Source organism: Bacillus sp. SSR7 (genome assembly GCF_055902415.1).
Map to the genome: position 1 here is coordinate 115,343 of NZ_JBVVXV010000008.1, position 57,671 is coordinate 173,013.

50 protein-coding genes, 2 pseudogenes and 2 riboswitches (2 of these 54 running past the window's edge) are annotated in these 57,671 nt (G+C 35.9%); of the genes and pseudogenes, 20 read left to right on the plus strand and 32 right to left on the minus strand.

The features are described from left to right. Positions 1 to 1,075, minus strand: partial view of a glycoside hydrolase family 13 protein gene (locus tag AC0NJG_RS16115; RefSeq protein WP_143880739.1) — the 5' portion only. It extends 590 nt beyond the left edge of the window; 1,075 of the gene's 1,665 nt are visible here — the first part of the coding sequence; it begins with the start codon at positions 1,073 to 1,075; the stop codon falls past the left edge of the window. Between the two features lie 244 nt (positions 1,076 to 1,319). Here AC0NJG_RS16115 and AC0NJG_RS16120 point away from each other — a divergent pair, with 244 nt between their 5' ends. Next, positions 1,320 to 2,654 (plus strand): FAD-binding oxidoreductase, encoded by a 1,335-nt coding sequence (locus AC0NJG_RS16120; RefSeq protein ID WP_048553212.1) that lies wholly within the window; start codon positions 1,320 to 1,322, stop codon positions 2,652 to 2,654. 30 nt (positions 2,655 to 2,684) lie between these two features. Here the strand turns inward: AC0NJG_RS16120 and AC0NJG_RS16125 are convergent. Next, positions 2,685 to 3,257, minus strand: a pseudogene (locus AC0NJG_RS16125) (methyl-accepting chemotaxis protein); the annotation flags it as partial. Positions 3,258 to 3,626: 369 nt separating this feature from the next. Then, a pseudogene (locus AC0NJG_RS16130) lies at positions 3,627 to 3,977 on the minus strand (HAMP domain-containing protein); the annotation flags it as partial. A 210-nt stretch (positions 3,978 to 4,187) separates the two neighbouring features. Here AC0NJG_RS16130 and AC0NJG_RS16135 point away from each other — a divergent pair. The 3 genes from AC0NJG_RS16135 to AC0NJG_RS16145 all read left to right on the plus strand — a co-directional run bounded on the left by AC0NJG_RS16135 (position 4,188) and on the right by AC0NJG_RS16145 (position 6,610). Continuing rightward, on the plus strand, positions 4,188 to 4,910 hold the full coding sequence (locus tag AC0NJG_RS16135) for an amino acid ABC transporter ATP-binding protein (protein ID WP_087994616.1): 723 nt from the start codon (positions 4,188 to 4,190) through the stop codon (positions 4,908 to 4,910). Between the two features lie 121 nt (positions 4,911 to 5,031). Continuing rightward, on the plus strand, positions 5,032 to 5,826 hold the full coding sequence (locus AC0NJG_RS16140; protein ID WP_087951997.1) for an ABC transporter substrate-binding protein: 795 nt from the start codon (positions 5,032 to 5,034) through the stop codon (positions 5,824 to 5,826). Between the two features lie 91 nt (positions 5,827 to 5,917). Next, positions 5,918 to 6,610, plus strand: coding sequence for an amino acid ABC transporter permease (locus tag AC0NJG_RS16145; RefSeq protein WP_087951996.1), 693 nt, complete (start codon positions 5,918 to 5,920; stop codon positions 6,608 to 6,610). A gap of 52 nt (positions 6,611 to 6,662) precedes the next feature. On the opposite strand, the gene desB is transcribed toward AC0NJG_RS16145, so the two are convergent. Beyond that, positions 6,663 to 7,748, minus strand: coding sequence for a Delta(10) desaturase DesB (gene desB, locus AC0NJG_RS16150; RefSeq protein ID WP_097610076.1), 1,086 nt, complete (start codon positions 7,746 to 7,748; stop codon positions 6,663 to 6,665). A gap of 580 nt (positions 7,749 to 8,328) precedes the next feature. Between desB and AC0NJG_RS16155 the strand changes: the two genes are divergently transcribed. Together AC0NJG_RS16155 and AC0NJG_RS16160 are read left to right on the plus strand one after the other, a co-directional pair. Continuing rightward, a complete protein-coding gene (locus AC0NJG_RS16155) occupies positions 8,329 to 9,855 on the plus strand; it encodes an FAD-dependent oxidoreductase (protein ID WP_087951995.1) in 1,527 nt (508 codons plus the stop codon). 295 nt (positions 9,856 to 10,150) lie between these two features. Beyond that, a complete protein-coding gene (locus AC0NJG_RS16160; RefSeq protein ID WP_474063218.1) occupies positions 10,151 to 11,452 on the plus strand; it encodes an MFS transporter in 1,302 nt (433 codons plus the stop codon). A 13-nt stretch (positions 11,453 to 11,465) separates the two neighbouring features. Here the strand turns inward: AC0NJG_RS16160 and AC0NJG_RS16165 are convergent, their stop codons facing one another. Together AC0NJG_RS16165 and AC0NJG_RS16170 are read right to left on the minus strand one after the other, a co-directional pair. Further along, complete coding sequence (locus AC0NJG_RS16165) at positions 11,466 to 12,248, minus strand: nucleotidyltransferase domain-containing protein (RefSeq protein ID WP_087951993.1); 783 nt, start codon at positions 12,246 to 12,248, stop codon at positions 11,466 to 11,468. Between the two features lie 121 nt (positions 12,249 to 12,369). Further along, positions 12,370 to 13,479, minus strand: coding sequence for a PRK06851 family protein (locus AC0NJG_RS16170; protein ID WP_087951992.1), 1,110 nt, complete (start codon positions 13,477 to 13,479; stop codon positions 12,370 to 12,372). A gap of 149 nt (positions 13,480 to 13,628) precedes the next feature. After that, positions 13,629 to 13,741, plus strand: a riboswitch (SAM riboswitch). An 86-nt stretch (positions 13,742 to 13,827) separates the two neighbouring features. On the opposite strand from AC0NJG_RS16170, the gene AC0NJG_RS16175 reads away from it, so the two are divergent. Further along, positions 13,828 to 14,460 carry a cyclase family protein gene (locus AC0NJG_RS16175; protein WP_048553234.1) on the plus strand — a complete coding sequence of 211 codons (633 nt, stop codon included), beginning with the start codon at positions 13,828 to 13,830 and terminating at the stop codon, positions 14,458 to 14,460. A 28-nt stretch (positions 14,461 to 14,488) separates the two neighbouring features. Here AC0NJG_RS16175 and AC0NJG_RS16180 read toward each other — a convergent pair whose 3' ends face one another. From AC0NJG_RS16180 to AC0NJG_RS16205, 6 genes are all read right to left on the minus strand, one after another. Continuing rightward, positions 14,489 to 14,869: a hypothetical protein gene (locus AC0NJG_RS16180; RefSeq protein ID WP_087951991.1), complete on the minus strand. Its 381-nt coding sequence runs from the start codon at positions 14,867 to 14,869 to the stop codon at positions 14,489 to 14,491. Positions 14,870 to 15,293: 424 nt separating this feature from the next. Then, positions 15,294 to 16,559 (minus strand): S-adenosylmethionine decarboxylase related protein, encoded by a 1,266-nt coding sequence (locus tag AC0NJG_RS16185; protein ID WP_143880732.1) that lies wholly within the window; start codon positions 16,557 to 16,559, stop codon positions 15,294 to 15,296. Positions 16,560 to 16,796: 237 nt separating this feature from the next. Further along, a complete protein-coding gene (locus AC0NJG_RS16190) occupies positions 16,797 to 17,465 on the minus strand; it encodes an LSm family protein (RefSeq protein WP_060629358.1) in 669 nt (222 codons plus the stop codon). A gap of 162 nt (positions 17,466 to 17,627) precedes the next feature. Continuing rightward, positions 17,628 to 18,077, minus strand: a complete 450-nt coding sequence (locus tag AC0NJG_RS16195) for a spore coat protein (RefSeq protein WP_088327794.1) — start codon at positions 18,075 to 18,077, stop codon at positions 17,628 to 17,630. Between the two features lie 20 nt (positions 18,078 to 18,097). Continuing rightward, on the minus strand, positions 18,098 to 18,595 hold the full coding sequence (locus AC0NJG_RS16200; protein WP_060629356.1) for a hypothetical protein: 498 nt from the start codon (positions 18,593 to 18,595) through the stop codon (positions 18,098 to 18,100). Between the two features lie 236 nt (positions 18,596 to 18,831). Further along, complete coding sequence (locus tag AC0NJG_RS16205; protein ID WP_001004507.1) at positions 18,832 to 19,071, minus strand: helix-turn-helix domain-containing protein; 240 nt, start codon at positions 19,069 to 19,071, stop codon at positions 18,832 to 18,834. Between the two features lie 181 nt (positions 19,072 to 19,252). On the opposite strand from AC0NJG_RS16205, the gene AC0NJG_RS16210 reads away from it, so the two are divergent. Beyond that, on the plus strand, positions 19,253 to 19,621 hold the full coding sequence (locus AC0NJG_RS16210; protein ID WP_060629355.1) for a hypothetical protein: 369 nt from the start codon (positions 19,253 to 19,255) through the stop codon (positions 19,619 to 19,621). Positions 19,622 to 19,816: 195 nt separating this feature from the next. Here the strand turns inward: AC0NJG_RS16210 and AC0NJG_RS16215 are convergent, their stop codons facing one another. Further along, on the minus strand, positions 19,817 to 20,866 hold the full coding sequence (locus AC0NJG_RS16215; RefSeq protein ID WP_060629354.1) for an NAD(P)/FAD-dependent oxidoreductase: 1,050 nt from the start codon (positions 20,864 to 20,866) through the stop codon (positions 19,817 to 19,819). A gap of 331 nt (positions 20,867 to 21,197) precedes the next feature. Here AC0NJG_RS16215 and AC0NJG_RS16220 point away from each other — a divergent pair, with 331 nt between their 5' ends. Genes AC0NJG_RS16220 through AC0NJG_RS16230 form a run of 3 tightly spaced genes read left to right on the plus strand, consistent with a single transcriptional unit; the run spans position 21,198 to position 24,208 of the window. Next, entirely contained in the window at positions 21,198 to 22,115 is a 918-nt protein-coding gene (locus AC0NJG_RS16220) for an iron-hydroxamate ABC transporter substrate-binding protein (protein WP_000732578.1), read from the plus strand. A gap of 48 nt (positions 22,116 to 22,163) precedes the next feature. Then, entirely contained in the window at positions 22,164 to 23,204 is a 1,041-nt protein-coding gene (locus AC0NJG_RS16225) for a FecCD family ABC transporter permease (protein WP_140421270.1), read from the plus strand. Then, entirely contained in the window at positions 23,201 to 24,208 is a 1,008-nt protein-coding gene (locus AC0NJG_RS16230; protein ID WP_000613093.1) for a FecCD family ABC transporter permease, read from the plus strand. The genes AC0NJG_RS16225 and AC0NJG_RS16230 overlap by 4 nt, the downstream gene beginning before the upstream one ends. Before the next feature lie 45 nt (positions 24,209 to 24,253). Here AC0NJG_RS16230 and AC0NJG_RS16235 read toward each other — a convergent pair whose 3' ends face one another. The 3 genes from AC0NJG_RS16235 to mtnK are packed head-to-tail and all read right to left on the minus strand — an operon-like array spanning position 24,254 to position 27,235. After that, the gene (locus AC0NJG_RS16235) at positions 24,254 to 24,895 is read right to left on the minus strand and encodes an L-fuculose-phosphate aldolase (RefSeq protein ID WP_000926547.1); all 642 of its coding nucleotides are present in this window, start codon (positions 24,893 to 24,895) and stop codon (positions 24,254 to 24,256) included. Positions 24,896 to 24,949: 54 nt separating this feature from the next. Further along, positions 24,950 to 25,993, minus strand: a complete 1,044-nt coding sequence (gene mtnA / locus AC0NJG_RS16240) for an S-methyl-5-thioribose-1-phosphate isomerase (protein ID WP_474063219.1) — start codon at positions 25,991 to 25,993, stop codon at positions 24,950 to 24,952. 12 nt (positions 25,994 to 26,005) lie between these two features. Beyond that, entirely contained in the window at positions 26,006 to 27,235 is a 1,230-nt protein-coding gene (gene mtnK / locus AC0NJG_RS16245; RefSeq protein ID WP_474063220.1) for an S-methyl-5-thioribose kinase, read from the minus strand. Between the two features lie 589 nt (positions 27,236 to 27,824). Here mtnK and ahpC point away from each other — a divergent pair. Together ahpC and ahpF are read left to right on the plus strand one after the other, a co-directional pair. After that, positions 27,825 to 28,388, plus strand: a complete 564-nt coding sequence (gene ahpC / locus AC0NJG_RS16250) for an alkyl hydroperoxide reductase subunit C (RefSeq protein WP_000924422.1) — start codon at positions 27,825 to 27,827, stop codon at positions 28,386 to 28,388. A 14-nt stretch (positions 28,389 to 28,402) separates the two neighbouring features. Beyond that, positions 28,403 to 29,929 carry an alkyl hydroperoxide reductase subunit F gene (gene ahpF, locus AC0NJG_RS16255; RefSeq protein ID WP_087951986.1) on the plus strand — a complete coding sequence of 509 codons (1,527 nt, stop codon included), beginning with the start codon at positions 28,403 to 28,405 and terminating at the stop codon, positions 29,927 to 29,929. A 52-nt stretch (positions 29,930 to 29,981) separates the two neighbouring features. On the opposite strand, the gene AC0NJG_RS16260 is transcribed toward ahpF, so the two are convergent. From AC0NJG_RS16260 to AC0NJG_RS16270, 3 genes are all read right to left on the minus strand, one after another. After that, positions 29,982 to 30,728 (minus strand): hypothetical protein, encoded by a 747-nt coding sequence (locus AC0NJG_RS16260; RefSeq protein WP_474063221.1) that lies wholly within the window; start codon positions 30,726 to 30,728, stop codon positions 29,982 to 29,984. 3 nt (positions 30,729 to 30,731) lie between these two features. Continuing rightward, positions 30,732 to 31,340 (minus strand): class I SAM-dependent methyltransferase, encoded by a 609-nt coding sequence (locus AC0NJG_RS16265; protein WP_143880730.1) that lies wholly within the window; start codon positions 31,338 to 31,340, stop codon positions 30,732 to 30,734. A gap of 173 nt (positions 31,341 to 31,513) precedes the next feature. Further along, positions 31,514 to 32,629 carry a M20 peptidase aminoacylase family protein gene (locus AC0NJG_RS16270; RefSeq protein ID WP_474063222.1) on the minus strand — a complete coding sequence of 372 codons (1,116 nt, stop codon included), beginning with the start codon at positions 32,627 to 32,629 and terminating at the stop codon, positions 31,514 to 31,516. Between the two features lie 290 nt (positions 32,630 to 32,919). Here AC0NJG_RS16270 and nhaC point away from each other — a divergent pair, with 290 nt between their 5' ends. Beyond that, complete coding sequence (gene nhaC / locus AC0NJG_RS16275; protein WP_474063223.1) at positions 32,920 to 34,341, plus strand: Na+/H+ antiporter NhaC; 1,422 nt, start codon at positions 32,920 to 32,922, stop codon at positions 34,339 to 34,341. On the opposite strand, the gene AC0NJG_RS16280 is transcribed toward nhaC, so the two are convergent. After that, on the minus strand, positions 34,330 to 35,601 hold the full coding sequence (locus AC0NJG_RS16280) for a transcriptional regulator (RefSeq protein WP_474063224.1): 1,272 nt from the start codon (positions 35,599 to 35,601) through the stop codon (positions 34,330 to 34,332). The two genes, nhaC and AC0NJG_RS16280, sit on opposite strands and share 12 nt — an antisense overlap. Positions 35,602 to 35,693: 92 nt before the next feature. Here AC0NJG_RS16280 and AC0NJG_RS16285 point away from each other — a divergent pair, with 92 nt between their 5' ends. Then, positions 35,694 to 36,803, plus strand: a complete 1,110-nt coding sequence (locus AC0NJG_RS16285; RefSeq protein ID WP_087951981.1) for a mandelate racemase/muconate lactonizing enzyme family protein — start codon at positions 35,694 to 35,696, stop codon at positions 36,801 to 36,803. A 14-nt stretch (positions 36,804 to 36,817) separates the two neighbouring features. Next, entirely contained in the window at positions 36,818 to 37,513 is a 696-nt protein-coding gene (locus AC0NJG_RS16290) for a GNAT family protein (protein WP_087951980.1), read from the plus strand. Between the two features lie 62 nt (positions 37,514 to 37,575). Here AC0NJG_RS16290 and AC0NJG_RS16295 read toward each other — a convergent pair whose 3' ends face one another. Both AC0NJG_RS16295 and AC0NJG_RS16300 read right to left on the minus strand, forming a co-directional pair. Beyond that, complete coding sequence (locus tag AC0NJG_RS16295) at positions 37,576 to 38,283, minus strand: M48 family metallopeptidase (protein WP_087951979.1); 708 nt, start codon at positions 38,281 to 38,283, stop codon at positions 37,576 to 37,578. A gap of 94 nt (positions 38,284 to 38,377) precedes the next feature. After that, positions 38,378 to 38,896, minus strand: a complete 519-nt coding sequence (locus AC0NJG_RS16300; RefSeq protein WP_087951978.1) for a YehS family protein — start codon at positions 38,894 to 38,896, stop codon at positions 38,378 to 38,380. A 359-nt stretch (positions 38,897 to 39,255) separates the two neighbouring features. Here AC0NJG_RS16300 and AC0NJG_RS16305 point away from each other — a divergent pair, with 359 nt between their 5' ends. Then, positions 39,256 to 39,885, plus strand: coding sequence for a hypothetical protein (locus tag AC0NJG_RS16305; protein WP_087951977.1), 630 nt, complete (start codon positions 39,256 to 39,258; stop codon positions 39,883 to 39,885). Between the two features lie 54 nt (positions 39,886 to 39,939). Here the strand turns inward: AC0NJG_RS16305 and AC0NJG_RS16310 are convergent, their stop codons facing one another. From AC0NJG_RS16310 to rlmD, 4 genes are all read right to left on the minus strand, one after another. Then, positions 39,940 to 41,580: a thiamine pyrophosphate-binding protein gene (locus AC0NJG_RS16310; protein ID WP_088327789.1), complete on the minus strand. Its 1,641-nt coding sequence runs from the start codon at positions 41,578 to 41,580 to the stop codon at positions 39,940 to 39,942. 24 nt (positions 41,581 to 41,604) lie between these two features. Next, positions 41,605 to 44,394: an EAL domain-containing protein gene (locus tag AC0NJG_RS16315; RefSeq protein ID WP_087994631.1), complete on the minus strand. Its 2,790-nt coding sequence runs from the start codon at positions 44,392 to 44,394 to the stop codon at positions 41,605 to 41,607. Between the two features lie 673 nt (positions 44,395 to 45,067). Beyond that, positions 45,068 to 46,057, minus strand: a complete 990-nt coding sequence (locus AC0NJG_RS16320; protein ID WP_087951974.1) for a tRNA dihydrouridine synthase — start codon at positions 46,055 to 46,057, stop codon at positions 45,068 to 45,070. Between the two features lie 161 nt (positions 46,058 to 46,218). Continuing rightward, complete coding sequence (rlmD, locus tag AC0NJG_RS16325) at positions 46,219 to 47,595, minus strand: 23S rRNA (uracil(1939)-C(5))-methyltransferase RlmD (protein WP_087951973.1); 1,377 nt, start codon at positions 47,593 to 47,595, stop codon at positions 46,219 to 46,221. Positions 47,596 to 47,716: 121 nt separating this feature from the next. Next, positions 47,717 to 47,818: riboswitch (purine riboswitch) on the plus strand. 202 nt (positions 47,819 to 48,020) lie between these two features. Here rlmD and AC0NJG_RS16330 point away from each other — a divergent pair. The 3 genes from AC0NJG_RS16330 to AC0NJG_RS16340 all read left to right on the plus strand — a co-directional run bounded on the left by AC0NJG_RS16330 (position 48,021) and on the right by AC0NJG_RS16340 (position 51,821). Next, the gene (locus tag AC0NJG_RS16330) at positions 48,021 to 49,217 is read left to right on the plus strand and encodes a NupC/NupG family nucleoside CNT transporter (RefSeq protein ID WP_048553273.1); all 1,197 of its coding nucleotides are present in this window, start codon (positions 48,021 to 48,023) and stop codon (positions 49,215 to 49,217) included. A 175-nt stretch (positions 49,218 to 49,392) separates the two neighbouring features. Beyond that, the gene (locus AC0NJG_RS16335; protein WP_474063225.1) at positions 49,393 to 50,475 is read left to right on the plus strand and encodes a polysaccharide deacetylase family protein; all 1,083 of its coding nucleotides are present in this window, start codon (positions 49,393 to 49,395) and stop codon (positions 50,473 to 50,475) included. A 116-nt stretch (positions 50,476 to 50,591) separates the two neighbouring features. Then, positions 50,592 to 51,821 carry an aminopeptidase gene (locus tag AC0NJG_RS16340; RefSeq protein ID WP_087951971.1) on the plus strand — a complete coding sequence of 410 codons (1,230 nt, stop codon included), beginning with the start codon at positions 50,592 to 50,594 and terminating at the stop codon, positions 51,819 to 51,821. A 40-nt stretch (positions 51,822 to 51,861) separates the two neighbouring features. On the opposite strand, the gene AC0NJG_RS16345 is transcribed toward AC0NJG_RS16340, so the two are convergent. The 6 genes from AC0NJG_RS16345 to AC0NJG_RS16370 form a co-directional block, all read right to left on the minus strand. Then, positions 51,862 to 52,185: a DMT family transporter gene (locus tag AC0NJG_RS16345; protein ID WP_000263259.1), complete on the minus strand. Its 324-nt coding sequence runs from the start codon at positions 52,183 to 52,185 to the stop codon at positions 51,862 to 51,864. A gap of 47 nt (positions 52,186 to 52,232) precedes the next feature. Beyond that, on the minus strand, positions 52,233 to 53,684 hold the full coding sequence (gene gabD / locus AC0NJG_RS16350) for an NADP-dependent succinate-semialdehyde dehydrogenase (RefSeq protein WP_087994634.1): 1,452 nt from the start codon (positions 53,682 to 53,684) through the stop codon (positions 52,233 to 52,235). Then, positions 53,677 to 55,044 (minus strand): sigma-54 interaction domain-containing protein, encoded by a 1,368-nt coding sequence (locus tag AC0NJG_RS16355; RefSeq protein WP_087951969.1) that lies wholly within the window; start codon positions 55,042 to 55,044, stop codon positions 53,677 to 53,679. The genes gabD and AC0NJG_RS16355 overlap by 8 nt, the downstream gene beginning before the upstream one ends. A gap of 116 nt (positions 55,045 to 55,160) precedes the next feature. Further along, entirely contained in the window at positions 55,161 to 56,525 is a 1,365-nt protein-coding gene (gene gabT, locus AC0NJG_RS16360) for a 4-aminobutyrate--2-oxoglutarate transaminase (RefSeq protein WP_087951968.1), read from the minus strand. A 154-nt stretch (positions 56,526 to 56,679) separates the two neighbouring features. Continuing rightward, a complete protein-coding gene (locus tag AC0NJG_RS16365) occupies positions 56,680 to 57,426 on the minus strand; it encodes an HAD family hydrolase (RefSeq protein ID WP_087951967.1) in 747 nt (248 codons plus the stop codon). Between the two features lie 138 nt (positions 57,427 to 57,564). Beyond that, a protein-coding gene (locus AC0NJG_RS16370) for a diacylglycerol kinase (RefSeq protein ID WP_000977677.1) crosses the window boundary here: on the minus strand, positions 57,565 to 57,671 show its 3' end. 799 nt of this gene lie beyond the right edge of the window; the window shows 107 of its 906 coding nt (coding positions 800-906); its start codon lies off the right edge, out of view — the gene reads right to left on this strand; the stop codon is at positions 57,565 to 57,567.

Sequence of the window (57,671 nt, forward strand, 5' to 3'; positions counted from 1 at the left end):
GTGTACCGTGCATAAAGAAATACATCGCTCCAAGAGCTGTCGCACTTTCACGCCAATATTGTTTATCATCTCCCCAAGTTGAAACGATACGTGGCTTATCGTGATTCTCAATATATAAAGCATTCCATCCTTTATTTTCCAGGCCTTTTTGCCATTTCGTTAATACTTTTTTCAGTCCTACAACATCAAGATCTTTCTTCTTTTCTGCATCCCATAAGCTTAAATGTTCGAATTGGAATACCATATTGAACTTACCTTGCTCTTCTCCAACCCAAAGCTCAGCATCTTCAATCTTAACACCATTCGCTTCACCGACAGTCATAATATCGTACTTAGAAAATGTATTTTCTTTTAACTCTTCTAATAAAGGTTGAATACCATCCACATTCATATGTTTATCAAAAGATGGTACATACTTTAGTTCTTTGGGATTTGGCATATCTTTAAAGCCATCTTCTTTTTTAATATGGCTGATCGCATCCACACGGAAACCATCAATTCCTTTATCAAGCCACCAATTAACTGTATCGTATAACACTTCGCGAACTTCTTTATTCTCCCAGTTTAAATCTGGTTGTTTACGTGAGAATAAGTGTAAATAATATTGTCCTGTTACTTCGTCGTATTCCCATGCCGAACCATTAAAAATACTTTCCCAGTTGTTTGGTTCCGCACCATCTTTACCATCATGCCAAATATACCAATCACGCTTCGGATTGTCTTTAGATGAACGAGACTCAATAAACCATGGATGTTCATCGCTTGTATGATTAATAACTAAATCAATAATAAGCTTCATATCACGTTTATGAACTTCATCTAGTAAAGCATCAAAGTCTTCCATCGTACCAAACTCATCCATAATATCTTGATAATCACTAATGTCATAACCATTATCATCATTAGGTGACTTATACATTGGACAAATCCAAATTACATCTATACCTAAATCTTTTAAATAATCCAGTTTTGCAATAATACCTTGTAAATCCCCAATACCATCACCATTTGAATCCATAAAGCTACGTGGGTAAATTTGATAAGCAACCGCTTCTTTCCACCATGTTTTATTCATAGTCATTCTCTCCTTTTGCATCCCATCGGAAATTTTATGCAAACGTTTTCGTAACACTATCATAACAAAATATGAATAGTTTGCAACTGTTTTCATTGAACTCTATGTAGATTCCTTATTCTTATGCTTTATTTATTTCTCACAAGAGCAAATCTCATTCCTCATCTGCTCTTGTCCACGCACGTTACATATGCTTTTCATATATTAATAAAAAGCACTACTTATTTTAGAAAGGAGTGATAAATTGAAACAAACAAAATTAACAGGTCGTATTGTTGTTCCTTCAGATCCTGACTATGACATAGCCCGAATGAACTTAAATTTAAGTATTCCAAAACTCCCTTGTATTATTGTTTTTTGCCAAAATAAAACTGATGTATGTAACGCCTTAAAATGGGCTCGCGAGCGTCATGTACCATTTCGCTTAAGAAGCGGACGTCATAGCTATGAAAATTTTTCTCTTTTAAATAGAGGACTTATTATTGATGTGAGTGAAATGCATCGCATTACTGTTCATACAGATAAATTAACAGCAACAATTGAAGCTGGTGCAAACCTTGGCACTGTTTATAAAGAGCTTTGGAATTATGGTGTGACAATACCGGCTGGTACAAGTGCAAGCGTTGGAATTGTTGGATTAACACTTGGCGGGGGCATCGGTATGCTTTCACGCTTATTTGGATTAACATGTGATCAATTAATAGAAATCGAAATGGTACAAGCATGTGGTAAATTTGGAGCAAAAATCATTCGTGCAAGCGAACATGAAAACCATAACTTGTTTTGGGCATGCCGCGGTGGTGGTGGTGGAAACTTCGGAATTATTACTTCTTTGACTTTTCGCGTACACCCTATAAAAAATGTATCAATCTTCTCCATTACATGGGAATGGGAAGATTTTATTGCTGCCTTTCAAGCTTGGCAAAACTGGGCGCCTTATGTAGACAAACGTCTCACTTCATCAATTGAATTATTCACAAAACAACAAAACAAAATTGAGGCACAAGGTGAATTTGTTGGCTCTCCCTCTGAACTCCATTCCTTATTATCTCCTCTTCTTGAAACTGGTACCCCCTCTCTCTTTATAGATGAAGTTCCTTATATAAAGGCTGTTGAATTTTTTAACAGTGGTAACATCCCTGAAAACTTCAAGCGCTCCGGTTCCTACGTATATAAACCTATTCCTCTTAAAGGCATTCAAATCATGCAACATTTTCTTTCTCATGCTCCAAATAAAGATGCGAGTATTTGGCACCAATCGCTCGTAGGTGCTGTTGAAAATATTCCTCCTACTGAAACAGCTTATTTCCATCGCAAAGCAATTATTGCGCAAGAATACATTACCTCTTGGAAATGTGATGATGAAGAAAATCGAAATATACGCTGGGTTAAAGATTTACGAGAAAGCTTAAATCCTTATACACTAGGTGACTATGTCAATTGGCCCGATATCGACATTAAAAATTGGCAAACTAGTTATTATGGCCCTAATTTTCAAAGATTACGTAAAGTGAAAACCATATATGATCCTTGCAATGTTTTTCGTTTTCAACAAAGTATCCCACCCTTTCATACGTAAAAAGGAAGAACAAAATACCGTTCTTCCTTTCTACATTGAAAATCTTTCAATTGTCTGTTTCAAGTCTGTTGCTTGTTTCTCTAAATCCTTTAATAATTGATCGATCGCTATCATATTTTTAGATTGTTGCAACGTCACACGTGCTACTTCTTGTGAACCAGCTGACGTTTCTTCAGCAATTGCTGCTACAGCCTTCGTCTGTGCACCTGTTTGATGAATGTGACTCACTTGTTCATTCATATAGCTACTAATTTGCTTCGTTGCATCCGCCACTTCCATAACACTTGATGACATTTCTTTTAAAATTAATTCGGTAGCTTCCCCACGTTTCGCCTCTTCTTTAGCTATTTTCACTTGTTCTGTCATTTTCGTTGCAACTTGTTGCACTTCCTCTTGCATATTCCGTAATAACTGCGATATATTTCTTGCAGAATGGTCACTTTCATCTGCAAGTTTACGTACTTCTTCAGCTACAACGGCAAAGCCCCGTCCATGCTCTCCAGCACGAGCAGCCTCAATAGAAGCATTAAGTGCTAATAAATTCGTTTGGCTAGCAATCTCACTCACAACAGATACAATATGTTCTACTTGTTTCATTCTTTCCTCTAACTTCTGTACATTTTGCATTGAATCTTCATTTTCTTTCGCCAATGTTTGAATACCTTGAATTAAAGACGTAAAGACACGAGTACTATGCCCTAAAGCTTGAACCATTTCTGAAGACAACTCATCAGACTGTTTTGCTTTCTCTTCTACTTCACTTGCAATAGAAGTTGTTGTATCAACAGCGGAAACAATCGCTTGAATTGATGCCGCTGATTGCTCAGCGCCAGAAGAAATCTCTGCAAGAGTTTCAGAAACACCTTGTGCTTGTTTCGTTGCTTCGCCTGTTTGTTTTCTAATTTGCTGTACTTGATTGTTTGTATACGAAAATGTTGTATCAATATTTTTTACCATGCCCCTTAAGTTTCCAAGCATCATATTAAATGCAACACTTAAAGATTTAATTTCATCATCAGTCTTCGGTAACGGAACATCTTCACGAATGTCTCCTTCAGCCGCTTTTCTTGCCGCCTCCTCTAACTTTCTAAGCGGTTTAATTAAAAACATGGCTGCTCCATATGCTAAAATCCCAGACCATACTACCCCTAATAGCATAACGATAATATTATATGCAGTTTGACTTACATAACTTTGAAAATAATCATATATCACATAAATAAAAAATATACTTGTTGAATATGTAATTAAAGCTAAAACTGTAGTGAATAGCATAAGTTGTGTACGTAAGCCAAAGGAAAATGCCTTCCTTTCTTTTTCCATCTCTTCTTTCCCCCTTTTTATAAGTAATATAAGTACTACCTATATATTATTATCCATATTTTCGTTATAGAAAGATATAGGGATTTTAAAAATCATTATTCTCTTGAATATCAAATCACCCGAAAAAAATAAAGGATTCTGACAATTTGTGACTAATAACAGAAATAAGGGGCAACATTTGTAAAATATATTTTTGACTGGGGGTTTTGTATGATTCAGGTTCGAAATCTAGTAAAGTCATTTGGCTCACTTGATGTTTTAAAAGGAATTGATTTAGAAGTAAAAGAAAAAGAAGTTGTTGTTTTAATTGGTGCCAGTGGTTCCGGTAAAAGTACATTACTTCGCTGTCTTAACTTTTTAGAAATGTACAATGAAGGTGAAATTCACTTACAAGGTGAAAGAATTGATCCAAAGCATTCAAATTTAAACAAAGTCCGCGAAAATGTCGGTATGGTTTTTCAGCACTTTAACCTCTTTCCCCATATGACCTCACTAGAAAACATCATAGAAGCACCTATTCATGTAAAAAAATTAGAAGCTGCAAATGCAAAGGAAATCGGAAATCAGCTTTTACAAAAAGTCGGCCTACAAGATAAAGCAGATGTAACTCCCCACCTCCTATCAGGTGGTCAAAAGCAGCGTATTGCGATTGCACGAGCTCTTGCTATGAATCCTAAAATTATGCTATTTGATGAACCTACCTCAGCCTTAGACCCTGAACTTGTTGGAGAGGTATTGCAAGTTATGAAAGAACTTGCTGAAGAAGGAATGACCATGGTTATTGTTACTCATGAAATGAATTTCGCAAGAGATGTAGCTGATCGTGTCATTTTTATGGATGATGGAAAAATTGTAGAGGAAGCTCCGCCAGCGCAATTCTTTTCAGCTCCATCACATGAACGAGCAAAACAATTTTTACGCAACGTTTTATAATGTAACTTCTGTTTCAAACGAAAAGAAATACATTCATACGGTGCACAACTAATTGTCCAAATAAAATATCTTAGTAACATACTTAAAACCATCCGTATGATCAATATATAGGAGGGGTTTTATGAAAAGAAAACTATTAACCATTGTTGCGAGTATTACATTATGTACATCCTTCATACTAGGAGCCTGTAGTAAGGAAAGTGCTACTACTTCTTCAAATGGTGAAAAAGAATTTCGTTATGCGATGAGTGGCTTATATAAACCTTTTAACTATAAAGAAAATGATGGAAAGCTTGCCGGTTTTGATGTGGAAATTGGTGAGGCACTTGCGAAAAAAATGAATATGAAACCCACTCCTATTACAAATCCGTGGGAAACGCTAATTCAAGGTCTACAATCAAAAAAATATGATGTGATATTAGGAAGTATGGCCATTACAGAGGAACGCCTAAAAGCTGTTAATTTCTCAAATCCTTATTATCGTTCTGGTGCCCAAATTTTTGTAGCTAAAAAGAATACATCTATCTCTTCTCCAGAAGATTTGAAAGGTAAGAAAATTGGTGTTGTAAAAGCTAGTACCTTTAAAAACCTTGTTGCAAAACATACAGATCAAATTACAGAATATGATAGTGATATTACTGCACTTATGGACTTAGAGCCTGGGCGTGTTGACGCAGTAATCACTGATCAAATGGTCGGTTTACGCATGATCAAAGAAGGTAAATCAAATATAAAAGAAGCTGGAAAACCACTAAACCTTGATGAAATGGGAATTGCTATTCGTAAAGATGATAAAGAAATGGTCGAGAAAGTAAATAAAGCTTTAGATGAAATTATTAAAGATGGTACGTATGAAAAGATCAGTAAAAAATGGTTTGGGCGTAATATTCTTGGTGAAGAGGAAAAAACGAAGTAATTTAGCCCTTCAAAGTTTCCCTAAATCATGCCCCACTTTATGTGGGGCATTTCATTCTCTACTAAAATCTATACAATATGAGGTGAAATGCATGTTTGAAATTTTTATGTCTACCTATCCCACACTCTTAAAAGCTACTATTGTCACATTACAATTAACACTAACATCCCTATTACTCGGTTCACTAATTGGATTACTATTCGCTTTCTTTCGAATCTCTAACAATAAAGTTTTAAATAGTATTGCTCACGTATACATCGCCATTATTCGTGGTACACCTTTAATTGTTCAAATCGCCATTCTCTATTTTGGGATTACATCCGTTGTTGTTTTCACTCCTTTTTGGGCAGGAGCCATTGCTTTAGCAATCCACAACGGTGCATATATTACTGAAATTTTCCGAGGCTCTATCCAATCTGTCGATCGTGGACAAATGGAAGCAGCTCGCTCTCTAGGTATGCCATATCCTTTAGCGATGCGCCGTATTGTATTACCGCAAGCATTTCGTCAATCTATTCCTCCTTTAGGAAATCAGTTTATTATTGGATTAAAGGACTCTTCCCTCGTTGCTTACGTAGGATTGTCCGAATTATGGGGATCAGGTTTATCGATTGCTGCAGGTAACTTCCAACAATTAGATACATACATAATTGTTGGTTTATATTATCTTGTTCTTGTTCTCCTATTCACGTACCTTGTTAACCTTTTAGAAAAACGACTACAACGAAAAGAAACTAACTCTGTCCAAGTCCATACAAAGAATAAAAAGGAAGTTTCTTTATAAGAAAAAGCAAGCCTGAGATGGCTTGCTTTTTCACTGTAACATATATCAATTTTTACTGATTTACTTTTTTAATACTCTCTTCTTCGTCTATATGTTCCTCACGATATGAAATATTATGAGGATCTAGCCCATTTCCTAAAGAACCATAGAAATGCTCTCTATGCGGATCCACTAATTCACTTCCTTGATAATACACACGTGGTGTATTCCATAGCGCTGCCAAAGCTTTTGTCATCGGCATCTCATGATAGCGTTCCGGCCACATTTCTTTAATTTTCTCTTTTACTAACGGGTAGTATTTAGAGCTCATAGCAGGGAACAAATGATGTTCTGTATGATATGAGAAATTGAAATGTAAAACGTCTACCCAACGCGGCACTGTTACTGATAAACAGTTTGCTAACGGATCATTTACTGGAACAATTGGATTTAAGCGGTGATTTGTTGCGATATATGCCATTACAATAAAGTTAGCAATTAACAATGGAATCACATATGCAAATAACCATTTTCCAGGTCCCATAATAAACAATAAACTAATCCAAACAGTCCAAGGCAAAAGAAGTTGAAGCCATACAGATTTTTGATTGGATGACTTAAACTCTTTTATAAAATGAAAGAACATTCGAGTCGAATGCAATGTAAATTGAATTGTTAGTGACAGAAAACTAAAGAATGAACGTACATGAAGAGGCATGCGATATACCCAGCTCAAAAACTTACTCTTTTTAAGCTTCTCAAGTGTAGGCCATGCATCTGGATCATTCTCTTCATGTTGTGTATGAACGTGATGCGTTGCATTATGCCACTTTCGCCAAAGTTTAGGACCTGTTGATAATGGCATAAATGCAATCGCTCCTAAGAAATCACGAAGCCATGCCTTTCTTACAACAGTTCCATGTAAAATTTCATGCCCTAAAAACCCAAGTGAAGCAAAACATAATCCAAGAACGATCGCAATTCCTAGATTAGCCCACACATTCAATTCAAATACACCAATCGATATTAACCCCGCCAATGCCACAAGTAAATAAGCCAGTCCACCAAATAAACGAGTAGGAACTGGTTTAAATGCTTTTTTCGGCAAATGTGGTGATACACGTGCTGCATACCACCCAAACGTATGAAGCTCCTTCATCCTTTTGCCCCTTTCTTATGCCGCGCCTTGCGCAACTTACATTTATCAATTCTTGCTTCCAGATTGATTTCACTAGGTGATTAAAAAGCATCTATTATAAGGAAAATATACTCACTCTATCGTCACTTATTTTTCGCTTTTATTATCAATGAAAAACATTTCTCTTTTTACTCTCTATCAACCTTTCCACATGATGAATCATATCAATAGAATTTCCACATTGTCAATAACTTTTATGACCTAGTAATAAAAGTTGGTTATATTTTTATAATTATACTTTATTTCACTAAAGAAAAAACATAGATTTTATAAGGTTTCATTCATTATGCATATACGTATTTTGCCATGCTATAGACTCTATCTTATTCAAGAACTCTCTGTGTAAACAACAAATATACTCATCTAAATCTAGCTTTACACAACTCCTATCTCTTCATACCGACAACACTTAATAATTATATTAAGATAATTTTATCTTTCTTTTAAATAAAAATAGCCTCCCTCTAAAACAACACACATGAATTTCATATCATATGGAAATATTAAAAGGAAAATTGTTCTAAATCAGGAGGTTTCCTTAATGACAAGCGATACGTTTCCACAATTCCCATCATCTTATTGGATTGAATCTACCCAAATCCCAACTTTTCCCCCTTTATCTGAAAATATAAAGACAAAGGTTGCTGTTATCGGTGCTGGTATTACAGGTATTACTACTGCCTATTTACTTGCACAAGAAGGCATCGATGTTGTGTTAATTGATTCTGGGCTTATTTTAAACGGGACGACTGGGCATACAACAGCAAAGATAACAGCGCAACATGATCTTATTTATGATGAATTAATCAATCATTTCGGTATGGAAAAGGCCGGGCTTTACTATGAATCAAATAATCATGCTCTACAATTTATTAATGAAACTGTGCAAACATATAAAATCGACTGTAATTTCTCAAATGAAGATTCATATTTATATACAACTACCGATAAGGGATTAAGAAGTTTATCGAAAGAATATGAAGCCTATCAAAAATTAAATATACCTTGTGACTATGTTCAATCTCTATCGATTCCAATTCCAGTACAATCTGCACTTGTCATGAAAAATCAAGCCCAGTTTCATCCCCTTCTTTATTTAAAAACACTTTTAGAAAAGTTTGTGGAGATGGGCGGCAAAGTTTATGAACAAACGACTGCTATTGATGTAGAAAAAGGTGATTATCCACAAGTCATTACAAAGGGCGGACATCGCATCACTTGTGAATATGTTGTCTCTTGTTCACACTTTCCTTTTTATGATGCGAATAGCTTTTTCTTTACGCGAATGTACGCAGAACGCTCTTATGCTCTTGCTATTAAAGCAAAAACAGATTATCCAGGTGGCATGTATTTAAGTATTGATGACCCAAAACGCTCCTTACGCTACACAACAAGCAATGGTGAAAAATTAATTTTAATTGGCGGAGAAAGTCATAAAACAGGACAAGGAATAAACACGATACTTCATTACGAAGCACTTTATTCTTTTGCAGAAGCAACGTTTGGAATAGATGAAGTTCCTTATAGATGGTCAGCACAAGATTTAATCACGCTAGATAAACTCCCTTATATTGGACATATTAACGAAAGGAATCCAAATATATTTGTTGCAACTGGATATCGTAAATGGGGAATGACAACTGGAACTGCTGCCGCTCATTTACTAAAGGATTCCATTCTAAAAGTAGACAGTCCATATAAAGAACTGTATGCACCTTCACGCTTCCATGCAAATCCAGATATAAAAACGTTCCTCTCCCAAAACATTGATGTTGCCAAACATTTAATTGAAGGAAAGATTGAAACCGCATTACGTAAGCCAGAAGATCTCGAAGTTGGCGAAGGATCTGTCGTACATGTTAACGGGAAACGGGCAGGTGCTTATAAAGACAAAGAAGGAAAATTACATATTGTCGATACAACTTGTACACATCTCGGCTGCGAAGTTGAATGGAATAATGGTGATTGTACTTGGGACTGTCCTTGCCACGGTTCACGCTTTTCAATTGAGGGAGATGTTATTGAAGGTCCGGCAGATCAACCGTTAAAACGAGTTGATAATGAGTAAACAAATAAAGAAGTTCAACAGAATGACTGTTGAGCTTCTTTATTTGTTATAAAACCTTTTCAGATAAAGTGAAACTTTAATCAGTGGGGGTTTTCTTCATCCCCCACTGATTATCAGCCCTCACCAATCGGGCTTTAATGGGCAGCCCGACCCCCACCTAACTTCTTTGCTTTCGCTGAATTTTGAGGTGGGGGTCTTACTGCCCATTAAAGCGGGATAAATTTCGACACAGGGAGGAAAATATTAACATAAAATAAAATAATATATTCATCTACAAATAAAAGAGGTGAATACTATGCAACCTTCAGCTCCACCTCATCTAGAATCTACAGAAACTATCTTTTCAAGCTCTATTACAAAACTTGTTGTTTTTATTTGCTGGTTAGCCATTCTAGCTGATGGATATGATTTAGGTATTTATGGTGCCGTTCTGCCAAAGCTCCTAGAAGATAAGAGCTGGGCACTTTCACCAGCACATGCTGGTACAATTGCCAGTTATGCTTTATTCGGGATGTTTATTGGCGCTATTCTAGTTGGAACCATTACAGATCTAATTGGACGGAAATGGACCCTTATATGCTGTTTAGCACTTTTTTCTATCACAATGGGCCTAGCCGCACTTGCTCCTTCTCCCGAATTATTTGGTTTATCTCGGTTTATCGGAGGAATCGGATTAGGTGGTGTTATTCCAACAGCTTCAGCACTTACTGTTGAATATTCACCAAAAAAGCGACAATCTTTTATTTATGCTCTTATGTTTACTGGCTATCCTTTAGGGATCATGTTAGGCGCTATTTTATCTATGTTTATGTTAGAAGGTTTCGGATGGAGAGCTATGTTTGGCATCGGAATGATTCCACTACTCCTTATTCCTTTCATTATTCGTTATTTACCTGAATCCATTCAATTTTTATTATCACGTAATCGCCAAAAAGAAGTTGACCAAATCCTTAATCGTTTTCAAATTGAATTCTATGTGAAAGATGAAACTCATCAACCCTCATCTAATATGCGAAAGAGAAATGGATTTCTTACTTTATTCTCAAAAGAATACAGAAAAGCAACGCTGCTTTTTTGGATTACTTATATAATGGGTATGGTTTTAATATACGGTTTAAATACTTGGTTACCTCAGATGATGCGACAGGCAGGATACCCTCTTGGATCTAGTTTATCATTTCTACTTATGCTAAATATTACTGCCGCTATCGGTGCATTATTTGCTGGAGCAATCGCCGATCGTATAGGAGCTAAAATTGTTATTAGCATCTCCTATCTTATGGCAGCTATATGTATTGGACTATTAACAATTAAACCATCTGTTACAATCATCTATCTTTTAATTGGTCTTGCTGGAATTGGATCAGTTGGAATTACTCAAATATTAAATGCATATGTAACACAATACTTCCCATCACATATCCGAGCTACTTCCTTAGGCTGGGGACTTGGACTTGGCCGAGTTGGTGCAATTGCTGGTCCTATTCTTGTCGGTATTATTATGACAATGCAATATGACTTAGTATGGAATTTTTATTTATTCTCATTCGCAGCTCTTCTCGCGGCTATATCTGTTTTCTTTATTCCTACAAAATAAAAAGAGCACAAACTTAGTTGTGCTCTTTTTCGTAGACCGCAAACAACATATCTCGAAACAATGTATTTAAACTCTCAATATCGATCCCTGATCCCTTTTCAATTCCTTTTACGTATTGCTGATAGTAATGAATTTGTTCTTCTAAAAATTGATTCAACACCTCAATTTTCAATCCAACATCTAATTCAGTACCTGCCTTTTTCTTTATTAACAACTGTTCAATTTCATCTAATACGCTACGCTCTATTGATAATTCTGTAATTAATCGATCGAATTCTACAGGAGGCAAAGTTGTTTTCTCCTCTAGCCACTTACAAGCCAAAATAGGACGCAATACATAAAAGTACTTTTTCAATTTTACATTCTCACCTTGCAAAAATTCACGATAATTTTTTGAAGCCATATGTAAGTAATGGTATATCGTTGCTTTTGGATCAAAATTCTTTTCACTCATTTGCTGAAGCTGTTCTGGAAAATTAGAGTTTTTTGAATAAAAAATGGGTGATCGAATCCATTCGAGTAAAGCTGGGTTTGACCTTGCAAATAGTTGTAACGCTTTTTTAATATCCCATCCGCTTATATCTAAATCATCACTAATCGGATACTCAATTACATCTCGTTTATCATGAATTGATAAATACCATTCTACCGGGTGCATATAAACGAATCTAACATCATAATCACTATCTTTCGAAGGAAATCCCCATGCACGACTCCCTGACTCCACAGCGAATAAAATTTTCACATCATTTTCTTTCTCAATTCGTTCTAACTCCAACTTAATTTTCTCTCTCATTTCATACCCTCTCCATTTTTTGATTATTTCCTTGGAAATTCGACAAATATATTACTAAGTTTACTACATACTAAAATAGCTGTCAGAAAATTTCCGACAGCCTGTCAAAATTCGTTATTTTTTACTTGTTCTTTTCAGTTACACTAACCGCAATTCGTTCAAACTCTTTTTGAATCTCCTCTTTGTATGCATCTACTTTTGAAAAATCCATAGTAGCAATATAAATTCGTTCTAATTTATCACGAACTGATTTCGCTTTCGCTAAAAAAGACATCGCCTCATTCATTTTTGCTTTATATTGAATAGAGACGTCACGAATTTCCTCCGCATACTTCTCATCCGTCCCTGGTGTTACAATAAGGGCATACATATCTATAATTTCATCACCTTCTCGGCTCGGAAAATATTCATGTGGTGCGGTGCTATCGAAAATCGCAAACCCTAATTCTCTTACGATAACCATATCAAGACTATTTGGATCAAATCCACAATGATATACTTCAACTTCAAACCCTTTTTCTTCTGCTTCCTTAGCTAATTTTTTGAGCATTGTTGATTTCCCAGAACCTGGGCGTCCTTTTATAAAATAACGATGTGGTAATCCTTCTGTTAAATTAGGAACAAAATCAACTGCTCCCTTCGGTGTAGCTGCTCCTAAAAAGCGATGTTTCACAAGCGATTGTTTCCCAACTTTATCTGTAAATAATTTCTGAATGAGCTGATCGGTTAGTTCATTCGCTTTATTAAAATCAATATTACTAATATATATTTTCTCCCACTCATCATGTATAACTAATGCCTCGTTAAAACGAGCGTAAGCAGCTTGAAAAGCTTTGCTTGCTTCTGAAACAAATCGTTCAATTTCCACTTTCTGCTTTCTTAATTTATCTGAATCCCAAGCAATTCCTAAATTAATATACTCCTCGACAACTCCTGGCATTTTTGGCTCAATAACATGCGGCGGTGTTCCATCAACAATTCCTACTTTTAACTTCGGGATGATGACACCATCAACCGATTTATTATCAGAAGAACAATGTAAAAATTCAATATCATATCCCTTTTCAGCCCATTCACGACCTATTGCCTTAATTAAAGAAGATTTTCCCGTTCCAGGTCCACCCTTTAAAATAAATAATCTGTTTAGTCCTTTTAAATTCTCTTCATATAAATTATGAAATCCTCTAGCTGTATTTCCACCAGCATAATAATTCAATACATTCCCTGTCACTGCACTCACTCCTTCGCAGCATTCTATTTACATAAGCTACAATATGCGAGCAACTTTATTTGGGTGAATACCTATTTTGTGTTGCACATAAAAAGGAAATGAATTACAATTTTATTATAGTGAAAATTCTGAACTTTAAATTGAATATACCTTTATCAAGAGAGGCAGAGGGACCGGCCCTTTGAAGCCCAGCAACCTCAGTTTATACAAACTGAATAGGTGCTAATTCCTGCAAAATGCATTGCATTTTGAAAGATAAAACGTAACTATTGTGTGCAAAACTCATCTTTCTTGATTATGAAAGGTGAGTTTTTTATATTTCAAAATATATACTTGGAGGTATTTAAAGTGAAAGTAATTGACCTATCCCAAACATTTGAAAACAATATGTCTCAATTTCCTGGAACACCAAAAATCAATTTAGAAGCCATTACAAGTGTTGAAGAGACAGGCTATCAAGTTACAGATTTTCATTCTGTCGTTCATGTTGGTACACATTGTGATGCTCCTGCTCATTTCATTTCAGGCGCAACGACTATTGATCAATTGCCCCTAGATCAATTTGTAGGTGAAGCTGTTCTTATCGACGTAACTCATGTACAAGAACGAAAACTACCTAAAGAAGTATTACACAATGCTGACATAAAAGAAGGTGATATTGTCATTTTCCATTCCAACCTATCTAATAAATGGAATACAGAAGCGTATGAACAAGAAGCCTTTTATCTTTCCGAAGAATTAGCTGAAGAATTAGTCCAATTAAAAGTAAAATCTGTCGGTTTAGATTTCATCTCTCCTGATGAGGTAACGACAGAAACATCACCAATTCATCACATACTACTTGGGAATAATATTTATTTAATCGAAAACTTAACAAACTTAGATGCCATTCACGCGAAACGTTTCTTTTTCTCAGCAGCACCTTTAAAAATTAAAAATAGCGATGGCGCTTTCGCAAGAGCATTCGCTGTAATTTTTTAAACAAACTATACAAAAAAAGCAAAGATCATCATTGACCTTTGCTTCTATTTTTTTTATTTAAACTAAGAAAGAATTGCTCAACACGAGGACGTAACCAAGCTAAATAATCTTTCTCTTTCTTCTTTGTACAAGCTATTTCTTCCCCATCGACCATTTCGACAAGCTCTAGCTCTAACAGTTGCCTCGTAAATGCTAACATATTTATTTCTTCAGCCGGATACTCTTCTTTTAATTTCTCCTCAATTTCCCCCAATAAAAAACCGTCACGCATCATTGCCAATGCATCAATCCAAAGTGGCGGCATTTCATATTTTTCTCCTGTAATTGTATCTTTTACAATATAATTCTTTTGCTCTTTTCGAAATTGAATTGTGTGTAAGCATACAGTCGAATTTAATGTTAATTCCATCATACCACCTCTTTCATAATATCTGCATAGAAAAAAGGATGCGCGTGCACCCCTTCTTTTTCTAACACTACCGAACCGTTACATGAATAACAAATCTCATGTCGATATTTTCCTCCATTATAAACGAAGTGTTTTATAAAAAAAACCCTTCTCGAAACATTTTATAAAATGTTTATATTTACGCAACAAGAACACTTTTCTGAAAAATATTTTCTTCTAGCACATTATGCTGTCGGTAAAGAAAATTCCATTTTCGTTCCTATTCCCACGCTACTTTGAATCGCAATACTTCCTTGATACTCCCCATGATCAATACAAAAACTCTACATATTATCTCATTAAATGATAAGGAAATTACTTTCAGGACAATATGTAACCTTATAACGCGAAAAGGAAGGAGATTTCCCTTCCTTTTCATCACAATTTATATCCACCTTACTCGATCATGCAACAATCCATCCGTAAAGTCATTTCCACCAACTACAAAATCCTTCATATATAAATTCAAATATTCTCCGTACTTACTTTCTGTATTTAATAATAATTCCTCTACATAATAGGCACCTTGTTTAAAGTTATCGAACAGTAAACTACACAAGCCAGCATAAATTCCACATCCTACTTGGAAATATGTCGCATTCGTTTTATATTTATGAAAAACTTGACTGCTATTCATCACGTTATACATATAGGTCTCGCTATTTTCATAAACGAGTAATACACCGACTAGATCCTCGCCCGCAATCTCTTCTTCGGCTGGATTAAATACTTTGCGATTCCAGTTCCATAGATCTTCTACCTTATCTAAATTCTGTCTAATTATATTTGTTGTATACTCGTTAATTCGGTAAAGAAACCCTACTTCCATGTTAAAGTTTTTCCCTAAAATTAAAACTTCCTCATGTGGCATTAAACAACCATAAAACTCTTTCTCTCCCAACTTTACTTTATACTCTGAAGCATATACATCTTCATAAAAGTAAAGAGGACGATGATGACTCATATACATCGGATAACTCCATATCGCTTCATCTAGAAATCGCTCTACTGCCCATGAAGCATACAGTGTATGAGGCTTTATAAGTGCTGTATCATGTAAAAATGACGTATCATGTTCTACTATATAGCATGCTCTTGGCTTTTCATTCGGGCGTTCCTTCATAAGTTCAACAGCCATCCATTGAACGACACCTGGATTCATACCTGATCCTATAATTGCTTTTGTATTTGTAAATTTCTCTTTTTCCTTCTCAAATTTCGTATATCTTTCCGTAAGCTGAAAGCCGATTAAACTATCGTCCTGATCTACTGCCTCATTTTCCAAAGCTGAATTAATATAACAAATTCCAAGTTCATTACAACAGCTTAATACTCTGATCGTATCTGCCCCTGAAACATCAATAACAATGCTCGTACTACTTTCTTTTAAATGCTTTTTAAATGTCACTACATCTTGGAGGTCTATTTCGGATAAAAACAATTGATCTTTCAAATTTGGAAACAACTCGTCATAATACGTCCTATCTTTTTGTTTTATATCAGCCAAATAAAATGTAACATTCTTTATGACTTCATAAATCGGGTCTTTTTCATTTACTATCGCTTGATTTAAAATCGCTAAAACTGCTTTTGCTGCTCCACCAGCACTACCAAGTAATGTAATCGATAACGAATTTGAAAACTGCTCCACCAACAAAACCCCTTTAATATATTAGTTAAGCAGTTCTCCCTCAAAAAAATAAATTGAATACACCAAAAGATAGCTCGTACATATTTTTTATAATTTAGCACAAGGTTTCCTTTTCAACGGTCATACAAACATATTTATATTCAATTCATTTTTTCCCTCATATTCAAATTGTACTAAACAAATAGGCTCGACCTTTTCTTCTGCATATAAAAGAAAAAGCCAGCCCTTTCAACTAGTCTACGGACAATGGACAGATTTTACATGTTGAATATTTACATACATTTTCGCATCACGCGCTTTTAATATTTCAATATGCCCTTCATCAATCTTCGCCATCTTTCCGATCTTATTAGATTCCTCGCCTAAATCGAACACCATGATTTTGCCAGACATTTTAATAAGTTGCTCTTCAAACGTTCGAGCTAACGTAATATTTAACGGATTCACAGGGAGTTCATTTTTATTGAGGGCATAAGGCACTTGATTTTCTTTATACGGAATTAACCATTTCAAATGCTTTAAAGATATATATACTGTTTTATAAACTGGACTATAAAAAACAATATAATCGTTCATTACACTTGTAACATATCCATGTATTGGAGCATTTCCAGCTACATAAATTTCTGTGAAAATCCCTTTAGAGGTACTTAATACTTTCCTCAAAGAAATAGAAGGAGATTCTCTCTTAATTACAGAATCTGCATCTGGTTTTGAGATTTCTTCATCATGTGGTCGTAAAAATTTATAATATTGTACATGGTATAAAGATATATATACGTAGTCTTGTCCATTGTAAAGAACAACGATATCATTTCCTACATCTATTAATACACCTTTAAATCTTTTTTCACCGATTAATTTAACATATATATTTTCCCCAATCCTTTTGTTTAACTCATTCATCTATATCCTCCTTCCTATGAATTTCCTCTTTCCTGTCTTTCATTTCTAAAAAAATAATCAGGGCAAAGTTCTGTTTTAATAGTAAGTAATTCCTTTTCATACTATCGAAATAAGAAATTGTTCTTCTCTTTCCCTCATAATGCCCCTCTTATTTATTAAACATTATTCATCTTCATTCTTTTTACATTTAACTACTTGACTCACACTCTTAATATGATAATTAATGATATAAATAACTTCATCACAGTTTACTAGTGTAATATATTCTTCATGAACTTCACTTAATAAACCTTCCACACACTCTGGACCACCACGATTAATCTTTACCCACTTATACGTCAAGTCACATAATACATCAACAAAAGTATCATCATCAGAGTAGGAACATGAAACATAGCCATCGTCACATTTACTTTCTTTCACTTTCTTAACTAGACTCTTCACATGTTTCAATTGATAATATACTAATTCACCAAGAGGAAGTTGTAATGTAAGGTAATCTCTCCCTAACGATACAAGTACCCCTACTCGACTCTCTGGTCCACGAAGATTTACTTTTACAGTCTCGCCGACCAAGCATTTAATTTGCTCACAGCATAATACATTCTCCAATTTTGTATCCCCCTTTCTTATTATCTCCCTCTACTTGATTGTCTTTGTGCACGAGCTCGGCCTGAATTATTGCTTTCACTATTACTTTCTTCGTCCTCTCCGCACTCTACTGTGACACTCTTAATATGGGATATTGCAACTAATATAACTTCTTCTTTTACAATTAATGTCACAAATTCACAAGAAACATCTTGTAAAATACCTTCAACTTTCTCTGGGCCACCACGATTAATTTTCACCCAGCGATATTTGAAGCTTTGAAGCAGCTTTTCAAAGTCATCTTCACACTCACATTCCAACCATTCACAATCATCTGCTTTACAATCTTTCACATTTTTTGTAACACTTTTCAGATGACGAATCTGATAGTAATAGAGCTCTCCTTTTTCATTCCTTAATACAAAGTAATCCGAGCATACTGCGACTATTGTCCCTTTTTGGGCCTCTGGACCACCTCTGTTTACTCTCACAAAAGATCCAATTAAGTCTTTCAGAAAATTACAATGAAATAAACTCACGAGAAAACCCCTTCCATTAATTTATAAGCTTTTGCACTGATAGTATATGTATCTGTACAGGTTACGTTCTCTATGTTTGTCCTAGCTAGAAAAAAATATGCTTTTAACATGGTAGACTACTACCTATCAAACTTCGAAGAAACACTAAGCGCTCCTTAGGCTTTTGATATCTTTAAACAAAAAAATCCCGTATGAAGATACATTTCTGCCTATCTTCATACGGGATTTCCCATCGTTTAATCTTCGTCTTTAACATCCATATCTTCTGGAATTGGTTCGTTCAATATTTCTTCCACTAATTGCTTATATTTCTCCATTTGTTCTAAATGTGTATTGAATTGTTCTTTATTTAATAAATATTGCTCTCCATCAAATAGTGCACGAATTTTCTTTTGCTGAATTAACTCTTCAATATACGACTTTGGTAAATTCAAATACTCCGCAGCTTCTTCTACTGTTATATACAACTCGTTCATTCCTTTATTATTTTTTCCTATATACTGTATCTTACTTTATTTTTGTAAACAAATAAAAAAGATTTTGTAAATGCAACCTAAAAAGCAGGTAGATGCATTCCATATATTGTATAATAGTATATAGTAAGAATTTTTTAAATATAGAATGGTATTACCCATTTACACAAAGGAGAGTTAACATATGGCTACTCGTCACATCATTACAATGTTAGAAAAAACATTACAAATTGAAACAGAAAACACAATTTCTCATTTAACTGCATCTTTATCTGATCGTATTCTTTCTCAAAGCGCAGCAATACAGGAAAACAATTGTTACCATACAATTGGAGAATGGTACAAAAATCATTTCTTATTCCAACAAGAGGATTTCCTTTGGGCTAAATACGTTTTCTATGACGCATATTGTGAGGAAATAAAAAAACAAGGTCATCTTACAAAACGTGTTCGCCAAATATTAGAATCATTAGCTCGAATGCATGGAAAACAGTACATTGCTTCTATATTAAATATGCCATTTCCTAACGAACGAGCTAAAGGAACAGCATAATGTAATATTGTTCTGCGTCAACAAAGCATAGATTCATTATTTTCTAGGAAGATTTACAAATAAAACGTTCATGTCACATGAACTGATGAAACCGGTGTCATTATAATGATTGAAAATATAGTAAACAGGAAAACCCCCATTTATCTCTCTCGTCATTTGAATAGAGAAGTAAATGGGGGTATACTTGTTCCTTTACTATTTCATCATCTGCTTAATCAATTCACGATTTCTCTTCTTAAATACTTCATTATGCGAAGAAACCATTCCATACTCACTTGCATCTGGCTGAATAAATTGTTTCGCTTTATTTACAGCATTTCCAGCATCTTGGAATGCTCCCGCAATTAAGTGTAATTTTCCTTCATGCTTTAAAATATCCCCAGCGGCATATAATCCGTCTACTGAAGACTCACTATTTGCATTCCCTGCAATATAAAAATTATCTATAATCGCAACATCTAACTCACTATTTTCTAATAATGTAATGTCACGTTCATATCCATGATTAATAATAACTTCATCAATAAGTAAATGAGAAACTTCACCTGTCTCATGATTCGTTAATTCTACATATTCAATCGCTTCATGACTATCACCAGCAATTAATTTTGTAATCGATGTATGAAAGAAACACTCAGCTGAGCTGTTCAGCAGTTGCTTCACTTGTGCTTCATGACCAGATAATTCTTCTTTTCTATATGTTACATATACTTTTTTCGCGATTGGTTCTAATTCATTTGCCCAATCAACGGCAGAATTTCCTCCGCCGGAAATAATGATCGTTTTATCTTTGAAACGCTTTAAAGATTTCACTGTATAATTTAAATTCGATACTTCAAATCGCTCAGCACCTTCAATTGATAACTTTTGTGGTTTCAATATACCACTTCCAGTTGCCACAATAACTGTTTTTGAAAAGTGTTCTTTTCCATCGTTTGCTTTTAACGTAAAAGTGCCATCTTTATTACGAATAATCGATTCTACTTTTGTATTTAATACAACTTCCGGCTTAAATGTTAGCCCTTGTTGTACAAGTTGTTCAATTAATTTATCACCTGTAACTGGTAATAGTCCACCTACATCCCAAATCATCTTCTCTGGATAAACATGTATTTTTCCACCTAGCTGCGGTTGAAATTCTATTATTTTCGTTTTCATTTCTCTGAGTCCACTATAAAAAGCTGAATAAAGCCCTGCAGGCCCTCCGCCTATCACAGTTACATCAAACAATTCTTCTCGATTCATTCGTGCTCACTCCTCAGCTACTAATCATTGATTATCATTCTCAATAAAATATAACCTGTTTCTGCAAAATTTACAATTAAAATTACTATTGACAATACAACTAGATAAAATTATATTATTTAATGAATCAATAGTGATAATCATTATCAATTTGTTAATAATTAGAAAATTCGAGATTACATCTTCTTTTATTAGTATGGTCAATACTATATTGTGACATCTCACATTCAAGATTTTTAATAAATATTTTGTATTACCACTACTCTTTCAAAAAGATTGCAGTTAAACAAATTATTGTATACACATATCATCTATTTAAAGGAGACAGACGATGAAAAAGTTATTTATTTCACTAACAGTTCTTTTCGTCCTTGTTATGAGTGCTTGTAGCAATGGCTCTACAGACAAAAAGAATGATGCAAAAGGTAGTAAATCAGAAACAATTACATACCAATCTGAAAATGGTAAAGTAGAAGTTCCTGCAAATCCAAAACGCGTTGTTGTTTTATCATCATTCGCTGGTAACGTAATGTCATTAGGTGTAAATCTTGTTGGGGTAGATTCATGGTCTAAACAAAACCCTCGTTTTGATAGCAAACTTAAAGATGTTGCTGAAGTATCAGATGAAAATGTTGAAAAAATCGCTGAACTAAATCCAGATTTAATCATCGGTTTATCAAATATTAAAAATGTTGATAAGTTAAAGAAAATCGCTCCTACTGTAACATACACTTACGGAAAAGTTGATTACTTAACACAGCATTTAGAAATTGGTAAGTTATTAAACAAAGAAAAAGAAGCAAAAACTTGGGTTGATGACTTCAAGAAACGTGCACAAGAAGCTGGTAAAGAAATTAAAGCAAAAATCGGTGAAGATGCTACAGTTTCTGTTGTAGAAAACTTCAACAAGCAGCTTTATGTATACGGCGAGAACTGGGGTCGCGGAACAGAAATTCTGTACCAAGAAATGAAATTAAAAATGCCTGAAAAGGTAAAAGAAAAAGCATTAAAAGAAGGTTACTACGCATTATCTACTGAGGTATTACCTGAGTTTGCTGGTGATTACTTAATCGTAAGTAAAAACAAAGATACTGATAACTCATTCCAAGAGACAGAATCATATAAAAACATCCCAGCAGTAAAAAATAATCGCGTATACGAAGCAAACATGATGGAATTCTATTTCAATGATCCACTTACATTAGATTTCCAACTGGACTTCTTCAAGAAGAGCTTTCTTGGTAAATAATACAAACATGAGGAATTCTTAATTTAAGAATTCCTCTTCCTTTATTCTATGAAAAGAAAAGATGTGAAACGAATGACAAAAGAACATGACAATACACGTTCTATAGCTTTTACATACAAATTAATTTTAAGCACAATTGCATTCTTTCTTATTTTTATGGTGGCAATGGTATTAGGTGCTGCAGATACTTCAATAAAAGACGTATGGTTAGCACTCACTTCCTCCGCTAAAGGGGATAAAATATCTATTATTCGCGAAATACGTTTGCCCCGTGAAGTTGCTGCTATTTTTGTAGGAGCTGGACTTGCTGTTTCTGGAGCAATTATGCAAGGATTAACAAGAAATCCACTTGCCGATCCTGGATTATTAGGGCTATCTGGTGGAGCAAATGCTGCACTTGCACTAACACTTGCTTTCAACCCTTCCATCAGCTATCTTTACTTAACATTAGCTTGCTTTATCGGTGCTGCCGTTGGCGCAATTATGGTATTTGGAATTGGTATGGCGAAAAAAGGTGGGCTCTCTCCTCTTCGAATTGTATTAGCTGGTGCTGCCGTTTCAGCATTTCTACTCGCAATTTCAGAAGGGGTCGGCATTTACTTCAAAATTTCACAAGATGTATCACTGTGGACTGCTGGAGGCGTAATCGGAACTACTTGGAGCCAATTGAAAGTTATTATTCCAGTCATTTCAATTAGTATCTTTATCGCTATCTTACTAGCCAAAAAATTGACAGTTCTTAGTTTCAGTGAAGAAGTGGCTATTGGACTAGGTCAAAAAATTATTGTTATTAAAACCATTCTATTTATCATTATTATCTTACTTGCAGGTGCATCTGTAGCACTTGTCGGAAATATGGCATTTATCGGTTTAATGGTACCTCACATGGTACGCCCAATTGTCGGTCCAGATTACCGATTTGTTATACCAATGTCAGCAATTGCTGGGGCTTCCTTTATGCTACTTGCAGATACAATCGGACGTACCATTAACGCTCCGTACGAAACACCAGTTGCTGCTATTGTCGCAATTGTAGGATTACCATTCTTCCTATTCATTGTACGTAAAGGAGGAAAAATGTTCTCATGATCCCATCTATTCTAAGAAAACAACGTCTTATTATACTCGCTTTACTTATCCTAACCATTACAACTATTGTAATTGGAATGGGGCTCGGTTCAGCATCTTTATCTTATGATCGACTACTCCCAACATTAATGGGACAAGGAACTTTTAAAGAGGAGTTCGTTTTATACTCATTAAGACTCCCTAGAATTGTCATTACATTATTAGCTGGTATGGCTCTCGCTTTATCAGGAGCTATTCTGCAAGGACTTACCCGAAATGATTTAGCTGAACCTGGTATTCTTGGAATCAACTCTGGGGCCGGTGTTGCTGTTGCTATTTTCTTCTTATACTTTCCAATAGATGTAGGTTCATTTCTTTACTTACTACCTGTCGTTGGATTTATCGGAGCATTTCTAACAGCTGTTCTAATTTACGTATTTTCATATAGTAAATCAACTGGACTTCAGCCGGTGCGATTAACATTAACCGGTATCGGTTTTGCATTTGCACTATCTGGAATGATGATTGTCCTTATTTCATCCGCAGATCGTATGAAAGTGGACTTTATCGCCAAATGGATTGCCGGTAACATTTGGGGAGATGACTGGATCTTTGTTTTAGCAATGCTCCCATGGTTAATCGTATTCATTCCGTTCGTTTTCTATAAGGCAAATCGATTAAACATTCTAGCATTAAACGAGCCAGTCGCAATCGGCGTTGGAATTGAAATTGAAAAAGAACGCAGATACTTATTAGTTGCAGCCGTTGCGCTTGCAGCTGCAGCTGTTTCCGTAACAGGAGGAATTAGCTTTATTGGACTAATGGCTCCTCACATCGCAAAATCTTTAGTAGGTCCAAGACATCAAATCTTCATGCCTATCGCCCTTTTAATCGGTGGATGGCTATTACTATTAGCAGATACAATCGGAAGAAACATCGTTGAGCCTAACGGTATCCCAGCAGGTATTGTTGTCGCTTTAATTGGTGCTCCTTACTTTATGTATTTGTTGCTTAAGAAGGCATAGAAAGACCCTCAAGAGTCAAATCTTGAGGGTCTTTCTTGTTTCATTCTATTGCTGCCCATACCCTTCAAACTTCTTCGCCAAATTCTCCATCTCATCTTCTGGCAATAACTTAGGCTCTCCGACGCTTTTCGTTTGATAATAAATTTGCGCACAAAACTCAATTTCTTCCGCAACAGTAAATGCCATTTTTATGTTATTTGCACCTGCAATTAAACCGTGATTCGCAAGTAAAACAGCACGACGATCAATCATCCCTTCGAAAGCTGCCTCTGCTAATTGCTTCGTACCAAATGTTTCATAAGGTGCACAGCGAACATTAGGGCCTGCGAAAGCAATTAAATACGATACTGCGGGCAATTCCCATCCTAATGATGCAATTGTCTTCGCATAAGGAGAATGTGTATGCACAAGCGCATTTATATCTTCACGCTTTCTATAATAAATAAGATGCATATCGAGTTCGCTTGATGGTTTTCTCTCTCCCTCTACTACATCACCATCTAAGTTTAATATAACTACATCTTCAGGCTTCGTTTCATAATAATCTAAACCACTTGGGCTAATGGCAACAAGACCTTGCTCGCGATTGAAAATACTAATATTACCGCCTGTCCCCTTTGTTAAACCGCTAGAAATCATTTTCTTTCCATACGCTACAATTTCTTCTCTCTCTTTTTGTAATAACATATACATCCCCCTAAGTATGAAGCTTATGATGACTGAATTTTTAACTCTATCTACTTATTGAAATAGCCTTTTTAAGTTCTCCGTAAACGGTGGTTTTACAATCCCTTTTTCCGTAATAATCGCTGTTACATTTTCATATGGCGTGACATCAAATGCTGGATTATATACTTTACTTTCTTTCGGAGCAGAATATTGTCCAAAGCGATTGATCACTTCAGAAGCATCTCTTTCCTCAATCGGAATTTCTTTTCCTGTCGGTGTTTTCAAATCAATTGTCGGTGTTGGTGCCGCTACATAAAACGGAATGTTGTAGTATTTCGCTAAAATAGATACACCCAATGTCCCAATTTTATTTGCTACATCACCGTTTGCTGCCACACGATCGCATCCAACGATTACCGCATCAATCTTCCCTTGTGACATGACCATAGCTGCCATATTATCCGTAATAACAGTGACGTCAATTCCCGCTCGCTGCAATTCTAATGCTGTTAACGTTGAACCTTGTAATCTAGGACGCGTTTCATCTGAATAGATTTTTAAGTCCCACCCTTTTTCTTTCGCTAAGTACATTGGAGCTGTTGCAGTACCATACTTAGTCGTCGCTAACGCACCAGCATTACAATGTGTTAACACTCCCATTCCATCATGGAATAACGTTAATGCATGTTCTCCAATTTGACGGTTAATTTCTTCATCTTCTCTATGAATCTCTTTTGCCTCTTCTAGTAATCTATCTTTCAACTGTGCGATTGATAAGTGAGCGTTTTCTAGCGCTATTACCTCCATTCTTTCAAGTGCCCAAAATAAGTTTACTGCTGTCGGTCTTGATGTTGCTAAGTATGCACATACCTTTTTTACTTCCTCTATCAATTCTTCTACCGTATTTTGAGTAACTTCCTTGGCTCCTAAATACACACCATAAGCTGCTGAAACACCAATCGCTGGCGCTCCTCTTACTTTCATTACTTGAATGGCATCCCACACACTTTCAGCTGTTTTAAAAGATTCATAGACAACTTCATTCGGTAATAATGTTTGATCTAATAAAACTAAAGCATCCTCTTTCCACTGGATTGGTATTAATTGCTCTTCCATCATCTTCTCCCCTTACTTCGCGTAGTGCATCGACTGTTCTTTTAACGTTCCTACAAAGCTTGTACCTGTTTTATATTGATTCGCTCGTAAAATAAATTTCTTTGCAACTTGAAGACAAATACGTTCCGCTCTAGCACGTGCTTCCTCATTCTCAATACAAGTAATGTCTTGTACTTTCGCTAGCCCAACAATACGACGAATTAACTCGAGACCCGTCATCGCAGCTGTATCCTCTAATACAGATTGTAAATAGATTTCGTTAAAGCCTTCTTCCTTCGCCATAATCTCTGTCACATGAATATCCCAAGCGTCTAAAAACTTCTTCTTAAATAAATCAATTACCTCTACCATTGTCGATTGTAACCAATCCATATACGTATCTTTCTCAGCTCCAGCTGACATCGTTGCATCTGCATTTACCCAAGCAAACATTAAATTCGCCATTACATTCCCGATGTCATATCCCATCGGCCCATAAAAGGCAAACTCAGGATCAATAACCTTTGTAGAATCATCTCTTACAAAAACAGAACCAGTATGCAAATCACCGTGAAGAAGCGCCTGTGCATTCGTCATAAAAGAAAATTTCAGCTTTGCTACTTCCATACGAAGCTCTTTATCACTATAAATACGCTCTCTAATCCATCCTTCATTTAACGGAAACAGCTCATTACGCTTATTATGATTTGTAAATGGCTCGGCGTATACGAGGTCTTCTGTAATCTCACATAATTCAGGATTTATATAATTCTTCACCAGTTCCTTCTTCTCTTTATGATTCATTACAACATCCGATGTTAATAAGAGTGTATTTACCAAAAAGGTCGTTAAATCATCTGCAAGCTTTGGAAACATTTGATGATTTATAAGTGCTGTACGTAATATTGTATGGTCCGATAAATCTTCCATTACACAACAATTCATCACACTATCAAAAAAATACACCTTTGGAACAAGCCCAGGTGCTAACTCTTCCTCTAACTGCAAAACATCTGATTCTATACGGATACGATTCGTCGACAACTTAAACTCATCTGAAATACGTGCTGTATCCCCAGCTTGCTTTACAATGACAGAAATGTTCTCCTTTTCATCCCAAACGCGAAACACATAATTTAAATTACCATCACCTATTTCTTTACACTTTAGCCCCTTTGCATGTTCAAACTTAGATAATTTCTCTTTCACATATACAATCACATCGTTAGCTTCCATTAAAAAGTACTTCGTGAACTTAGACATGGTTTCCCCTCCATACTAATTGTAAGCGTTTTCTAAAAGCTATAAAAAATAATAGGATTAAATCTTTCATCCTATAATATATGTTCTTCTTTTTGAAATGTATATCTAGGTTTTATTATATCTTGTTAGCACTTTGAGTCAATGTTTCTAATTATCATTACAATATACTTCTTAATTATATATTTGAGAGGACAAAAATTGTTCAAAAAGATTCTAATTCATTTTATTTTATTTATCACACAATTCTTTGTAAAATAGAAATAAGCAGTTCCTTTTCAAAAAGACAACTTCTAAGAAATATTTCCTTCCTATGATTTATACTTACAACATATCTCTAACATACACACTACACTTTCAAACACTCATTGAAAATTTATGACATAAAAATTACCTTTTAATTCTCTAACAATCTTAATTGAGAATAAATATTAATTAAATTGATATAAAGTTCGTTTATTCTCTTGACAAAATAACCACTTCTATATGATAATTAATATCGAATTAGAATTATTATAGTTAATTAAAAAATATATTTTATGAGCACACTATTTTTTGATGCTCAAAACCAACATTTAGGAGGAATTTTAATATGTTATTAATCGGCACAGAAGTAAAACCGTTTAAAGCTAATGCTTACCATAATGGAGAATTTATCCAAGTTACTGACGAAAGTTTAAAAGGAAAATGGAGTGTAGTTTGTTTCTACCCAGCTGATTTCACATTCGTTTGCCCAACTGAACTTGAAGACTTACAAAACCAATATGCAACTCTTAAAGAGTTAGGCGTTGAAGTATACTCTGTATCTACAGACACTCACTTCACTCACAAAGCATGGCATGATAGCTCAGAAACTATCGGTAAAATCGAGTACATCATGATTGGTGACCCAACTCGCACAATTACTACAAACTTCAACGTTTTAATGGAAGAAGAAGGTCTTGCTGCTCGTGGTACATTCATCATCGATCCAGACGGCGTTATCCAATCTATGGAAATCAATGCTGACGGTATCGGCCGTGACGCAAGCATTCTTGTTAACAAAATTAAAGCAGCTCAATACGTACGTAACAACCCAGGTGAAGTTTGCCCAGCTAAATGGCAAGAGGGTTCTGCAACACTTAAACCAAGCCTTGACCTTGTAGGCAAAATCTAAGGAGTTCGATCAAAATGATACTAGATGCAGATATAAAAACACAACTATCCCAATATCTTCAATTAATGGAGAACGATATTTTACTTAAAGTAAGCGCAGGAGACGATGACGTATCTAAAGATATGTTAGCTCTAGTAGACGAATTAGCTACTATGTCATCTAAGATTACAGTAGAAAAAGTTGAATTAGAGAGAACACCAAGCTTTAGCGTAAACCGCCCTGATGAAGACACTGGTGTCGTATTCGCTGGTATTCCATTAGGACACGAATTTACTTCATTAGTGTTAGCTTTACTACAAGTAAGTGGACGCGCTCCAAAAGTTGAACAAAAATTAATCGATCAAATTAAAAACATTCAAGGCGAATATCATTTTGAATCTTATATCAGCCTAAGTTGTCATAACTGTCCTGATGTTGTACAAGCTCTTAACGTAATGAGCGTTCTTAACTCTGGTATTACACATACTATGATTGATGGCGCTGCATTCAAAGAGGAAGTAGAAAGCAAAGACATCATGGCAGTACCAACAGTTTTCCTAAACGGCGAATCTTTCGGAAGCGGTCGTATGACACTTGAAGAAATTTTAGCTAAAATGGGTAACGGTCCAGATGCATCAGAGCTTTCTGATAAAGATCCATACGATGTTCTTGTTGTTGGTGGCGGCCCTGCTGGTGCAAGTGCAGCAATTTATGCAGCACGTAAAGGCATCCGCACTGGTATCGTTGCTGAACGCTTCGGTGGTCAAGTAATGGATACTATGGGTATTGAGAACTTCATCAGCGTAAAGCGCACTGAAGGTCCTAAGCTAGTAGCAAGTCTTGAAGAGCACGTAAAAGAGTACGACATCGATGTAATGAATCTACAACGTGCGAAACGTTTAGAGAAAAAAGAACTTATTGAAGTGGAACTTGAAAACGGCGCTATTCTGAAAAGTAAGAGCGTAATCGTTTCAACAGGTGCTCGCTGGCGTAATGTTGGCGTACCAGGTGAAGCTGAGTTCAAAAATAAAGGTGTAGCATACTGCCCACACTGTGACGGTCCATTATTCACTGGAAAAGACGTAGCAGTTATCGGCGGTGGTAACTCTGGTATTGAAGCAGCTATCGACTTAGCAGGTATTGTTAATCACGTAACTGTTCTTGAATTCATGCCAGAATTAAAAGCTGATGCTGTATTACAAGAGCGTCTTAACAGCTTACCAAACGTAACTGTTCTGAAAAACGTTCAAACGAAAGAAATTACTGGTACTGATAAAGTAAACGGTATTTCTTACATCGATCGTGAAACTGAAGAAGTTCATCACGTTGAATTACAAGGTGTATTCGTACAAATCGGTCTTGTTCCAAACACAGACTGGTTAGGCGAAACAGTTGAACGCGTTCGCGGTGAAATCGTAACAGACAAGCACGGCGCTACAAACGTACCAGGGGTGTTTGCTGCAGGTGACTGTACAAATAATCCGTACAAACAAATCATCATCTCTATGGGTTCAGGTGCAAACGCAGCTTTAGGTGCATTTGATTACTTAATCCGTAACTAATATAGACGTGAGTAAAAGACGCATTACCAATTAGGTAATGCGTCTTTTTTTATTACAATGTATTTACATAGTCGTCAAAATCCTTCCAACATAGTATTGTATACGGCGACCCTATATCCAATACTACTTTTACATCCTCTGCCACTACTTTGATTCTTTTTAATGTGCTGTCTCTTTTTCCGGCCGGATAAATAGCCATTTTTACAACTTCCTGTTTTCCACCCTCATAAATCTTTATTTTCAATTCTAATTGGTCTATTTCTTCTTTTGAAAGAATCTCTTTTCCTTCCCAATCACACATTTCGAACAGAGGATATCGATCTCCATGCCATTCCTCAACAATCTCAATGACTTTAAGGATAATATAATTCCCCGATACTAATTCATAACTAACAGCATCACCTGCTTTTAAAGAAGTATTAGCTATAAATCTCTTCGGTACTTTTTTCGCTTCTGGCTGCGGAGAATTTAACTGCTCTCTTAATTTATTTAAAACTACTTCACGTTTCTTCTGTAATTTAGGTTCTTCTTCCCAGCGAGCTAAATCTGCACCACTCTCTATTATTTGCAATGCCTCCTGCTTAACATTCTCTTGAAGTCTCCCTAACCTCCATTGTATGGAAGCAAATATTAACCAAAAAACAATAGTTTCTTCATCATCTAATTCATTCTTGTATTCCTCAATTACAATCCGACTTGCTTCCTCATTTGAGTATTCATTTGCTAACAAATCCTTATACAGTAACTTAATATCCTCAGCAATATCGTCTGATAATATTGCTACTCCCCAAGCACCCATACATTAACGCTCCAATCTATACACTAAAAACCTCTCATTTCCATTCTTCTCATAAGCCCCTGGCAATCTAACTTCCCTCTTCAGCTCAAACGCAGTCTGATTTTCTAAGAAGAAAATATAGTCCTCAGAAGGATAAAATAAAATAATATCCACTTCTCTCCCCTTTTCTTCTACCGAAAGTAAAATGTTATTTACTACGTTCATAAATACTTGTACAGAAAATGGGTTGAAGAAATAAAATCGGTTATCACGTGGATCAATCTCATATTCCTGCGCTAAACAGCATTCAAACCCAATTTTACCTTTACTGTTTCTTACCTTGCGTGCATAACGATCAAGATTATCCAACGCTTCTTTATAAAACTCTTCATTCATTTCAATTCCAATCGCTGAAGCACCACACTTATGGTGCATATAAAAGTTCAATCGTCCTTTTCCACATCCAAAGTCTACAATCTGGTCGCTACTTCTTATTTCATATTGATTCAATAACTCATCTAATCCGTTATACGGCGTCGGTTCATAACGATGATAATGCATAGACTTGTTAAATCCTTTTTGCTCACCGACTGTTTTTATATTTAAAACTGCATCATAATATTGTTCGTTCATTCGACTTCTCCTATTAAGAAATGGTACTTATTATTATACACCATGTACTGGAGACTCATTTTTCATCAAGTCAATAGGTACGTGAAATTATATGAACGATTTTATCAATATATCGACGTTTCGACAAAGGATATCGACCTAACGACAAATTTCTACAAAAAAACAGGAGCTCCCTAGCCCCTGTCTTCTAACACTTTCAATACAGTTTGTTTTAATATTTCTACCCCATCCATAATACAACTATGATCGAACTTCATATACGGATGGTGTAATCCAGGTTGTAGGTCTGCTCCTAATCCAAGCATGACAGCTTTTAAATGTGGTCTCTTCACTGTGTAGTAATGGAAATCATCGCTTCCTGTCGTATAAAGTGGCCCCGTACATTTCTCTTCCCCATACACTTCAAGAATACCTTTACGCATAAATCGCTCAGCTTCTTCTGAAACTTCAGCTCCTGGCGCGAGATCAATCCACTCATATGAAGTTTTCGATCCCATCGATGCAGCTGATTCTATGACATGCTCTATTTTTTTCTTCAATTCTTCTAATAATGTATTACTCTCCGCTCTGACATCTAAGCTAAAATGCCCGTTACCCGGAATAATATTTAAATTATCACCACCAGCTTGGCACCTCGTCATCTTTACTGAATAGGAACTTTGCGGTGGTAGCCATATGTTTTTCAAACCGATATTAATCATGGAAATAACATCAATTGCATTTATCCCTTGATGTGGGCGTGCTCCATGTGCATCTTCTCCGTGAATCGTACCTTCTAAAAAACCTGCTGCTCCGTGACGAATTGATGGGGCAGCCTGTTTCAAAGATAGTTCTTCAATCGGGCGTAAATGAACACCGAATAGGAAATCCGCATCATCCACAGCACCTTTCTCTACCATTTTTAAAGCGCCATTCCCTTTCTCTTCTGCTGGCTGAAAAATAAATCTAACTGTACCACTTTTCCATCTCATATTCTTTAATTGTAAAATAAGTCCCATTACAATCGTCATATGAGCATCGTGACCACACGAATGATTCGCTTTAAATTCTCCATTCACTTCTTGCCAAAGTGCATCCATATCAGCGCGAATCGCAATAACAGGGTTTCCGCTTCCAATTTCAGCAATCACGCCTGGACAATCATTAAATATTTTATATGAAATTCCTTCTTCTTTTAAAAAGTTAGTAATATACGCTGTCGTTTCATACTCTTTCCAACTCACTTCAGGATTTTCATGTAAATGCTGAAAAATTTCAGTTAAACGCTCTTGTAGTTCTAATGTTTTCAAAGCTACATTCTCCTTCCCAAATTCCAAAACCATTTAGGTTAATTATACTTATGAAAAACAGATGTTTTTATGAACATATTGAATTTTAAGAAAAAAGTCAATTGTTTATTTTTAAACACTAAAAAAGCTTACTCTACATCTATATTACAAACTAAACAAACAACTAGAATATTACTTATTTTCTGTCTTTTGCGTTGACGCTTACATATATTTTTAGTTATCATAACCTAATAAACGTCTATTTTACGACAATTCTAAAAATACAAACAAACATAACAAGGAGGACATTTATGAAAAAAGAAATACCTTTTGGTGTAGCCATGATCCCTATCATCATTACAGTTGCAGTTATGATGGTTACAATTGTTGTATTAAAACAAAGCCCTCACGTCCCACTTATTATCGGTACAACCGTTGCTTCTATCGTCGCTTGGCGTTACGGTTACAAATGGAACGACATTGAAGAAGCAATGTATAAAGGAATTCGCCTCGCATTACCCGCTATCGTTATCATTATCCTAGTAGGTTTAACGATCGGCGCTTGGATTGGTGGTGGAATCGTCGCAACAATGATTTATTACGGTTTAAATCTATTAACTCCATCACTATTTTTAGTTTCAATTACAATTATTTGTTCTATTGTTGCATTAGCTATTGGTAGCTCTTGGTCTACAATGGGCACAATTGGTGTTGCAGGAATGGGCATTGGCCTTAGTATGGGAATCCCAGCTCCAATGGTTGCCGGTGCTATCATTTCCGGTTCTTATTTCGGCGATAAAATGTCACCGCTTTCAGACACAACAAACTTAGCCGCAGGATTAACAAATACAGATTTATTCACACATATTCGTCATATGTTATTTACTACAATTCCAGGTTTAATTATTACTCTTATCGTTTATGCGTTCTTAGGAAAAAGCTTCGGCGCTAACAATATTGATGCCAAAAGTATCGAGCAAACGTTACAAGTATTGCAGCAAAACTTTGTTATCTCGCCTTTCCTACTAATCATACCTGTAGTCGTTATGGTATTGGTCGCTAAAAAAGTTCCTGCTATACCAGCTATTCTCGTAGGTATTATTTTAGGATTTTTATCACAAGTCTTTATTCAAGGTGGTTCTGTCTCATCAGCTGTTGCTGCACTCCAAAGTGGATTCGTCATAGACACTGGCAACAAGCTAGTAGACGAGCTATTTAATCGTGGTGGTTTAAGCTCTATGATGAATACCGTCTCTATGACCATTGTCGCTATGACTTTCGGAGGAGTATTAGAACATACAGGTATTCTTCGCTCCATTGTAAATCAAATTTTAAAATTAGCGACATCAGCAAAAGGACTTATCGCTTCAACTATCGCATCTTGCTTTGCAACAAACCTTACTTGCTCTGAACAATATATTTCGATTGTTGTTCCTTCAAGAATGTACGCGAATGCATACACAGAAAAAGGACTACATTCTAAAAATTTATCCAGAGCATTAGAAGATGGCGGAACATTAACTTCTGTTTTTGTACCTTGGAATACATGCGGTGTATTTATACTCGCAACAATCGGCGTAGGTGCTTTCGAATATGCTCCTTATGCTATATTGAATTTCATCGTACCTATTATCTCGATTATTTACGGTATAACTGGTCTCACAATTACGAAACTATCTGACATTGAAAAAGCAGAACTACTAAAAAAACAAAAAGCTCAATTAGAAGCTTAAAGATAACGGTAAATTCAGTTCGTATATTGCGCGAGGACGTCCTTGTTGATAAGGCATTTCCTCGCCGCAAATATGAACATACCCATAATCAACTAGTTTCTTTAATAACCTTTCAGTTGATCGCCGAGTCACTTGTAAGTATTCAGAAAGATCTGCTGCTGTAAACTTCAATGACGGATGTGATTGACTAAATTGAATAATTTTTGATAAGTTTGCTGGGCTAAGTTTCGTTTCCTTCGCTATTTTCATTAGTTCCGGGTTATCGTTCTTCAAACCTTGTACTCTCTGTTCTTTCGGGAACGGACCAAATAGTTCTTTATCACTTGTTAGTATATAAAAACAGTGATCTATTGGATTATTCTTCGCGAAACCTTGGGCGATTTTAGCATTTTGCTCCGCTTCTTTCACAGTTTTTCCATAACCAAATCCAATAGCTATCGTTCCCTCTATACTCGCAAATAAATTATTTATCATATTTGTTTTTATAATGGATTCAATATCACCACGAGTTGTATACAAAATGAACGTCATTTCATCAATTGTTTTAAATGAACCACGTAGTTCTTTTGAAATGACATCTAATTGCTCAAGCAAAACATCTCGTAATTCTAAAGAAGAAATAATACAAGCACCAACAGTAGCTGAATGGCTTCTTGCTAACTCAGCTTTTATTTTTGCATCTTTTAACCCAAGTATAATAGATTGCTTCAGGTCTATCATACGCTCTGAAGGAATACCTATTTTTTGAAGTTCATCATAGACAGCGTGAATACTTGTTAAAGCTAAATGAGCTTCTCCAGATTGATATTTAGCTACATGAAAATCAATAACCTTATTTATTTCATCTTTACTCCACAGCATATTTTTATAATCAAACACTTGTGGCTTTTCTTTTATGCCGATATCATGGAACACATTTGTAATGAAGGAACGGTCTACTAAATCAATTGAGATTTGATGTGGTTGAATACCTTGGTGATACATGACAGAAAGAATGGAAGATGCGATGGTTGTCTCGTCTTGCTGTAAGTACGTACTCGGAATTCGTAATTGTTCTCTTATTTCTTTTGCCATATAATAAGGTAAAGCACCTGAGAAAAAGATGAAATCACAAGGCTTTAAACGCTTTAATAGTTCAGAAGATTCTGCCGGATGAAGATAAATATATGGATCAATCTCTATTTCTTCTAGTTTATGAGCAACAGGTAAAAGTGTCTCCATAAACTCTTTTGAACCGACAACTGCAATTTTTATCATCATTTCTCTAACTCCTTATCATTAATTAACGACTATTTAACGTCAACTATATCAAATGTACAAAACTATTGTAAACAGGAAGGGGTCTCTACCTAATGAAAATTACAGCTATTCATCTTTATGCAATTCGTTTACCGCTTCGCAATCCGTTTGTTATTAGTTATGGCTCTTATTCCGATATGCCTTCTATTATCGTCAAAATGGAAACAGATGAAGGCATTATCGGTTACGGTGAAGGCGTTGCTGATGATCACGTTACAGGCGAATCATGGGAAAGTACTTTCCATACTTTAAAATATACACTTGCTCCTGCTCTTATCGGGCAAAATCCAATGAATATCGAGAAAATGCACGATATGATGGACAATACAATTTACGGTGTTCCTACTGCAAAAGCTGCAATAGATATTGCTTGTTTTGATATAATGGGCAAAAAACTAAATCAACCTATATATCAATTAATTGGCGGGCGCTACCATGAAGAATTTCCTGTCACTCACGTCTTAAGTATCGCAGATCCAGAAGAAATGGCTGAAGAAGCTTTCTCTATGATTCAGAAAGGTTACCAATCTTTCAAAATGAAAGTCGGTACAAATGTAAAAGAAGATGTAAAAAGAATTGAAGCGGTACGTGAACGTGTAGGAAATGATATTGCGATTCGCGTTGATGTAAACCAAGGCTGGAAAAATAGCGCGAACACATTAACAGCACTACGTTCATTAGGACATTTAAACATTGACTGGATTGAACAACCTGTTATCGCGGACGATATTGATGCCATGGCTCATATACGTTCTAAAACAGACCTCCCGCTTATGATTGATGAAGGACTAAAAAGTTCTCGTGAAATGCGCCAAATTATTAAATTAGAAGCTGCTGATAAAGTGAATATAAAACTAATGAAATGCGGCGGCATATATCCAGCTGTAAAGCTCGCTCATCAAGCTGAAATGGCCGGCATTGAATGCCAAGTGGGGTCAATGGTCGAATCATCTGTTGCCTCTTCCGCAGGATTCCATGTCGCTTTCTCAAAAAAAATCATTACGAGCGTCGAGTTAACAGGACCATTAAAATTCACAAAAGACATCGGAAACTTACATTACGATGTGCCATTCATTCGCTTAAACGAAAAGCCCGGACTCGGCATTGAAATAAACGAAGATACACTACAAGAACTAACTGTATTTCAAGACGTTTTACGCTAAAGGAGGACTAACGCATGACAGTTCTATACAAAGGATCATTAAAACAAAATAACGATCCATTTCATGTTACATTACTATCCAAAGAGCACATCGAACAAATTTTATTACTACAGAACGTTGTAGTTGAAGCACTAGAAGATAAAAGCCGTTTACAACCACTTTCACAAGAAGAATTTCAATACATTCTAGAAGGAAATGGCATGATGATCGGTGCTTTTATCGAAAACGAACTCATCGCATTTCGTGCCCTACTCGTCCCTCCTATCGACGATGAACATTTAGGACTTGATATCGGCTTACCAGAAAGTGAACTGCACCGCGTCATCTATCAAGAAATCTCAAACGTTCATCCGAACTGCCGAGGAAATGGGGTGCAAAAAATATTAGCAAAAGTCATTATGGAAGAATTGCAAAAAGAAGATAGCAAATATGATTATGTATGCTGCACCGTTGCTCCTTTTAACATTCCGAGTTTGAAAGATAAATTTGCGCAAGGGATGGAGATTGCTGTGCTGAAGGAAAAGTATGGTGGGAGTCTGCGGTATGTTTTTGTGAAGGAATTGCGCAGTGATAAAGAAAGAGATTGGACAGATGTTAAGCATATTCTGATGAGTGATGCTGGGAAACAACAGGCATTGCTTTCGGAGGGGTATCGTGGGTATGAGATGGAAAAAACAGAAGATACTTTTATTGTAAAGTTCGGAAGATAATTCATATGCAAAAAGAACCCTAATGTATTAGGGTTCTACTTGATTTTATTCCAAATTAATAATTAAACCGTCATCTTCCAACTAGATAATGCTAACCAGTTCTCCATTTCCTTATAATCAGGCATGATTTTCCCGACAAGACGCCAAAAAGAGCGATCATGATTTAAATGAACCATATGACACATTTCATGAATGACTACATAATCAATTACCCGCTGTGGTGCCATTGCTAGCTTCCAGTTGAATGTTAGTTGTAAATTCGAATCGCAAGTACCCCAAGTACGACTACTATCTGTAATACGAATAGAACGTGGTTTTGTTTTGAAATTACTTTGATGCGCTTTAATGCTCTTCTCTACTAAAGTTTTACACTGCTTATAATAAAATCGTTTTAAAGCTTGTTGTATTTTCTCATCCTTAAGCTCTTTCACATAAATATGTAACTTATCCTCTTCAAAAATTGCATTGTCTTGCTCAATGCTTGCATCTTGGGAAATCTGTATCGGATACGTATTCCCTAAATACAAAAAGCCTTCTCCTTGATCGTAATCCTTTTCCTGTGGTCCACGCGCTCGCTCCGCCATTTCCTTACGAGTTGTCTGAATCCAATCCCACTTTTCCTCTAGCAACTGGACTAGGTATTCAACAGGTGTCCCTTTCGGAGCCTGTACTTCCACATTTCCGTACGAATCTACAAAAAGACGCACTGACTTTTTCTTCTTATAAGTTATATGAAAGTTAATTGTCTCACCTAAATATGTATGTACCATTTCATCACCTAACGTATTATTTTACAAATAAAAAAGAGTAGGATACAAACGTCCTACTCTACCTATTATATCATTTACTGCTTTAACGAACTCATTATCCTCTATACTTTACAGCTAATCCTTTAATGAAGTTCCTTGCGTATCTATCGCCGCACTCTTTGTAATTTTTATGGCCTTTTTTTCTTAACAGAGCGCCTAACTCTCCTTTTGTTACCGTAACGCCCACGCTATCTAATATATCAAGTACATCCTCACTCGTTAAAGATAGTGCAATTTTCATTTTCTTTAAAAGAAGATTATTGGCACTCTCTTTGCTTTGTACAGGTGCAGGCTGCCCTGGTTTCGGATCTTGTTTTCCTCTTTTTAAAGTAATAAATCCATTTAAAAATGCCTCTAACATCATCATATCGCATGTTAATACGTACTCATCTTCAGCTACCTCATCATTTTCAGCTTCATGCTGAGGAGCTCTCTTTATTTTGGTAAGCATATCAACTACGTCTTCTTTCGTTACTTCCATCCCGCCAAGTTTAAAGATTTCTACCATATCTATGTCTTTTATATCTAAAGCGTATCGTACTCTTTTTAATATATCGTTGTTGCTCATTGCCATTGGGTTTCCTCCTGAAATGTTGATTATAGTAATGCTTTTAGCATGTATAAATGAATGTCGTCAAGTTACTACTTTAACATTTTAGAGGGAGGTTTTGTAGTCTTAGGTGGATTAATGCTTGTGGGATTAAATCTACGAAGAGATTTGAATACTTTTTGAGTCACCCTTACCTATATTATTTTTTTATAACAATACACAGGTATTAATTAGTATAATAGAATAACAGCGTTTTAAGGGCTTTCAGTTAAGTGGAGAATATCCAGTCTATATTTTTAGCGGAAGGGCAAGAATTTTTTCAACTCTTTCTATGTTATTGATAAAAAAACATACTTTACTTTTATGATTGGAGTTTTTGGTAAATGTTAGAAAAAGGTGTAGACCGAGTGAACAAAGTAGAATTAATGGACAAACATCTTGATTCTCACCAAGGAAAAATAACCAGTACCGATATTTGTAACATTGTAATGTCCATTTTCAAATTTGATTTAACAACTAAGCCTGTCCTATCAAAAGAATGGATAATGGCAAGAGCAGGTTCCTCAACTAAGAATATTGCTATAATGGCCATAGATTCTACTCTCACCCATTACGGAAGAAAGGCCACAGGAATAGAAATCCGCCAACTTATCAATCAAATTTTTGGTATTAACCTAGATGCAATATCCTCTTTAGAAGGGGCAAGAATTTCTTTATTTTCTAAAGATCAGTGGGTTATTAGGGATGAACAAGACTTATTTGTTGTTCATACTGGATTAGGGGATATCGATGTAAAGGTTTTTCCTACTGACTATTTCACTGAACAAACTGGATTAGAAGAATTGCCGAAGGACCTAAAGCAATCATTAACAAACTTTGGATTCTCTTGCGATGAAAGGGCGGGATGTTACAATTACTCAAATCCATCTGGAGAAGCAATTCCAGACGAATTTAAAGGGCAGATCATCGGAACAATTCTTAAGGTAATTCACGATTCATATCAATCTTTATAAAAAAATCATATAGGAAATCCCTATATGATTTTTTTATTAGTGAATAAAACAACCTTATTTTCCAAAAGACGATAAAAATTTAACTCTATCTCCCATAGGAGGAGTATTATTATCAACTAAGGCAACCTCTAGAATTGCTGGCCCATTTGAATTCATTAAGCCGTTTATAACATCTTGATTGATATCTTCTAATTCATTGACTCTATAACTTGGTATATTCATAGCTGCGGCCATTGCACTAATATTGATTGATTCCTGTTCAAAGGATGGATGAGTTCTACGGAATTGTAATGAATGACCGTGATATACCATTCCTAAACGGGCATTATTCATCACAACAAATAAAATAGGTAAATTATATTCCTTCGCCGTCAATATTTCCAATCCGTGCATGAAAAAGCAGCCATCACCCGTAATACATACAACCGGACGCTCTGGTTCAGCCAGTTTTGAGCCAATCGCAGACCCAATCCCGCTTCCCATTGCACCAAAATGTACATTAATATTATAGGTGTCAATATCTACTACCTTCATGTGGTTGATAACATACGCCATAAATTCACCAATATCAATCGTATACCTAGTATTTGACGGTAAACATTTTTGAAGATTCAGAAGAACATTTTTCGTATTATATTCCTCCGTATTTTCTTCCTCTTTCTTCTTTTCAACGGTAAGCGCAGTACTTTCCTTTTGTAACCCTAAAGCTTTTAATTCTTCTATTAACAATAATAAACTTAAATTTATATCGCCTCGTACTGGAATATCCACTTTGTACTTCCGATTAAAGACAGATTGGTCAAAATCCATTTGAACAGAGAAACGATCTTTTATCAAATTTCCATTATAATTATTTGTCGCCGTTTCGCCTAAGCTGGAGCCCACAATCAATAATGCTTTTCCATCCCCTTCATTAATCAATGCGGAAGCAGCCTCATGACCAGCAAATCCAAACACTCCGACTAAAAGCGGATGGTCCTCAGGGATATATCCCTTTGCTTGTGGAGTTGTTATAATCGGCCAATTCAGTAGTTCTGCTAGCTCTATTAATGACTCAACAGAGTTTCTTATTCCCTGTCCTGCAAAGATATAACCCTTATCCCTTTTTACCAATTCTCTAGCTGTTTCTTTTATTGTGCCTAGATCAGGAACAATAGGAAGTCTTTTAGGAAGTGGCGGTATTTCAACACTTTCTATATTTTCATGTTGAATATCAATCGGTATCGCAACATGTACAGGTCCTGGTACTCCGGATATAGCAATTTCAATTGCCATTGCGACTTCTTTAAGTACGTCCTTTACATCATTAACTGTAACGCTATATTTTGTAACAGGTCTGAAGACTGGTTCTACATCTAATTCTTGTGATGCATTTAAGCCTACCGTATTCATAGGTACAGCACCTGTAATGAATAAAACAGGTAAATGCTCTCGCATAGCATTAGCAGCACCTGTTACAAGATTTGTAGCACCTGGTCCGCTACAACCAATACACACACTTAGCTGATTTGTATATTTAGCATAAGCGGCAGCCATGTAGGATGCTGCTCCTTCATGCTTTGCTACGATTGGTGTTAAGTCAGGCATATCGTATAGCTCATCAAAAAATGCATTTACAGAACCGGCTGGGATACCAAATATATGTTTAACTTCATTAGCTATTAAATATTCTAATACATTTCGGGCTGCTCTCATTTGTATTCTCCATTCATTTTTAATTTATTTCTCTATTAAAAAAAGTTTTTCGATGTCTTCAGCTATCGTAGGACGGCTGAAAAAATACCCTTGCATTAAATAACAATTTCGTGCAGATAAAAATTCGACCTGTTCCTTTGTCTCAACACCTTCAGCAATAACATCAAGGTTCAAATTCTTAGCCAGCGTAATAATAGTATTCGTAATAGCTGCATCATCTTTTGTCATGTCCTGTACAAAGGATTTATCAATTTTTAACGTTGAAATAGGCAATTTTTTTAAATAACCTAAAGATGAATAACCAGTCCCGAAATCATCAATAGCGAGGTTGATTCCTAGACCTTTTAATTTCTTCATTGTTTTTAAAGTTGATTCCGTATTTTTAACAATTAAATTTTCAGTGAGTTCTAGTTGTATATACCTCGGGGATAGATTTACTTCCTCTAAAACATTTTTGACCATGGCAAATAAATCACTTTGTTCAAATTGACGTGCAGATAAATTCACAGACATACTAATTAATGGGAAACCTTGATCGTGCCATTTCTTTAATTGCCTGCAGGCTTCTTTTAGAACCCATTCACCGATCGGGACTATTAATCCAGTTTCTTCAGCTATTGGGATAAATTTATCAGGCGGTATCATCCCATGTTCTCGATGGTTCCACCTAATTAAAGCCTCTACCCCCTCAATCTTATTCGTCTTACCATTTATTTGCGGTTGGTAATAAATCACAAGTTCTTCCTGCTCCAATGCCTTATACAAATCATTTTCTAGCTTGATGCTTTCAAAAGTTCTAGTATCCATTCCTTCACTGAAGAAATGATAGCTACTTCCTGATATTTCTTTCGATTTGTACATAGCCGTGTCTGCATTTTTAACTAAGATCTCAGTCGTATCACCGTTATCAGGAAATATACTAATACCAATACTCGTTTTCATATAGATTTCATTATCTACTAACTGAAATGGTCTTGAAAAAGAATCAATGACACAATTTACTACCTTTAACACTTCTTTTTCACTTTTGATATTCGGTAAATAGATAGTAAATTCATCCCCGCCCTGTCTCGAGACCGTAGCACTTTTAGGAACACAAGCACTTAAACGATTTGCAACTTCTCGCAACAGCAGATCACCGAAGCTATGCCCGAGCGTATCATTCACAAATTTAAACCTGTCTAAATCCAAATACAGAACTGCTAATTTTTCAGCATGTAATTGAGCATATGTCAGCCCTTGAGTTAGCCTGTCCTTTAGTAGAACTCTATTAGGTAAATCTGTTAAACTATCAAAATAAGCATGATATTTTATTTCTTCCTCCATTTGTTTCCTTTGGGTTATATCCTTAAAGGTAACGACTTCTCCGACAATTTCATTCCCTTCTTTTATAGAGGAAATGACATACTCCACCGGAAAACAGGATTGATCTTTTCTAAAAAACTGCTCAGTTTTATCGTAAAGATTCCAATTCCCATCGCAACCTGAGGCCACCTGCTTTTTCTTTCCTGCTTCAATTCCGTTAAAAACCATACTGGACGGTTTTCCTATTAATTCATTTTTTATATCATAACCTAACATGGAGGCACCAGCTGGGTTACAAAAGGTAATATTCCCATCAAGGTCTAAACCGAAAATTCCTTCTCCAGCAGAATTGAGAATCAATTCCTTCTCACGGCTAAGCTGCTGTAATTCAGTTATTACTCGTTCCAGTTCCTTATTTTTAACCGTAATTTCTGAGGTCCTCTCTTCGATAATAATCTCCTGTTTTTCCATATATAAAAGGTTTGATAGCGTGGAAGCAGTTGCATCAACAATAGATTGTGAAAGCTGTATTTGCGCTTCACAATAATTGAAATTACTATCTCCTAGGTTGACCACAGATATTTGCCCTAATACCTCTCCCATTGAAACCAATGGCAACATAAAGAGTCCCCTCATACCAAAATTACGGCAAACATCATGATTTGGGCGCGGATCTGCATAAACATCCGGAATCCAGATTGGCTTTTTTGTTTCAATGACCTCTTGCGTGACTCTATCATTACTTTTATCAAATTTTATCTTATCATGTGTCTTAATCCAATCTTCTTCTTTCCATTCTGAATCCTTACTTAACTTCACCGGTCTAATTATCTTCTTAGCTAAAGGATCCAGTAAATGAATCCCGATATTATAATTGTCTAAAACTTTTCCTAAATAGGAAAAACAAGTATCAAGACTTTCCTGCATAGAAGAACACATAGATAAATCCCGTGTCACATCTAGCAAGAGCTGTTTTTCAGCAATAAGGTTTACCTTATGAGTTAAATTATTCGCATTTTGAATAGCAACGGCCGCCATATTCACATATGCTTCAACAGTTTGAATTTCTGACTCTGTTAAATTCATTGGAATTCCATAATCAAATAAAAAAACTAAACCAAATAATTCTTCTTCAAAAGAGATAGGAAGGACGAATAAAGATTTAATTCGAAACCCTTCCACTGCTCTCGGATCTGGCCGGCTATCCTTTGATGTATCAGGTATATAGATGGCTTTTTTTGTTTCAATTACTTCTTTCGCCAGCAGGTCAATGTCTGTATCAATGACATGCATATCCAACGTCCATCCATTAATAACTTCCGGTTTTCCTACATACCCTCTAAAAGTCCCATCTTCCTGCGGCAAATAAATACCCACAGAATCGCATTGAACGATTTCTTCAGAAATTGCTATTGTGACTTGCTCTAAAACTTCACGCAAATCCAGCTTTGTATTAATCATTTTAGTTATATTCGCAAGTCGAGAATACCTCGTTTGTTCCTTCAACATAAAAACGAACTCCATTTCATTGAAATTATCCATTTATATTCAAATTTTAATCCTTATTTAAAACCAATAAATACTATCATTTTACTATGTATTTATTACTAATTCGACAAAATATTTCATATTTCTCACTATTATAATGGTTTTTATAGATTTAATATAGGAATTATTTGCATAATCATTTAATATTTTTATTACTAAATTGCAAGATAAATACGTTGTTATTACTAAAGGTCATAAAAGATTTTTCAGTCCCAAGAATTTATTTACTTATGATACAACTCAGCTAATTTAAAATAAAAAAACAGATGGGAATCCCTACTCATCTGAGTTAAGATTCCCATCTGTCTATTTAAACTATCTCTACATACCAGCTACAAACTCCATATATACAGCATATAAGCGAGAACATATTGGTGTTGTTTAGTTCAATACATTTATAAAGTGAAACTTTAATCAGTGGGGGTTTTCTTCATCCCCCACTGATTATCAGCCCTCACCAATCGAGCTTTTATGGGCAGCCCGACCCCCACCTAACTTCTTTGCTTTCGCTGAAATTTGAGGTGGGGGGTCTTACTGCCCATTAAAGCGGGATAAAATTGTCTTCTTTCTATTACGCTCTACAAAAGAACGCAAAACTAAATAAATAGAATCCATTTCCCTCTACTTCGGGGAGTTACACCGTTTCACTACCTTCTACCACATTAACACTCGCCTCAAACTTATCAAGCAATGCACGTACTTCATCCGTTGATTTTGTGCTCATCAATTGATTTCTTAGTTCAGCAGCTCCTGGGAAGCCTTTTACATAAATTTTGAAGAAGCGATGTAGTCCTGTGATGGAGCGTGGTAATACTTCTGCATATTGATCTTGTAAATCAAGTTGTAGTCTTAAAAGATCTAGATGTTCTTTACTGCTATGCTCTCTTGGTTCTTTTTCAAAAGCAAATGGATTTTTAAAAATTCCTCGTCCGATCATTACGCCATCAATGCCATATTTTTCAGCAAGTTCCAACCCAGTTTTACGGTCAGGAATGTCTCCATTGATTGTTAGAAGTGTATTTGGTGCAATACGATCACGTAATTTTTTAATTTCCGGAATTAGCTCCCAGTGCGCATCTACTTGGCTCATTTCTTCTCTTGTACGTAAGTGAATAGAAAGGTTTGCGATATCTTGTTTGAAAATATGCGTTAACCAATCTTCCCATTCGCTTAACTCTTTAAAGCCAAGGCGTGTTTTTACGCTGACAGGTAGTCCGCCTGCTTTTGCAGCTTGGATAAGTTCTGCCGCAACATCTGGACGTAGAATAAGGCCACTACCTTTTCCTCTTGATGCTACGTTCGGTACAGGACAACCCATATTAATATCAATACCTTTAAATCCTAACTCTGCCATACCAATACTCATTTGACGGAAATATTCAGGATTATCTCCCCAAATATGTGCTACCATCGGTTGTTCATCTTCTGTAAAAATTAAACGGCCACGTACACTTTTCATACCTTCTGGATGACAATAGCTATCTGAGTTTGTGAACTCTGTGAAGAATACGTCTGGGCGACCAGCTTCACTTACTACGTGACGGAAAACAACGTCTGTCACATCTTCCATTGGTGCAAGTACGAAAAATGGTCGTGGTAATTCACGCCAAAAATTATCTATCATTTCAAATTCAAATCCTCTCACTATGAATACAATTTCAAAATCTCAATTTATAATTTGTGAAAATCAGCAATATTTATTTTAACTAAAATCGCTTATGAATGGTATTTTTGTAAACCAAAAAGCAGGTGGTATAGATTTTTTCTATATCAACTGCTTTCCTATTATACTAACTTAAGCCAAGCCACACACTCCACATGAGTCGTATGCGGGAACATATCAACAGGTTGTACTTCCTGTGTTTTATATCCGCCTTCTTCTAGTACTTTTAAATCACGTGCTAATGTTGCTGGGTTACATGATACGTATACGACGCGGTTTGGCTTCATGTCGATGATTGTGTTTAGTAATGCTTCGTCACAACCTTTACGTGGTGGGTCTACGACCATTGTGTCAGCAATTACGCCTTCTTTGTACCATTTTGGAATGACTACTTCTGCTTCTCCTACGCCAAATTCAGCGTTTGTCATGTTGTTTAGTGCTGCATTTCGGTTTGCGTCTTCAATTGCTTCTGGGACGATTTCAACGCCGTACACTTTTTTCGCTTTTTGCGCTAGGAATAAAGAGATTGATCCGATTCCGCAATAGGCATCAATTACTGTTTCGTTACCGTTTAATTTTGCGTATTCTAACGTTTTATCGTATAGCACTTTCGTTTGTTCTGGGTTTACTTGATAGAATGAACGTGCTGAAATCGCAAATTTAATGTCCCCGATAAAGTCATAAATATATTCTGATCCGTATAGTACTGTCGTTTTGTCTCCGAAAATTACGTTTGTACGCTTCGTATTTACGTTTTGAACGATTGATTTTACTTTTGGGAATTTCGCTGCAATTTCTTCAATGATTGCTTTTTTGTTCGGTAATTCTGCTGTACGTGTAATGAAGACCAGCATAATTTCTCCTGTTACTTGTCCGTAACGAGCCATTACGTGACGAAGTGTTCCTTTATTACGCTCTTCGTTGTATGCAGTGATACCGTGCTTTTCACAAATACGTTTTACTTCTTGAATTAATGTATCGTTTTCTTCTGCCTGAATTAAGCATGATTCCATATTAATGATGTCATGCGTTCCTTGGCGATAGAAACCAGCTACAAGCCCACCTTCACGTTCTCCGATTGGTACTTGTGCTTTATTGCGGTATACCCACGGGTTCTTCATGCCAAGTACAGGATGAACAGGAACATCATCTAGTCCTCCAATGCGCTGCATAACGTCACGTACTTGTTTTTCTTTCGCTTGTAATTGTCCTTCATAAGTTAAGTGCTGAAGCTGACAACCGCCGCACTGGTTATATACTGGGCACTCAGCATCTTTACGATATGGACTTTCTGTATGAAGCTTCATTAAACGACCAAATGCGAAGTTTTTCTTCACTTTAATAATTTTAATTTGCGCTTCTTCACCTGGTAATCCGTTTTTAACGAAAATAGGATATCCCTTTACTTTCGCAACACCGGCACCATCATGTGTTAAATCTTCAAATACTACATCTATAAACTCGTTTTTCTCAACTGGTGGCGTCATTTTAGTACTCATTTTCCGACCTCTCTTTTTCATAACACTGCGTTACATTTTATCATACTTATATGGTCTTTTTCTATTGGAAGAAAAAAAGCTATTGACGATAGTTCTCTGTTAATGTTACGCTACTACTAATTTAATACGGACGATGTTACCTCATATATACTTGATAATATGGATCGAGAGTTTCTACCCGGCAACCTTAAATTGCTGGACTATGGGGAAAACTAATGAATATTAGCCTATGTGCAAAAAAGGACTCATATTGATTAGCTTTCTCTCATAGATGAAAGTGAATCCATATGGGTCTTTTTTTATTTTTATTTTTCTAAAAGGTCAGACATCTTACGTATGACATAAAACCTCTTTGTTTTATTTTTAGTAATACAACGAGCGTTTTATGTACAAACTTTATACGAACTTCTGAAAGGGGCAACTACATGCAATATGTAATGAGCATTATCGGTATTATTGCCGTGTTAGGTTTATGTTTTGCTTTGTCAAACAATAAAAGTAAAATCAACTTCCGTGCAATTGCAATTATGATTGGTTTCCAAATTTTAATCGGTTGGTTTATGTTTGCTACAAAGGTTGGTCAACAAATCATTATTTTCATTAGTAAAGTTTTCAACAAACTAATTAAACTTGGTACAACAGGTGTCGATTTTCTCTTTAATGGAATTCAAAGAGATTTTGTCTTTTTCTTAAACGTATTATTAATTATCGTATTTTTCTCAGCACTACTTTCAATCTTTAGTTATTTAGGTGTTTTACCATTCATCGTTCGTGTTGTCGGCGGTGCCATTTCAAAAATTACTGGTTTGCCACGCGTTGAGTCATTCCACGCAGTAAACTCTGTATTCTTCGGTTCAAGTGAAGCGTTAATCGTTATTAAAAACGATTTACAGCATTTCAATAAAAACCGTATGTTTATCATTTGTTGTTCTGCGATGAGCTCCGTTTCTGCTTCTGTTACAGCATCATACGTAATGATGTTAGATGCAAAATACGTACTAGCAGCTCTTCCGCTAAACTTATTCTCAAGCTTAATCGTTTGTTCGTTATTAACACCAGTTGATACGAAAAAAGAAGATGAAGTGATTCAAAAATTTGATAGAACTCTATTCGGAGACAGCTTTATCGGCGCAATGATTAACGGTGCGCTTGATGGTTTAAAAGTAGCTGGTATCGTTGCTGCATTAATGATCGCCTTTATTGGTGTAATGGAAGTTGTAAACTACGTAATTAGTGCAGCTTCAGGCGCAATGGGACATGCTGTTACTTTACAACAAATCTTCGGTTACGTACTTTCTCCATTCGCATTCTTAATGGGTATTCCAACTCAAGATATTATCCCAGCTGGTGGTATTATGGGTACGAAGATTGTTTTAAACGAGTTTGTAGCAATCCTTGATTTAAAAGACACAGCTACAACATTAGCTCCACGTACAGTTGGAATCGTTACAGTATTCTTAATTAGCTTCGCAAGTATTAGCCAAATTGGTGCAATCGTTGGTACAATCCGTGCCCTTTCTGAAAAGCAAGGAAGCGTTGTTTCTAAATTCGGTTGGAAAATGCTATTTGCATCAACACTTGCTTCTATTTTATCCGCGACAATCGCTGGATTGTTTATTTAATGAAAAATCACCTTACTCGTTGAAGTAAGGTGATTTTTTTATCTATTGTTACTTTTCTAATTCCATACATCTTCTTCAAATGCTATGATGAACAAGGGTATGTCCCCACCACTCTTACAGCGGTGGGGATTTTAAATATCAGTATGCAATATAATACACAATAGAAGGTGATTTTATGAGAAAATACGCAGCAATTGCTTTATGTACATCTGCTATTTTAGCAGGCTGTAATACTAACAATGTAAGTCAAGAACCTAAAAAAGAGAAAAGGGTTCAAGAAACTAAAAAACAAGAAGAGACTGTGAAAGAACAAGGGGAAATTTCTTATAACCAAATTACACATGAATCTACAAACACTACTATTCATATGACAGATATAAAAGATACTTTAACTGAGATACAATACAAAATTTGGCGAACTGCTGATGGAAAAGAAACTGCTAAGTCTTTTTCTTCTAAAGAAAGGGAAAAGCAATTTTCACTTCATTTTGACATAAAAGAATTTGAAGGAAAACGCGGTGAGTTCCAAATTGAAGCAATAGGAATGAAAGAAGATGGGAAAACTATTCCGCTCACAAAGTCTGCAATTACTTTTGAGCAAAAGGTTCCCGTTCTTATGTACCATGCAATCGATGATTATCACGGTCAAGGGATTAAAGACTTATTCGTATCACCTGCTAACTTTGAAGCCCAAATGAAATATTTAAAGGATAATGGTTATACACTGTTAACGTTTGAACGCTGGGGCGATATAAATAAAGTAAATAAACCTATCTTTGTTACATTTGATGATGGTATGAAAAATAATATGAACGCATTTCATGTTTTACAAAAGCTAAAAGACGATACATTTAAACCGGCAGCAACAGAATATATGATTGTGAATAATGTTGATGCTGAAGGATCTCTTTCTACATCTGATATAAAAGAAATGGTTGATTCCGGCATTTTCTCCATGCAATCTCATACTGCAACACATGCAGACTTACCGAAGATTACAAACTATGAAGAAGAATTAAAGGGATCGAAAGAAAAGCTAGAAAAAATAACAGGTAAGCCCGTTATCGCAGTTGCTTATCCATTCGGTCATGTAGATGATAAAGTCGTTGCAGAAACGAAGAAATATTATCAATTTGCGACGACAACAAAACCCGGAAAGTTCATCACAAAAGGTGAACCCGATGAGTTGTTAAAAATGAAGCGTGTTCGCATACACAATTCAACGACTGTAGAACAATTTGCTTCTTCGATTAAATAACGATGAGAGCTCAATATATTTTGAGCTCTCTTTTTAGGCTATATTTATATATATTTTTTGAATTTTCTTGTATTATATATAGTAAGAAATCTTTCAAATTAAAGGAGATTATACATATGTCATTTGAACAAACGTTAGAGAAATATGCTGCCCTTGCAGTCAATGTTGGTGTTAATATTCAACCGGGACAAACATTATCAATTAGTGCACCTCTTGAAGCTGTACAATTTGTACGCCTCGTTACAGAAAAAGCATATAAATCTGGTGCAAAACACGTATATGTGGATTGGAATGATGAGACGTTAACACGCTTAAAGTTCGATCTAGCTCCTGAAGAAGCATTCGCTGAGTTCCCATCTTGGAAAGCACACGCTCGTGAAGAATTAGCAAAAGAAGGCGCTGCATTTATGTCTATTTATGCAGAAAACCCTGATTTATTAAAAGGTGTAGAACCAACGCGTATCGCAACAGCTCATAAAGTAGCTGGTGAAGCAATGAAAGTATACCGTGATTACGTACAAGCTGATAAAGTAAGCTGGTGTGTCATTTCTGTTCCTACGAAAGAATGGGCTGCGAAAGTATTCCCTGACGTTGCACCAGAAGAACAAGAAGCAAAACTATGGGATGCTATTTTCAAGGCTACTCGTGCTGATTTAGAAAATCCTGTGGAAGCATGGAAAGAACACGATAAAACGTTACATACAAAAGTTGATTACTTAAACGAAAAGCATTATAAAGCTCTTCACTATACAGGTCCTGGAACAGATTTAACGATCGAACTTCCAGAAAAACATGTGTGGGCTGGTGCTGGTAGCTTAAATGAAAAGAACGTACCATTTATGGCGAACATTCCAACTGAAGAAGTGTTTACAATGCCACTTAAAACAGGTGTAAACGGCCAAGTATCTAGTACAAAACCGTTAGCATTTGCAGGTAACATTATCGATAACTTCACGTTAACATTTGAAAACGGACGTATCGTAGATTATAAAGCTGAAGTTGGAGAAGAAGCTTTAAAACATTTAGTAGAAACAGATGAAGGTTCTCACTTCTTAGGAGAAGTAGCTTTAGTACCTCATGATTCACCAATTTCAAATACAAATATTTTATTCTACAATACGCTATTTGATGAAAACGCATCTTGCCACCTTGCAATCGGAAGCGCTTATGCATTTAACTTAGTTGGCGGAAAAACAATGTCTAAAGAAGAACTTGCTGAAAACGGAGCAAACACTAGTATTACACACAACGACTTTATGATCGGATCAGCTGAGCTTGATATCGATGGTATTACAGATGATGGAAGACATGAACCAATCTTCCGTAAAGGTAACTGGGCATTTTAATACAAATAAAAGGCTATCTTCCACACCGGAAGATAGCCTTTTATGATGCCGATGAAACCTTAAGCCCAATTACTCCTAAAACAATAAAGAGAATACAAAATGCTTGGAATAAGTTAATGTGCTCTTTGAAGAAATACACGCTAATGATTGTAATAAGTAATGTCCCTACACCAGACCAAATAGCATAAGCAATACTTAAATGAATCTTTTTAACGACGATAGCAAATACGCTGAAACAAATTCCATAAAATACGAAAATCAGTACACTTGGAACGAGCTTTGTTAAACCATTTGATAATTTCATCGCAATTGTTCCAGCCACTTCAAAAATAATTGTTACGAGTAATAATAGCCAATATACCATACTAGAATCTCCTTCTCTGTTACCTTATAGAGATTCTAGTATACTACTTATAGTCCTAATGAAATATATTTAATTTCTAAATATTCCTCGATACCGAAATGACCTCCTTCACGGCCAATGCCACTCTCCTTAAAGCCACCAAACGGTGCTTGTGCAACTGATGGAAGTCCATCATTTAATCCGATAATACCGTATTCTAACGCTTCGCTAATTTGGAATGCTTGACTAATATCTTTTGTGAAAATATACGCCGCTAAACCGTATGGTGTATTGTTTGCACGTTCAATTACTTCTTCAACTGTTTTAAATTTCGCAACTGGTGCAACTGGTCCAAATGTTTCTTCAGTCATACAAAGCATCGTATCATTTGCCAACCCAATTACAGTCGGTTGCATAAAGTGTCCATCTAGCTCTACAACCTTTTGGCCACCATATAAAACCGTTCCCCCCTTTTGAATAGCATCTTCAATATGTTCCTGTACTTTCGAAACTGCATTCTCGTCAATAAGTGGTCCTACAGTCGTTCCGTCACCGAAACCGTCTCCTACTTTCAACTGCCCTACTGCCTTTTGGAACTTCTCTACAAACGCTTCATACACTTCTTCCTGAACAAATACTCGGTTTGTACATATACACGTTTGTCCTGCGTTACGGAATTTCGAACCGATTACTGCCTCTACTGCTTTATCTAAGTCTGCATCATTCATAACAATAAACGGTGCGTGACCGCCTAACTCAAGTGAAACCTTTTTCATCGTTTGTGCCGCACTAGCCATTAACTCTTTCCCAATTTCCGTTGATCCTGTAAAGGACACTTTTCGAACACGCCCATCTTCCATCCACGTATCAGCAATTGCTTTTGCACTACCTGTTACAATATTTATTACACCTTTTGGAATGTCCGCTTCATGAGCTAATTCAGCTAATTTTAACGCAGTTAACGGCGTTTGACTTGCAGGTTTTACAACCGCTGTACATCCTGCTGCAAGTGCCGGGGCTACCTTTCTCGTAATCATAGCGGCAGGGAAGTTCCAAGGCGTAATAGCTGCCATAACGCCAACTGGTTGCTTCATAACTAAAATACGTTTATTCGGATGAGAAGCAGGAATCATTTCACCATATATGCGTTTTCCTTCTTCCGCATACCATTCAACAAAACTATTTGCATAATTCACTTCACCAAGTGCTTCTGCAAATGGCTTTCCTTGTTCTCTCGTCATAATCGCTGCAATCTCTTCTTTATTTTCATCGATAAGTGTGAACCATTTTTTTAACTTCACTGCACGGTCTGCTGCTGTTAACTTAGACCATGATTTAAAAGCTTCATGAGCAGCATCAACGGCTTGCTTTGCCTCAGTTACCCCACCCTTTGGTACAGTCGCAAATATTTCCTTCGTTGCTGGATTATTTACTTCGATTTGTTCTTGCAATGTAATCCACTCACCATTTATATACATCGCCTTTTTCTCTACATTTACAAACATCGCTTTTTTATCCAATGTTCTCTTCCTCCTCTATAAGTTTCTTTATTTTCCTCGTGGCAGCAGATTGACTTATTTTTAAAAACTCCGCTACTTTATAACTCGATCCGTATGTTTTATATGCTTTCAAAATAATATTCCGTTCTACGTCTTCTAACATTTTATAGAGACTTTGACCAGACTGTTCAACTGTTGATTCTTGCATCGCTATTGGCAAATCCTCTATCGTAACGATATCATCAGCAGTTATAACAATTCGCTCAATCACATTTTCAATTTCTCTATTATTTCCTTCCCACGGGTAACCAACAAACATTTGCAATGTGCTAGGCGCTAATTTTACATTCCGACCATATTTCCCGTTAAAGTGTTGTAAATAATGATAAATGAGTGGCAAGATGTCTTCCGTTCTTTCCCTTAGTGGTGGAATTAAAATCGGAATGACATTCAGACGATAATATAAATCTTTACGGAATGTTCCTTGTTTCACCATCATACTTAAATCTCTATTTGTTGCCGCTACAATTCTAACGTCCACCTTTTTTAATTCTCTTCCGCCTATAGGGCGAAACGTTTTTTCTTGCAACACTTGCAAAAGCTTCGCTTGAATTTCAAGCGGCATTTCACCAATTTCATCTAAGAAAAGAGTTCCTTTATGCGCTGATTCTAATAGTCCCTTTTTCCCTTCACGATTCGCACCTGTAAAAGATCCGCCTGCGTATCCAAAAAGCTCTGATTCAATTAAATTCGTTGGCAATGCCGCACAGTTAATTTCATAGAAACTTTCATTCTTCCGGTTACTCACTTCATGTAAATGACGCACCAATCGACTCTTCCCCACTCCTGTCTCACCTAAAACGAGAACAGTACTATCTACCACCGATACTTTCTTGATTGTCTCGACTATTTTTTGCATAGCGATACTTTTAAAAATAAGTCCTTCATGTTCATATGTTTCTCTTAATTCTTTTTTATATGTTTTTAACTGATTATCCATTTCTTCTACCTTTTGACGTAATTGATAGAGTTCTGTAAGATCACGAGAGTAACTAATCACCCTTCTTAAATTTCCCTCATCATCAAAAACGGGCCTTGTACGAACGTGTAAATACTCTCCTGATTTTGTCGTTTGAACGAGTTCAATCGGCCTCTTTTTTTCAATTACTTCTAACGTTGCTGATGGATAAAAGATACCATCCTTCTGCAATTCTTTTACATGTTTACCTACTAACTCTTTAGCAGCTAATTGATAGTGCCTTTCACATGTACTATTTACACGCACAACGATTCCCTTTTCGTCAGTCACAAAAATTTCGTCAAACGCATATTCAAATACATCTTGTAAATCCATTAACACTCGTTCCTTTTCTGCAACCATCCTAGCCACCCCTAACTTCCAATCCATCGATTCACTTCACTACCTTTATTATAAAGTGAATTTTCTGCATTTTATATAGAGTCAGCTAGAATGTTTGCTGTTTTATTATTTAACTTTTAAACACGAGCAATATTTGCTTTCTCATAACAGACTTGCAATGATTCTTCAATGATTGTTAATCCTTCTTCAAGTTGCTCATCTGTAATTACTAATGGCATTAGCACACGAATAACATTACCGTATGTTCCTGCTGATAGTAGAAGTAATCCGCGTTTGTTTGCTTCTGTGCACAAATTAGCTGTTAACGTTTTATCAGGTGCTTTCGTCTTACGATCTTGAACGAGCTCAAATGCACACATTGCTCCTAAACCGCGTACATCACCGATGCAATTATATTTATTTTTCATCTCTTCGAATCGGTTCATTACGACTTTCCCTAATTCTATCGCTCTATCATTTAAATTCTCTTTTTCTATTACATCAAGTACTGCTAATGCTGCCGCACATCCTAGCGGGCTTCCTGCATACGTTCCACCAAGTTCTCCTGGTGCAGACTCATTCATAATTTCTTTGCGCCCAATAACACCACTAATCGGTACACCAGCACCTAATGATTTAGATACCGTAATTAAATCCGGAACGACATCATAATGATCAATGGCAAAATATTTTCCTGTACGGCTAAATCCAGTTTGAATTTCATCCGCTACAAATAAGATGCCGTGTTCTGAACAAATATTGCGTACTTCTTGCACAAACTTCTTACTCGGGACGATAAACCCACCTTCCCCTTGAACAGGTTCCATTACAACGGCTGCAATCGTTTCTGGCGCTACTTCTGATATGAAGAAATTCTTAAACTCTTCAATCATAAAGTCATCGTACTGCTCTTCAGTTAGTCCTTCCGGGCGACGATATTCGTACGGAAATGGCGCTTTATATACTTCCGGAGCAAATGGGCCAAATCCAAATTTATATGGTTTTACTTTACTTGTCATCGTCATTGTCATTAATGTACGACCGTGGAATCCTTTAGAAAATGCAATAATACCAGGTCTTTTTGTATATTTACGAGCGATTTTCACCGCATTCTCAACTGCTTCTGCACCACTATTTAAAAATAGTACTTGCTTATCAAAACTTCCTGGCGCTAATGCCGCAAGTTTTTCTGCTAATTCAATATATGGCTCATACATCATGACATTAAATCCAGTATGAATGTATTGATCTACTTGTTTATGGAGTACTTCTTTAACAGCTGGGTGACAATGCCCTACGTTAATTGTTCCTATTGCTCCAGCAAAATCAATGTACTGATTGCCATCAACATCAGTAACAAGAGCACCATTTGCAGATTGTACAAACGTTGGGATGCCGTTACTTACTCCTTTTGGTACTATATTTTGGCGGCGTTCTAGTAAAGACGCTGCTTTCGGTCCAGGAATTTGTTCATTTACTTTAGCAAATTTTTTTGTATTCATTACGTACCTCATCCTTTTCTTTACATTGTTTTCTCTTTTCATTGCAAAATGTATGCCAATATTCTTTTTCAGTATTCATCCTACATACCTTCTATTTCGCCATAAAAAATAAGTCTATAAAGACTCATTAAGAGTCTTTATAGACTTATTTTTCTTACACATTAGACTTTCCTTTTTCCCAAACAAACTCACCTAAATGAGAAATAAAGTCCCCAACAGATTGTACTACTAAATCAGCAAGTGGTTCTAACGTTTGACGATCTCCTGTACCAGATAGTACTCCAATTGCATAGCAATCGCCGCCATTTTTCGCTAAATATAAATCAGTCGGTGTATCCCCAACGACCGCTACTTCACATGCCTCTAAATGAAACTTCTCACAAAAGGATTCTACAATTCTTTTATCTGGTTTTTGTGCTGGAAATGTATCTGAAGCTACAACATAATCAAAAAAAGACTCTAATTGATACTGTTTTAAAAATAATTCTGTCGGTGCGAAATCATCAGCTGTCACAACACCTAAAATAAATCCTCTATCCTTTAAACTTTGTAAAATTCTCGGTAAATCTGCCGTCATTTTCATATAGGAACGGTGCTCGTACATAAGCGAAAATAATTTTTCACTTACCCATTCATGCATTTCCTCTTCTTTAGATGACGTAATATACTTACAAAGCCCCTTTGCTACATCAAGGCTTGTTCCTGCCGCTATTGCGCTACGAGGGTTCACAAACACCCCCTCCACGCCGATCTCTTTTAATAAAGTAGGCTGCATTGACTTTGGCAGTTCATATAAATTGATACATTCCGCCACAAGTTCTTCAGCTACTTTTATCCAAATTGAATGAAAATCCATTAATGTCCCATCTTTATCAAATAGTATTGCTTTTACCTTCTCCATAGCACCCTACCTCTCGTCTCTTATCTCCTCCAGTGTATCAATAAAGTATGGATATAAAATAAACAAATTGTAAAAATACCATAAAAATCAAACTAACTTCAAATTTACAATTCTTCTATATAATAAAAAAGGATGCCTTTACAGGGCATCCTCTTGATGTTCAGGAACAAATAGTTCCAGACAATGATACATATTTTCGAATTCCATCGGTGCATCTCCACCATATTCACCATCTAAATTAATCA

Coding starts and splice junctions, on each gene's coding strand:
- AC0NJG_RS16135 (WP_087994616.1), top strand. CDS start 4,188: ATGATTCAGGTTCGAAATCTAGTAAAGTCATTTGGCTCACTTGATGTT.
- AC0NJG_RS16140 (WP_087951997.1), top strand. CDS start 5,032: ATGAAAAGAAAACTATTAACCATTGTTGCGAGTATTACATTATGTACA.
- AC0NJG_RS16145 (WP_087951996.1), top strand. CDS start 5,918: ATGTTTGAAATTTTTATGTCTACCTATCCCACACTCTTAAAAGCTACT.
- desB (WP_097610076.1), bottom strand. CDS start 7,748: ATGAAGGAGCTTCATACGTTTGGGTGGTATGCAGCACGTGTATCACCA.
- AC0NJG_RS16155 (WP_087951995.1), top strand. CDS start 8,329: ATGACAAGCGATACGTTTCCACAATTCCCATCATCTTATTGGATTGAA.
- AC0NJG_RS16160 (WP_474063218.1), top strand. CDS start 10,151: ATGCAACCTTCAGCTCCACCTCATCTAGAATCTACAGAAACTATCTTT.
- AC0NJG_RS16165 (WP_087951993.1), bottom strand. CDS start 12,248: ATGAGAGAGAAAATTAAGTTGGAGTTAGAACGAATTGAGAAAGAAAAT.
- AC0NJG_RS16180 (WP_087951991.1), bottom strand. CDS start 14,869: ATGGAATTAACATTAAATTCGACTGTATGCTTACACACAATTCAATTT.
- AC0NJG_RS16190 (WP_060629358.1), bottom strand. CDS start 17,465: ATGAATGAGTTAAACAAAAGGATTGGGGAAAATATATATGTTAAATTA.
- AC0NJG_RS16205 (WP_001004507.1), bottom strand. CDS start 19,071: ATGAACGAGTTGTATATAACAGTAGAAGAAGCTGCGGAGTATTTGAAT.
- AC0NJG_RS16210 (WP_060629355.1), top strand. CDS start 19,253: ATGGCTACTCGTCACATCATTACAATGTTAGAAAAAACATTACAAATT.
- AC0NJG_RS16215 (WP_060629354.1), bottom strand. CDS start 20,866: ATGAATCGAGAAGAATTGTTTGATGTAACTGTGATAGGCGGAGGGCCT.
- AC0NJG_RS16220 (WP_000732578.1), top strand. CDS start 21,198: ATGAAAAAGTTATTTATTTCACTAACAGTTCTTTTCGTCCTTGTTATG.
- AC0NJG_RS16225 (WP_140421270.1), top strand. CDS start 22,164: ATGAAAAGAAAAGATGTGAAACGAATGACAAAAGAACATGACAATACA.
- AC0NJG_RS16230 (WP_000613093.1), top strand. CDS start 23,201: ATGATCCCATCTATTCTAAGAAAACAACGTCTTATTATACTCGCTTTA.
- AC0NJG_RS16235 (WP_000926547.1), bottom strand. CDS start 24,895: ATGTTATTACAAAAAGAGAGAGAAGAAATTGTAGCGTATGGAAAGAAA.
- mtnA (WP_474063219.1), bottom strand. CDS start 25,993: ATGGAAGAGCAATTAATACCAATCCAGTGGAAAGAGGATGCTTTAGTT.
- mtnK (WP_474063220.1), bottom strand. CDS start 27,235: ATGTCTAAGTTCACGAAGTACTTTTTAATGGAAGCTAACGATGTGATT.
- ahpC (WP_000924422.1), top strand. CDS start 27,825: ATGTTATTAATCGGCACAGAAGTAAAACCGTTTAAAGCTAATGCTTAC.
- ahpF (WP_087951986.1), top strand. CDS start 28,403: ATGATACTAGATGCAGATATAAAAACACAACTATCCCAATATCTTCAA.
- AC0NJG_RS16260 (WP_474063221.1), bottom strand. CDS start 30,728: ATGGGTGCTTGGGGAGTAGCAATATTATCAGACGATATTGCTGAGGAT.
- AC0NJG_RS16265 (WP_143880730.1), bottom strand. CDS start 31,340: ATGAACGAACAATATTATGATGCAGTTTTAAATATAAAAACAGTCGGT.
- nhaC (WP_474063223.1), top strand. CDS start 32,920: ATGAAAAAAGAAATACCTTTTGGTGTAGCCATGATCCCTATCATCATT.
- AC0NJG_RS16280 (WP_474063224.1), bottom strand. CDS start 35,601: ATGATGATAAAAATTGCAGTTGTCGGTTCAAAAGAGTTTATGGAGACA.
- AC0NJG_RS16285 (WP_087951981.1), top strand. CDS start 35,694: ATGAAAATTACAGCTATTCATCTTTATGCAATTCGTTTACCGCTTCGC.
- AC0NJG_RS16290 (WP_087951980.1), top strand. CDS start 36,818: ATGACAGTTCTATACAAAGGATCATTAAAACAAAATAACGATCCATTT.
- AC0NJG_RS16295 (WP_087951979.1), bottom strand. CDS start 38,283: ATGGTACATACATATTTAGGTGAGACAATTAACTTTCATATAACTTAT.
- AC0NJG_RS16300 (WP_087951978.1), bottom strand. CDS start 38,896: ATGGCAATGAGCAACAACGATATATTAAAAAGAGTACGATACGCTTTA.
- AC0NJG_RS16305 (WP_087951977.1), top strand. CDS start 39,256: ATGTTAGAAAAAGGTGTAGACCGAGTGAACAAAGTAGAATTAATGGAC.
- AC0NJG_RS16310 (WP_088327789.1), bottom strand. CDS start 41,580: ATGAGAGCAGCCCGAAATGTATTAGAATATTTAATAGCTAATGAAGTT.
- AC0NJG_RS16315 (WP_087994631.1), bottom strand. CDS start 44,394: ATGTTGAAGGAACAAACGAGGTATTCTCGACTTGCGAATATAACTAAA.
- AC0NJG_RS16320 (WP_087951974.1), bottom strand. CDS start 46,057: ATGATAGATAATTTTTGGCGTGAATTACCACGACCATTTTTCGTACTT.
- rlmD (WP_087951973.1), bottom strand. CDS start 47,595: ATGAGTACTAAAATGACGCCACCAGTTGAGAAAAACGAGTTTATAGAT.
- AC0NJG_RS16330 (WP_048553273.1), top strand. CDS start 48,021: ATGCAATATGTAATGAGCATTATCGGTATTATTGCCGTGTTAGGTTTA.
- AC0NJG_RS16335 (WP_474063225.1), top strand. CDS start 49,393: ATGAGAAAATACGCAGCAATTGCTTTATGTACATCTGCTATTTTAGCA.
- AC0NJG_RS16340 (WP_087951971.1), top strand. CDS start 50,592: ATGTCATTTGAACAAACGTTAGAGAAATATGCTGCCCTTGCAGTCAAT.
- AC0NJG_RS16345 (WP_000263259.1), bottom strand. CDS start 52,185: ATGGTATATTGGCTATTATTACTCGTAACAATTATTTTTGAAGTGGCT.
- AC0NJG_RS16355 (WP_087951969.1), bottom strand. CDS start 55,044: ATGGTTGCAGAAAAGGAACGAGTGTTAATGGATTTACAAGATGTATTT.
- gabT (WP_087951968.1), bottom strand. CDS start 56,525: ATGAATACAAAAAAATTTGCTAAAGTAAATGAACAAATTCCTGGACCG.
- AC0NJG_RS16365 (WP_087951967.1), bottom strand. CDS start 57,426: ATGGAGAAGGTAAAAGCAATACTATTTGATAAAGATGGGACATTAATG.